The organism is Salinarimonas sp., assembly GCF_040111675.1.
Lineage (GTDB): Bacteria > Pseudomonadota > Alphaproteobacteria > Rhizobiales > Beijerinckiaceae > Salinarimonas.
Genome location: NZ_CP157794.1, coordinates 4,992,854 through 5,047,726, shown reverse-complemented (window position 1 = coordinate 5,047,726; position 54,873 = coordinate 4,992,854). Strand labels below are relative to the sequence as shown.

The 54,873-nt window shown below is 71.7% G+C and carries 54 protein-coding genes and 1 tRNA gene (2 of these 55 only partly in view); 30 read left to right on the top strand and 25 right to left on the bottom strand.

The window, feature by feature from the left end:
* The 7 genes from ABL310_RS23410 to paaN all read right to left on the bottom strand — a co-directional run.
* Positions 1–1,351: the 5' portion of a 3-hydroxyacyl-CoA dehydrogenase NAD-binding domain-containing protein gene (locus ABL310_RS23410; protein ID WP_349369399.1), read on the bottom strand. It extends 710 nt beyond the left edge of the window; the window shows 1,351 of its 2,061 coding nt (coding positions 1–1,351); its start codon is at positions 1,349–1,351; the stop codon falls past the left edge of the window.
* A gap of 3 nt (positions 1,352–1,354) precedes the next feature.
* Positions 1,355–2,056, bottom strand: coding sequence for an ABC transporter ATP-binding protein (locus tag ABL310_RS23405; RefSeq protein WP_349369398.1), 702 nt, complete (start codon positions 2,054–2,056; stop codon positions 1,355–1,357).
* Positions 2,043–2,825 carry an ABC transporter ATP-binding protein gene (locus tag ABL310_RS23400; protein ID WP_349369397.1) on the bottom strand — a complete coding sequence of 261 codons (783 nt, stop codon included), beginning with the start codon at positions 2,823–2,825 and terminating at the stop codon, positions 2,043–2,045. Before ABL310_RS23400 ends, ABL310_RS23405 begins: the two co-directional genes overlap by 14 nt.
* Position 2,826: 1 nt before the next feature.
* The gene (locus ABL310_RS23395) at positions 2,827–3,780 is read right to left on the bottom strand and encodes a branched-chain amino acid ABC transporter permease (RefSeq protein WP_349369396.1); all 954 of its coding nucleotides are present in this window, start codon (positions 3,778–3,780) and stop codon (positions 2,827–2,829) included.
* Complete coding sequence (locus tag ABL310_RS23390; RefSeq protein ID WP_349369395.1) at positions 3,780–4,652, bottom strand: branched-chain amino acid ABC transporter permease; 873 nt, start codon at positions 4,650–4,652, stop codon at positions 3,780–3,782. The genes ABL310_RS23395 and ABL310_RS23390 overlap by 1 nt, the downstream gene beginning before the upstream one ends.
* 101 nt (positions 4,653–4,753) lie before the next feature.
* Entirely contained in the window at positions 4,754–5,896 is a 1,143-nt protein-coding gene (locus ABL310_RS23385; protein WP_349369394.1) for an ABC transporter substrate-binding protein, read from the bottom strand.
* An 81-nt stretch (positions 5,897–5,977) separates the two neighbouring features.
* Positions 5,978–7,645: a phenylacetic acid degradation protein PaaN gene (gene paaN / locus ABL310_RS23380; RefSeq protein ID WP_349369393.1), complete on the bottom strand. Its 1,668-nt coding sequence runs from the start codon at positions 7,643–7,645 to the stop codon at positions 5,978–5,980.
* Between the two features lie 253 nt (positions 7,646–7,898).
* Here paaN and paaG point away from each other — a divergent pair, with 253 nt between their 5' ends.
* From paaG to ABL310_RS23345, 7 genes are all read left to right on the top strand, one after another.
* The gene (gene paaG, locus ABL310_RS23375; RefSeq protein WP_349369392.1) at positions 7,899–8,693 is read left to right on the top strand and encodes a 2-(1,2-epoxy-1,2-dihydrophenyl)acetyl-CoA isomerase PaaG; all 795 of its coding nucleotides are present in this window, start codon (positions 7,899–7,901) and stop codon (positions 8,691–8,693) included.
* The gene (gene paaI / locus ABL310_RS23370; RefSeq protein WP_349369391.1) at positions 8,690–9,163 is read left to right on the top strand and encodes a hydroxyphenylacetyl-CoA thioesterase PaaI; all 474 of its coding nucleotides are present in this window, start codon (positions 8,690–8,692) and stop codon (positions 9,161–9,163) included. Before paaG ends, paaI begins: the two co-directional genes overlap by 4 nt.
* A 10-nt stretch (positions 9,164–9,173) precedes the next feature.
* Positions 9,174–10,484 carry a phenylacetate--CoA ligase PaaK gene (gene paaK / locus ABL310_RS23365; RefSeq protein WP_349369390.1) on the top strand — a complete coding sequence of 437 codons (1,311 nt, stop codon included), beginning with the start codon at positions 9,174–9,176 and terminating at the stop codon, positions 10,482–10,484.
* A 10-nt stretch (positions 10,485–10,494) separates the two neighbouring features.
* Positions 10,495–11,127 (top strand): TetR/AcrR family transcriptional regulator, encoded by a 633-nt coding sequence (locus ABL310_RS23360; RefSeq protein WP_349369389.1) that lies wholly within the window; start codon positions 10,495–10,497, stop codon positions 11,125–11,127.
* A gap of 119 nt (positions 11,128–11,246) precedes the next feature.
* Positions 11,247–12,200: an acetyl-CoA carboxylase carboxyltransferase subunit alpha gene (locus tag ABL310_RS23355; RefSeq protein WP_349369388.1), complete on the top strand. Its 954-nt coding sequence runs from the start codon at positions 11,247–11,249 to the stop codon at positions 12,198–12,200.
* A 188-nt stretch (positions 12,201–12,388) separates the two neighbouring features.
* The gene (locus tag ABL310_RS23350; protein ID WP_349369387.1) at positions 12,389–13,681 is read left to right on the top strand and encodes a murein L,D-transpeptidase family protein; all 1,293 of its coding nucleotides are present in this window, start codon (positions 12,389–12,391) and stop codon (positions 13,679–13,681) included.
* Positions 13,682–13,758: 77 nt separating this feature from the next.
* Entirely contained in the window at positions 13,759–14,457 is a 699-nt protein-coding gene (locus ABL310_RS23345; RefSeq protein ID WP_349369386.1) for a transglycosylase SLT domain-containing protein, read from the top strand.
* Between the two features lie 210 nt (positions 14,458–14,667).
* Here the strand turns inward: ABL310_RS23345 and ABL310_RS23340 are convergent, their stop codons facing one another.
* Both ABL310_RS23340 and ABL310_RS23335 read right to left on the bottom strand, forming a co-directional pair.
* Positions 14,668–16,317: an electron transfer flavoprotein-ubiquinone oxidoreductase gene (locus ABL310_RS23340; protein WP_349372111.1), complete on the bottom strand. Its 1,650-nt coding sequence runs from the start codon at positions 16,315–16,317 to the stop codon at positions 14,668–14,670.
* 162 nt (positions 16,318–16,479) lie between these two features.
* Positions 16,480–18,111 carry an aromatic amino acid ammonia-lyase gene (locus ABL310_RS23335; RefSeq protein WP_349369385.1) on the bottom strand — a complete coding sequence of 544 codons (1,632 nt, stop codon included), beginning with the start codon at positions 18,109–18,111 and terminating at the stop codon, positions 16,480–16,482.
* Positions 18,112–18,232: 121 nt separating this feature from the next.
* Here ABL310_RS23335 and ABL310_RS23330 point away from each other — a divergent pair, with 121 nt between their 5' ends.
* The gene (locus ABL310_RS23330) at positions 18,233–20,929 is read left to right on the top strand and encodes an EAL domain-containing protein (protein WP_349369384.1); all 2,697 of its coding nucleotides are present in this window, start codon (positions 18,233–18,235) and stop codon (positions 20,927–20,929) included.
* Positions 20,930–20,938: 9 nt separating this feature from the next.
* Here the strand turns inward: ABL310_RS23330 and ABL310_RS23325 are convergent, their stop codons facing one another.
* From ABL310_RS23325 to ABL310_RS23310, 4 genes are read right to left on the bottom strand one after another with little or no spacing between them, the layout of a single operon-like run.
* The gene (locus tag ABL310_RS23325) at positions 20,939–21,706 is read right to left on the bottom strand and encodes a SprT family zinc-dependent metalloprotease (RefSeq protein WP_349369383.1); all 768 of its coding nucleotides are present in this window, start codon (positions 21,704–21,706) and stop codon (positions 20,939–20,941) included.
* A gap of 46 nt (positions 21,707–21,752) precedes the next feature.
* Positions 21,753–22,916 (bottom strand): di-heme oxidoredictase family protein, encoded by a 1,164-nt coding sequence (locus ABL310_RS23320; protein WP_349369382.1) that lies wholly within the window; start codon positions 22,914–22,916, stop codon positions 21,753–21,755.
* Positions 22,894–24,048: a cytochrome c peroxidase gene (locus ABL310_RS23315; protein WP_349369381.1), complete on the bottom strand. Its 1,155-nt coding sequence runs from the start codon at positions 24,046–24,048 to the stop codon at positions 22,894–22,896. Before ABL310_RS23315 ends, ABL310_RS23320 begins: the two co-directional genes overlap by 23 nt.
* Complete coding sequence (locus ABL310_RS23310) at positions 24,045–25,322, bottom strand: imelysin family protein (RefSeq protein ID WP_349369380.1); 1,278 nt, start codon at positions 25,320–25,322, stop codon at positions 24,045–24,047. The genes ABL310_RS23315 and ABL310_RS23310 overlap by 4 nt, the downstream gene beginning before the upstream one ends.
* A 263-nt stretch (positions 25,323–25,585) precedes the next feature.
* Here ABL310_RS23310 and ABL310_RS23305 point away from each other — a divergent pair, with 263 nt between their 5' ends.
* Positions 25,586–27,580, top strand: a complete 1,995-nt coding sequence (locus tag ABL310_RS23305) for a tyramine oxidase (RefSeq protein WP_349369379.1) — start codon at positions 25,586–25,588, stop codon at positions 27,578–27,580.
* 57 nt (positions 27,581–27,637) lie between these two features.
* Here the strand turns inward: ABL310_RS23305 and ABL310_RS23300 are convergent, their stop codons facing one another.
* From ABL310_RS23300 to ABL310_RS23285, 4 genes are all read right to left on the bottom strand, one after another.
* Positions 27,638–28,384, bottom strand: coding sequence for a DUF1223 domain-containing protein (locus ABL310_RS23300; protein ID WP_349369378.1), 747 nt, complete (start codon positions 28,382–28,384; stop codon positions 27,638–27,640).
* A 67-nt stretch (positions 28,385–28,451) separates the two neighbouring features.
* Positions 28,452–29,387 (bottom strand): lipid A biosynthesis lauroyl acyltransferase, encoded by a 936-nt coding sequence (locus tag ABL310_RS23295; RefSeq protein WP_349369377.1) that lies wholly within the window; start codon positions 29,385–29,387, stop codon positions 28,452–28,454.
* A gap of 90 nt (positions 29,388–29,477) precedes the next feature.
* Positions 29,478–30,500: a zinc-binding dehydrogenase gene (locus tag ABL310_RS23290; protein WP_349369376.1), complete on the bottom strand. Its 1,023-nt coding sequence runs from the start codon at positions 30,498–30,500 to the stop codon at positions 29,478–29,480.
* Between the two features lie 156 nt (positions 30,501–30,656).
* A tRNA-Gly gene (locus ABL310_RS23285) sits at positions 30,657–30,731 on the bottom strand.
* A 189-nt stretch (positions 30,732–30,920) separates the two neighbouring features.
* Here ABL310_RS23285 and ABL310_RS23280 point away from each other — a divergent pair.
* The 5 genes from ABL310_RS23280 (at position 30,921) to trmB (ending at position 34,319) form a co-directional block, all read left to right on the top strand.
* Entirely contained in the window at positions 30,921–31,448 is a 528-nt protein-coding gene (locus ABL310_RS23280; RefSeq protein WP_349369375.1) for a prolyl-tRNA synthetase associated domain-containing protein, read from the top strand.
* Between the two features lie 141 nt (positions 31,449–31,589).
* Positions 31,590–32,510: a thioredoxin gene (gene trxA, locus ABL310_RS23275; RefSeq protein ID WP_349369374.1), complete on the top strand. Its 921-nt coding sequence runs from the start codon at positions 31,590–31,592 to the stop codon at positions 32,508–32,510.
* Positions 32,511–32,572: 62 nt separating this feature from the next.
* Positions 32,573–33,247 (top strand): LON peptidase substrate-binding domain-containing protein, encoded by a 675-nt coding sequence (locus ABL310_RS23270; protein ID WP_349369373.1) that lies wholly within the window; start codon positions 32,573–32,575, stop codon positions 33,245–33,247.
* A gap of 22 nt (positions 33,248–33,269) precedes the next feature.
* Positions 33,270–33,491: a Trm112 family protein gene (locus ABL310_RS23265; RefSeq protein WP_349369372.1), complete on the top strand. Its 222-nt coding sequence runs from the start codon at positions 33,270–33,272 to the stop codon at positions 33,489–33,491.
* A 93-nt stretch (positions 33,492–33,584) separates the two neighbouring features.
* Positions 33,585–34,319: a tRNA (guanosine(46)-N7)-methyltransferase TrmB gene (trmB, locus tag ABL310_RS23260; protein WP_349369371.1), complete on the top strand. Its 735-nt coding sequence runs from the start codon at positions 33,585–33,587 to the stop codon at positions 34,317–34,319.
* Positions 34,320–34,530: 211 nt separating this feature from the next.
* On the opposite strand, the gene otsB is transcribed toward trmB, so the two are convergent.
* A complete protein-coding gene (gene otsB / locus ABL310_RS23255; RefSeq protein ID WP_349369370.1) occupies positions 34,531–35,271 on the bottom strand; it encodes a trehalose-phosphatase in 741 nt (246 codons plus the stop codon).
* On the bottom strand, positions 35,268–37,511 hold the full coding sequence (locus ABL310_RS23250) for a trehalose-6-phosphate synthase (protein WP_349372110.1): 2,244 nt from the start codon (positions 37,509–37,511) through the stop codon (positions 35,268–35,270). Before ABL310_RS23250 ends, otsB begins: the two co-directional genes overlap by 4 nt.
* 450 nt (positions 37,512–37,961) lie before the next feature.
* Here ABL310_RS23250 and ABL310_RS23245 point away from each other — a divergent pair, with 450 nt between their 5' ends.
* Positions 37,962–38,516, top strand: a complete 555-nt coding sequence (locus ABL310_RS23245; RefSeq protein ID WP_349369369.1) for a GNAT family protein — start codon at positions 37,962–37,964, stop codon at positions 38,514–38,516.
* Here ABL310_RS23245 and ABL310_RS23240 read toward each other — a convergent pair.
* Positions 38,497–39,348: a nucleotidyltransferase domain-containing protein gene (locus ABL310_RS23240; protein ID WP_349369368.1), complete on the bottom strand. Its 852-nt coding sequence runs from the start codon at positions 39,346–39,348 to the stop codon at positions 38,497–38,499. The genes ABL310_RS23245 and ABL310_RS23240 overlap by 20 nt on opposite strands.
* A gap of 110 nt (positions 39,349–39,458) precedes the next feature.
* On the opposite strand from ABL310_RS23240, the gene ABL310_RS23235 reads away from it, so the two are divergent.
* The gene (locus ABL310_RS23235; RefSeq protein WP_349369367.1) at positions 39,459–40,697 is read left to right on the top strand and encodes an NAD(P)/FAD-dependent oxidoreductase; all 1,239 of its coding nucleotides are present in this window, start codon (positions 39,459–39,461) and stop codon (positions 40,695–40,697) included.
* A 37-nt stretch (positions 40,698–40,734) separates the two neighbouring features.
* Here the strand turns inward: ABL310_RS23235 and ABL310_RS23230 are convergent, their stop codons facing one another.
* Positions 40,735–40,938 carry a hypothetical protein gene (locus ABL310_RS23230; protein ID WP_349369366.1) on the bottom strand — a complete coding sequence of 68 codons (204 nt, stop codon included), beginning with the start codon at positions 40,936–40,938 and terminating at the stop codon, positions 40,735–40,737.
* 239 nt (positions 40,939–41,177) lie between these two features.
* Here ABL310_RS23230 and rpmI point away from each other — a divergent pair, with 239 nt between their 5' ends.
* Both rpmI and rplT read left to right on the top strand, forming a co-directional pair.
* On the top strand, positions 41,178–41,378 hold the full coding sequence (gene rpmI, locus ABL310_RS23225) for a 50S ribosomal protein L35 (protein WP_349369365.1): 201 nt from the start codon (positions 41,178–41,180) through the stop codon (positions 41,376–41,378).
* 37 nt (positions 41,379–41,415) lie between these two features.
* The gene (gene rplT / locus ABL310_RS23220) at positions 41,416–41,790 is read left to right on the top strand and encodes a 50S ribosomal protein L20 (RefSeq protein WP_349369364.1); all 375 of its coding nucleotides are present in this window, start codon (positions 41,416–41,418) and stop codon (positions 41,788–41,790) included.
* An 84-nt stretch (positions 41,791–41,874) separates the two neighbouring features.
* Here rplT and ABL310_RS23215 read toward each other — a convergent pair whose 3' ends face one another.
* Positions 41,875–42,561, bottom strand: coding sequence for a hypothetical protein (locus ABL310_RS23215; RefSeq protein WP_349369363.1), 687 nt, complete (start codon positions 42,559–42,561; stop codon positions 41,875–41,877).
* A gap of 396 nt (positions 42,562–42,957) precedes the next feature.
* Between ABL310_RS23215 and ABL310_RS23210 the strand changes: the two genes are divergently transcribed.
* The 11 genes from ABL310_RS23210 to ABL310_RS23160 all read left to right on the top strand — a co-directional run bounded on the left by ABL310_RS23210 (position 42,958) and on the right by ABL310_RS23160 (position 52,046).
* On the top strand, positions 42,958–44,142 hold the full coding sequence (locus ABL310_RS23210) for a pyridoxal phosphate-dependent aminotransferase (protein ID WP_349369362.1): 1,185 nt from the start codon (positions 42,958–42,960) through the stop codon (positions 44,140–44,142).
* A gap of 156 nt (positions 44,143–44,298) precedes the next feature.
* Positions 44,299–45,483: a PAS domain S-box protein gene (locus ABL310_RS23205; RefSeq protein ID WP_349369361.1), complete on the top strand. Its 1,185-nt coding sequence runs from the start codon at positions 44,299–44,301 to the stop codon at positions 45,481–45,483.
* Between the two features lie 14 nt (positions 45,484–45,497).
* Positions 45,498–46,115, top strand: a complete 618-nt coding sequence (locus ABL310_RS23200) for a response regulator (protein WP_349369360.1) — start codon at positions 45,498–45,500, stop codon at positions 46,113–46,115.
* A 130-nt stretch (positions 46,116–46,245) separates the two neighbouring features.
* Positions 46,246–46,809: a NifU family protein gene (locus ABL310_RS23195; protein ID WP_349369359.1), complete on the top strand. Its 564-nt coding sequence runs from the start codon at positions 46,246–46,248 to the stop codon at positions 46,807–46,809.
* Positions 46,810–46,904: 95 nt separating this feature from the next.
* Positions 46,905–47,159: a type II toxin-antitoxin system HicA family toxin gene (locus ABL310_RS23190; protein WP_349369358.1), complete on the top strand. Its 255-nt coding sequence runs from the start codon at positions 46,905–46,907 to the stop codon at positions 47,157–47,159.
* The gene (locus tag ABL310_RS23185; protein ID WP_349369357.1) at positions 47,156–47,497 is read left to right on the top strand and encodes a type II toxin-antitoxin system HicB family antitoxin; all 342 of its coding nucleotides are present in this window, start codon (positions 47,156–47,158) and stop codon (positions 47,495–47,497) included. The genes ABL310_RS23190 and ABL310_RS23185 overlap by 4 nt, the downstream gene beginning before the upstream one ends.
* Before the next feature lie 100 nt (positions 47,498–47,597).
* Complete coding sequence (locus tag ABL310_RS23180; protein ID WP_349369356.1) at positions 47,598–48,206, top strand: malonic semialdehyde reductase; 609 nt, start codon at positions 47,598–47,600, stop codon at positions 48,204–48,206.
* Between the two features lie 43 nt (positions 48,207–48,249).
* Complete coding sequence (tsaB, locus tag ABL310_RS23175; protein WP_349369355.1) at positions 48,250–48,933, top strand: tRNA (adenosine(37)-N6)-threonylcarbamoyltransferase complex dimerization subunit type 1 TsaB; 684 nt, start codon at positions 48,250–48,252, stop codon at positions 48,931–48,933.
* Entirely contained in the window at positions 48,933–49,415 is a 483-nt protein-coding gene (locus ABL310_RS23170) for a GNAT family N-acetyltransferase (protein WP_349369354.1), read from the top strand. The genes tsaB and ABL310_RS23170 overlap by 1 nt, the downstream gene beginning before the upstream one ends.
* Positions 49,416–49,422: 7 nt before the next feature.
* Complete coding sequence (locus ABL310_RS23165) at positions 49,423–50,235, top strand: lysophospholipid acyltransferase family protein (RefSeq protein WP_349369353.1); 813 nt, start codon at positions 49,423–49,425, stop codon at positions 50,233–50,235.
* 101 nt (positions 50,236–50,336) lie between these two features.
* Positions 50,337–52,046 (top strand): heparinase II/III family protein, encoded by a 1,710-nt coding sequence (locus ABL310_RS23160; protein WP_349369352.1) that lies wholly within the window; start codon positions 50,337–50,339, stop codon positions 52,044–52,046.
* Positions 52,047–52,078: 32 nt separating this feature from the next.
* Here the strand turns inward: ABL310_RS23160 and ABL310_RS23155 are convergent, their stop codons facing one another.
* Positions 52,079–52,561, bottom strand: a complete 483-nt coding sequence (locus ABL310_RS23155) for a hypothetical protein (protein ID WP_349369351.1) — start codon at positions 52,559–52,561, stop codon at positions 52,079–52,081.
* Positions 52,562–52,873, bottom strand: a complete 312-nt coding sequence (locus ABL310_RS24935) for a DUF4160 domain-containing protein (protein ID WP_374730349.1) — start codon at positions 52,871–52,873, stop codon at positions 52,562–52,564.
* 46 nt (positions 52,874–52,919) lie between these two features.
* Here ABL310_RS24935 and purH point away from each other — a divergent pair, with 46 nt between their 5' ends.
* Positions 52,920–54,512 (top strand): bifunctional phosphoribosylaminoimidazolecarboxamide formyltransferase/IMP cyclohydrolase, encoded by a 1,593-nt coding sequence (gene purH / locus ABL310_RS23150; RefSeq protein WP_349369350.1) that lies wholly within the window; start codon positions 52,920–52,922, stop codon positions 54,510–54,512.
* Between the two features lie 15 nt (positions 54,513–54,527).
* Here the strand turns inward: purH and ABL310_RS23145 are convergent, their stop codons facing one another.
* A protein-coding gene (locus tag ABL310_RS23145; RefSeq protein ID WP_349369349.1) for an SIMPL domain-containing protein crosses the window boundary here: on the bottom strand, positions 54,528–54,873 show its 3' end. The gene runs 389 nt beyond the window's last position; 346 of the gene's 735 nt are visible here — the last part of the coding sequence; its start codon lies beyond the right edge, outside the window — the gene reads right to left on this strand; its stop codon occupies positions 54,528–54,530.

The window sequence follows — 54,873 nt, the reverse complement described above, 5'->3', positions numbered from 1 at the left end:
CGGTGGCGATCGCCTCGTCGGACGCGCTGTCGGGGCGAACCACCTCGAGCAGGCGCATGACGTTGGCCGGGCTGAAGAAATGCAGGCCCACCACCGATCCCGGCCGGCTCGTCGCCTCCGCGATGGCGCCGGGATCGATGTAGGAGGTGTTGGTGGCGAGCAGCGCGCCCGGCTTCGCCACGGCGTCGAGCTTGGCGAAGACCTCGCGCTTGACGGCGAGATCCTCGAACACCGCCTCGACGATCACGTCCGCCTCGGCGAGGGCGGCCATATCGGTCGAGGCCGTGAGCCGGGCGAGCACGGCGTCGCGCTGCGCCTCGCTCATGCGACCGCGCGAGACCGCGCCCTCGTAGATCTTGGCGACGTTGGCGCGCCCGCGCTCCAGCGCCGCCGCGTCGCGCTCGAGCAGCGCGACGGGGAGCCCGGCGTCGAGGAAGGCGGCGGCGATGCCCGCCCCCATCAGCCCGCCGCCGATCACGCCGGCGGAGGCGACCGGGCCGGGCTTCGCCGCGACGGGGGCCTTGGCGGCGGCCCGCTCGGCGAAGAAGAGGTGGCGCAGCGCCTTCGCTTCGAAGCTCGCCCTGAGCGCGAGATGGGTGGCGCGCTCGTCCGCGAGCGCCTCGGAAGCCGGCTGCTCCAGCGCGACGCGCAGGACGCGAAGCGCCTCGAGCGGGGCGGTCTGGCCGCGGAGGTTCCGCGGCAGGTCCTTCTTCGCGCCCTCCCAGAAGCCCTCCTCCGGCGCGTCCGGCGTCGGGCGCTCCAGCGTCGCGGGCGGCAGGTCCCGGCGCAGGGCGTCGTCGAGGAAGGCGAGCGCACCCTCGACGAGATCGCCCTCGATCAGCGCGTCGAGGATCCCGGCCTCGCGCGCCTGCGCCGCGCCGATCGGCTTGCCGCCGGACAGCATCCGCGCGGCGAGCGGCAGGGGCGCGACCCGCGGCAGGCGGATCGTGGCGCCGGCGCCGGGAATGATCCCGATATTCACCTCCGGCGTGCCGACCTTCGCGTCCGGCGCCGCGACGCGGAAGCGGCAGCCGAGCGCGATCTCGAGCCCGCCGCCGAGGGCCGTCCCGTGGATCGCCGCGCACCAGGGCTTGGCGGCGGTCTCCAGCCGCATCACCACGTCGGGCAGGTGCGGCTCCACCGGCGGGCGGTCGAACTCGGTGACGTCGCCGCCGGCGATGAAGGTGCGCCCGCGACAGATCAGGAGCGCCGCGCGGATCTCCGCATCGGCGTCGATCCGCTCGGCCGCGTCGACGAGCCCGGCGCGCACCGCCTGCGAGGTGGCGTTGACGGGCGGGTTGTCGACGACGACGAGGGCGACGTCGCCGCGGCGCTCGATGCTGACGGCCATGGGCTATACTCCGAGATAGGCTTCGCGCACCTTCGGGTCCGCGATCAGGTCCGCAGCGGCGCCCGACATGGCGATGCGGCCGGTCTCCATGACGTAGCCGCGATCGGCGATCGAGAGCGCCGCGAAGGCGTTCTGCTCGACGAGGAGCACGGTCACTCCTAGCGCCTTCAGAGACTTCACGGCGTCGAGAACCTGCGCAACCAGGATGGGCGCGAGGCCCATGCTCGGCTCGTCGAGGAGGAGGCACGAGGGCCGGCTCATCAGCGCGCGGGCGATGGCGAGCATCTGCTGCTGGCCGCCCGAGAGCCCGCCGGCCATCTGGGCGCGCTTCTCCTTCAGGATCGGGAACATGGCGAAGGCCTCGCCCATGTCCTTCGAGACGCGCTCGTCGTCGTGGAGATAGGCGCCGAGGCGCAGATTGTCCTCCACCGTGAGGTTGGTGAAGATCTGCCGGCCTTCCGGCGACTGGGCGAGGCCGAGCCCGACGCGCTTGTGCGCGGGCATGCGGGTGACGTCCTCGCCGCGGAAGACGATCGTGCCGTGGGAGGCCGGCTGCACGCCCGACAGGCAGCGGAGCAGCGTCGTCTTGCCGGCGCCGTTGGCGCCGACCACGCAGACGATCTCTCCCGAGCGCACCTCGAGGTCGACGCCGTGCAGCGCCTCGATCCGGCCGTATCGGCTGCGCAATCCCTCAACCGAGAGCATGGGCGCCCTCCGCTCCTGCTCCGAGATAGGCCTCGATCACCTTGGGGTTCCGCGACACCTCGGCCGGCGGCCCCTCGGCGATCTTCTCGCCGTGATCGAGCACCACGAGGTGGCTCGAGATCTTCATGACGAGCTTCATGTCGTGCTCGACGAGGAGGATGGCGACGCCCTCCTTCGCGATCTCGGCGATGAGCGCGTCGATCTCCTCGGTCTCGACCGCGTTGCAGCCCGCCGCCGGCTCGTCGAGGAGCAGGAGGCGCGGGTTCGCGGCCAGCGCGCGGGCGATCTCCAGGCGCTTCAGCGCGCCGTAGGAGAGGGCCGCCGCCTCCCGCTCCGCCGCGCGCTCCAGCCCGACGCGGGCGAGGAGCTCGCGGGCGAGCTTCGCGGTCTCGCGGGTGCGCCGCTTCGAGGAGGGCAGGCCCAGCAGATCGGCGACGACGCTGCCGCGCTCGGCGAGGTGCCGCCCGGCCATGACGTTCTCGAGCGCGGTCATCCGCAGGTAGACCTGCAGGTTCTGGAAGGTGCGCGACAGGCCCATGGCGGCGAGCCTGTGCGGCGCCGTGCCGGTGACGTCGGCGCCGTCGAGCGTCACGCGCCCGCGCAGGGGCGTGTAGACGCCCGAGATCATGTTGAAGAGCGTCGTCTTGCCGGCGCCGTTGGGGCCGATGACGGAGACGATCTCCCCCGCCTTCGCGGAGAAGCCGACCCCGTTCACGGCCTTCACGCCGCCGAAATCGATGCCGAGGTCCTCGACGGTCAACAGGCTCATCTCACGCGCTCCGTCCGACGAGGCGCGCCACGCTGGGGAAGAGGCCTTCGCGCAGGAAGATCATCACCAGCATCATGATCGCGCCGAGAATGAGGTGCTCGTATTCCTGGAACACGGTCAGCGCCTGCGGCAGGGCCGTGAGGATCGCCGCGCCGAAGATCGCGCCGATCACCGAGCCGGCGCCGCCGAGCACGGTCATCACCACCCATTCGACCGAGTGCAGGAAGCCCGCGACGTCGGGCGTCACGAAGCGGTTGAGCAGCGCCTGCAGCGAGCCGGCGAGCGAGGCGTAGACCGCCGAGATCACGAAGGCGACGAGCTTGTAGCGGGCGACGTCGACGCCGTGGGTGCGCGCCGCCGTCTCGCTGTCGTGGAGCGCGCGCAGCGCCCGGCCGGTGGGGCTCTGGAACAGGTTCATGGCGAGCCAGGCGCCGACCAGCAGGACGATCCCCATGAACCAGTACCACACCTCGGAGGTCGAGAGCCCGAGCCCGAGCGCCCGTGACAGGTCGCGCAGGCCGAGATCCTCCACCGGCATGCCGTCCGGCCCGCCGGTGAGCTGGCTCTCGTTGTTCAACGTGATGAACACGAGGATGCCGAAGCCGAGCGTCGCCACGGCCAGATAGTGGCCCTTCAGCCGCAGGATCGGCCGGCCGATCAGGAAGGCGACGAGGCCCGACAGGATCGCGCCCAGCACGAGGCCGATGCCGGGATGCACGCCGAGCAGGCCCGGCGAGAGCGCGGTGGCGTAGGCGCCGATCCCGGCGAAGCCGGCGTGCCCGAGGCTGATCTGCCCGGCATAGCCGAACAGGATCACGAGGCCGGTCACCGCCAGCCCGTTGACGAAGATCAGCGCGCCGATGCGGTAGTAGAACGAGCTCGGGAAGACGAGGGGCGCGAGCGCGATCAGGATCGCGAGCACGGCCAGCGCCAGGAGCTTGGTGGAGGGCTTCATCACACGCGCTCCGTCGCTGCGCGGCCGAACAGGCCGCTCGGCATCACGAACAGGACGACCAGGATGACGATGAACGCCGCCGCGTCCTTGTATTCCGAGGAGATGTAGCCGGCGGTCAGCGCCTCGATGAGGCCGAGCAGCAGCCCGCCGATCAGCGCGCCGACCGGCGAGCCCATGCCGCCGAGCATCGCCGCGGCGAAGCCCTTGAGGGCGAGCGCGACGCCGACGTCGAAGCTCGTCAGCGTGATCGGCGTCGCGAGCACGCCGGCGAGCGCGCCGATCGCGGCGGAGAGCGCGAAGGACAGCGTCATCATGGCGTTGGTGTTCACGCCCACCAGGCTCGCCGCGAGGCGGTTGTTCGCGGTGGCGAGCACGGCCTTGCCGGTGATCGAGCGGGTGAGGAACAGCCACAGCCCGACGAAGATCGCGGCCCCGCCGAACAGCACCCAGAGGCTCTGCGGCAGGATCGTCGCCCCGCCGATTACGAAGGGGGCCTCGCCCGAGAAGGCGGGATAGCGGTGGATCGACTTGCCGAACACCACCTGCGCCACACCGCGCAGGAAGATCGAGGCGCCGATCGTGATGATGATCAGCGTTACGATCGAGGCGCCGCGGGCGGGCTCGATGGCGAGCTTGTTGAGCAGGTATCCGACCGCCATCGCCACCACGATCGCGCCGGCGCAGGCCAGCCAGAGCGGGGCGCCCGCGTCGAACAGGAACACGGTCGTCATGCCGCCGATCATCACGAACTCGCCCTGGGCGAAGTTCACGACGCCCGAGGCGTTGTAGATCAGCGTGAAGCCCAGCGCGACGAGCGCGTAGACCGCACCGACCGTGAGGCCGGAGAAGAGGAATTGCAGAAGCTCGGACATGACGTGGTTCCCGTGAGCCGGTCCCCGCCGCGCGCGCTCGCGGCGGGACGGACGGGGCGGCGATGCGCCCCGTCCGGTGTCGTCGGATCAGGCGCGCGCGCTCACTCGACGAGCACCCACTCGCCGTCGCGGATCTCGAGCATGCGGAAGGCCGAGAGGTCGAGGCCCATATGGTCCTCCGGCGACATGTTGAACTCGCCGGTGACGCCGACATGGCCCGAGGTCGCCTCCAGCGCGTCGCGGATCGCGTTCGGATCGGTGGAGCCGGCCTCCTCGATGGCCTTCACCAGCAGCTGGAAGGCGTCGTAGGCATAGCCCGCGAAGGTCGAGGGCTCCTGGCCGTAGCGCTCCTCGTAGGCCGCCTTGTAGGCCTGGACGACCTCGCGCTGCGGATCGCCCTCGGGGAGGATGTCGGCGATGAGGAGCGCCGTGCCGGGCAGGCGCACGCCGTCGGCCGCCTCGCCCGCGAGCTCGATGAAGGCGTCGGAGGCGACGCCGTGGCTCTGGTACATCGGCAGGTCGATGCCGAGCTGGGCGTAGTTGCGGGTGACGATGGCCGGGCCCTGGCCGAAGCCCGCGACCACCACGGCCTCGACGCCCTCGGTGTTGCGGATGCGGGTCAGCTGCACGGTCATGTCGGCGTCGTCGGGACCGTAGGTCTCGTCCGCAACCACCTCGATGCCGTACTCGCCCACGACGTCGAGGCACTGCTCGCGCATGGACTTGCCGAAGCCGCCCTGGCCCGAGATCATGCCGACCTTGGAGAGGCCGCGCGCCTGGATGTCGGCGAAGATCTTCTCGCAGGCCATCCGGTCCGTGTGCGGCGTCTTGAAGACGTATTCCTTCACGGGATCGATGATCACCACCGCGCCGGCGAGCGAGATGAACGGGATCTCCTCGTCCTGGTAGACCGGGACCATCGCCATGGTCGTGCCGGTGGTCGAGCCGCCGATCACGGCCACGACCTCGTCGTCCTCGACGAGGCGGGTGGCGAAGGTGCGCGCGCGGTTGGCGTCGCCGGCGTCGTCGTAGTGGATCAGGCGGACTTCCTCGCCATTGATGCCGCCCTCCGCGTTGATCTGGTCGACGAGCATCTCGAGCGTCTTCAGCTCGGGATCGCCGAGGAACGAGGCCGGGCCGGTGACGGACAGGCTGGAGCCGATCCGGATCTCGGCGAGGGCGGGGCTCGCGGCGGTGAGCGCCGCGATCGCCGCGGCCGCCGTCAGGGTGGTCTTGAGACGCATGGGTTTCCTCCAGTTCGACTTATGTTGGGCGTGTCGATCGGGGGAGCCGCGGCGGAGGCGTGCGCCGCCGCGGCCCGCTGGTCAGGCGGCGGCGGAGGCCACCGGGCGCCGCGCCGCCGCGACGCGGAAGCGCTCGGCGACGAAGGCGTAATCGGTGAGGCAGGCGTTGCCGGCGGGGTTGGCGCCGGTCGCGTGGTAGTCGCTGAAGGCGGCGGACTGGTTGACGTAGATGCCGCCCGTCAGGTTGCAGGACAGGTTCGCGCCGACCTCGGCGAAGCGCGCCTCGGCCTCGTCGAGGATCGCCTCGTCGGTGGCGTAGATCGCCGCCGTGATGGCGCCCTTCTCGCGCACGCCCTCCACGGCGAGGCGCAGGGCGTCGTGCGCGTCCTCGGCGGCGACAACGAACCCGATCGGCCCGAAGCGCTCCTCCATGTAGACGTCGCGATCCTTCGCCTCGACGGCCATGAGCAGCGGCGTCGCGCTGCGCTGCGGGTCCATGCCCTCGATCGGGGTCGAGGCGCGGATCACGCGGCCGAGGTCCTTGGCGGCGTCGATGCGCTCGCGCGTGGCGTCCGCCGCGAGCGCGCCGCAGACGGCGCCGGCGCGGGCAGGATCGCCCAGCAGCTTGTCGATGCCGACGGCGATGCCCTGGGCGACCTCGTCGAAGCTCTTGTGGCCCTCGTCGGTCTCAATGCCGCCCTTCGGCACGAAGACGTTCTGCGGCGAGGTGCACATCTGCCCCGAATAGAGCGAGAGCGAGAAGGCGAGGTTGCGGCACAGGCCCTTGAAATCGTCCGTGCCGGTGACGACCACCGGGTTGACGCCGGATTCCTCGGTGAAGACGCGGCCCTTGGCGTTCTCGCGCAGCCAGCGGCCGAAGGTGCCCGAGCCCGTATAGTCGACGAGCGCGATCTCCTCGCGCAGGGCCAGCTCCTTGGCGATCTCGCCGCCCGGCTCCTCGGCCGCGAGCAGCACGACGTTCGGATCGTAGCCGGCTTCCGACAGCAGCTCGCGCGCCATCTGCACGGTGATCGCGAGCGGCAGGATCGCCATCGGGTGCGGCTTGACGATGGTCGGGTTGCCGGTGGCGAGGCTCGCGAACAGGCCGGGATAGCCGTTCCAGGTGGGGAAGGTGTTGCAGCCGATCATCAGCGCGATGCCGCGCGGCACGACGCGCCAGCGCTTGCGCATGGTGATCGGCTCGCCCTTGCCCTCCTGCTTCGTCCACTGAGCCGCGGCGGGCGTGCGCGCCATCGCCTCGTAGGCGTAGGCGAGCGCCTCGAGGCCGCGCTCCTGGGCGTGCGGGCCGCCGGCCTGGAAGGCCATCGGGAAGGCCTGGCCGGTCGTGTTCATCACGGCGTTGGCGATCTCGAAGCTGCGCTTGTTGAGGCGCACCAGGAGCTCGAGCAGCAGGCCGACGCGCTCCTCCGGCGTCGCCGCGGCCCAGCCGGGCTTGGCCGCCTGCGCGGCCGCGATCAGCGTATCCGCCGAGGCCTCGGGATATTTCGTCCCGAGCGCGCCGCCATAGGGCGAGATCTCGGCGCCGGCCTCCCCCTCGGACGGGTGGCCGGGCAGGGAGAACGCGGCGTTCAGGCGGGCCTCGTAGGCGGCGAGCCCGTCGTCCTTGGCGGTCTCGCCGTAGATCTTGCCGCTGGGGATCTCGGGGAAGGCGGAATGGAACTCGCGGGTGCGCGTGGCGGCCAACGCCTCGTCGAGCAGCTTTCGGTGCGTGTCGAAAAAGGACGTCATGGCTTCCTCCGTGGGGGCTTTCGGGGCCTCTCACCGCGGCCGCGTCGCGCGCTCGCCGGGCCGGCCTCCGGATCGGGTTTCCTGTCCCGATCAATCATTGACCGACCGGCCGGTTTATGCAAGAGATTTGCGCAGGACGCAAGGCCGTAATGCGCGGCTCGCCGTCCGGGCAACGAAAATTCACGCGGACGACGCTCCCGGCAAGAAAACGTCGAGGCGCGGAAATCGTCCCGTCAGGAAACGGAGGTGCGGCATGAGCGATGCGCCGCTTCGCATCGAGACGGAACAGGGCGTGATGCGGCTGACGCTGAACCGCCCGGACAAGCTCAACGCCTTCAACGCCGAGCTCGGCGCGGCCCTGATCGCGGCGCTCGACGACGCCGCCGCGCAGAGCGCGGTGCGCGCGGTGCTGCTCACCGGCGCCGGCCGCGCCTTCTGCGCGGGGCAGGACCTCGGCGACCGCGACCCGCGCAAGATGGAGGGCCCGCCGGATCTCGGGCGCACGCTCGAGAACGTCTACAATCCGATCGTGAGGCGCATCCGCGCGCTGGAGAAGCCGGTGGTCTGCGCCGTGAACGGCGTCGCCGCCGGCGCCGGCGCGAACCTCGCCTTCGCCTGCGACCTCGTTCTCGCTGCGCGCTCCGCCAAGTTCATCCAGGCCTTCGCCAAGATCGGCCTCGTGCCGGATTCGGGCGGCACCTGGCTCCTGCCCCGCCTCGTCGGCGAGGCCCGCGCCAAGGCGCTGGCGCTGACCGCCGAGCCCATCGATGCCGAGACGGCGGCCTCCTGGGGCCTGATCTGGAAGGCGGTGGACGACGCCTCCCTGATGCCGGAGGCCGAGGCGCTCGCGAGCCGGCTCGCCGCCGGGCCGACGGTGGGCCTCGGGCTGACCAAGCGCGCCATCCAGGCCGCGGCCGGGCAGGAGCTCGATGCGCATCTCGACCTCGAGCGCGACCTGCAGCGCGAGGCCGGCCGCACGCCGGACTACGCCGAGGGCGTCACCGCCTTCCTGGAGAAGCGCCGGCCGACCTTCCGGGGGGCGCGATGAGCCGCCTCGATCCGGGATCTCTCTCGCCGCAGGCCCTCGCCGAGGCCTGCGCCCGCGTGATGTGGGACGGCGACCGCGCCTCGCAGGCGCTCGGCATGGAGATCGAGCGCGTCGCCCCGGGCGAGGCCGTGGTCTCCATGACGATCACGGCCGCGATGACCAACGGCCACGGCATCGGCCACGGCGGCTACACCTTCACGCTCGCCGACAGCGCCTTCGCCTTCGCCTGCAACACCTACAACCAGCGGACCGTCGCCCAGCACAACACCATCGCGTTCCTCGCCCCGGTGCGGGAAGGCGATCGTCTCACGGCCACGGCGCGGGAGATCTCCCGCCAGGGCCGCGGCGGCATCTACGACGTCCGCGTCGTCGACCAGAACGGCGTCACGGTCGCGGAATTCCGCGGCCTGTCGCGCACCGTCAAGGGCACGCACCTCCCCGAGGCGGAGGAAGCGGCGCCCGGCGCCTGAGGAGGACAGAATGGAAGACCTGAGCCCCCGCCCGGGCGACCTCGACCCGATCGAGACCGCCTCCCGCGACGAGATCGCCGCCCTGCAGCTGGAGCGCCTCAAGCGCACGCTGAACCACGCCTACGCGAACGCGCCCTTCTATCGGGCGCGCTTCGAGGAGGCGGGCGTCCATCCCGACGACGTGCGCACGCTGGCGGACCTCGCCAAGCTCCCCTTCACCACGAAGCAGGACCTGCGCGACACCTATCCCTTCGGCATGTTCGCCGTGCCGCGCGAGAGGATCGCGCGCATCCACGCCTCCTCCGGAACCACCGGCAAGCCCACCGTCGTCGGCTACACCAAGGGCGACATCGAGGTGTGGTCGGAGGTCGTGGCGCGCTCGATTCGCGCCTCGGGCGGGCGCCCGGGCGACATCGTCCACATCGCCTACGGCTACGGCCTGTTCACCGGCGGGCTCGGCGCGCATTACGGCGCGGAGAAGCTCGGCTGCACGGTGGTTCCGGTCTCCGGCGGCATGACCGAGCGGCAGATCACGCTGATCCAGGACTTCAAGCCCCGCGTCGTCATGGTGACGCCGTCCTACATGCTGTCGATCCTCGACGAGTTCCGCCGCCAGGGCATCGATCCGCGCGAGACGTCCCTCGCGGTCGGCATCTTCGGCGCCGAGCCGTGGACGAACGCCATGCGCGAGGAGATCGAGCGTTGCTTCGACATGCACGCGGTTGATATCTACGGTCTGTCCGAGGTCATGGGCCCGGGCGTCGCCAACGAGTGCGTCGAGACCAAGGACGGCCTGCACGTGTGGGAGGACCACTTCTACCCGGAGATCATCGACCCGCAGAGCGGGGAGGTTCTGCCCGACGGCGAGGTGGGCGAGCTGGTCTTCACCTCCCTCACCAAGGAGGCGCTGCCGATCATCCGCTACCGCACCCGCGACCTGACGCGGCTTTTGCCCGGCACGGCGCGCTCCATGCGGCGCATCGAGAAGATCACCGGCCGCTCGGACGACATGATCATCCTGCGCGGCGTCAACGTCTTTCCGACCCAGGTCGAGGAGCAGGTGCTCAAGTGCCGCGGGCTCGCCCCGCATTTCCAGATCGAGCTCACCCGCCACGGCCGCATGGACGCGATGACCATCCTGGTCGAGGCCATGCCCGAGGCGGCCGACGACGCGGCGCGGGCCGCCTCCGCCAAGGAGCTCTCGCATCACGTCAAGAGCGTGATCGGCGTGTCGGCGGCGGTGAACGTCTGCGATCCGGGCGCCGTCGAGCGCTCGCTCGGCAAGGCCAAGCGCGTCGTCGACAAGCGACCGAAGGAGTAAGCGGCACACGATGGCCCGCACCCGCGCCAACGACTACGACGACAAGCGCGGCGCGATCCTGCGCGCCTCGGCCCGCGTCTTCGGCGAGCACGGCGTCGATCGCGCCTCGATGGCGCAGATCGCCGCCGGCTGCGGCGTCTCGAAGGCTTTGCTCTACCACTACTACCAGAGCAAGGAGGAGCTCGTCTTCGACATCGTCCGCACCCATCTCGAGGAACTCGACGCGGCGCTCGTCGAGGCGGACGAGCCGAAGGCGGATCCGCGCACGCGCCTGCGAGGGCTGGTGGGCGCGATGCTCGACGTCTACCGCGACAGCGACGACGAGCACCGGGTGCAGCTCGGCGCCATGCGCCTCCTGCCGCCGGACCGGCAGCAGGCGATCCTCGCGCTCGAGCGGGATGTCGTGCGGCGCTTCTCCGGCGTGCTGCGCCTCGCCAACCCCGCTTTGGCGCAGGGGCCGCTGCTCGCGCCGGTGACGATGTCGCTGTTCGGCATGCTCAACTGGGTCTATCTCTGGTTCCGCCCCGACGGCCCCATCACCCGCGAGCAATACGCCGATCTCGCCACGCGGCTCATCCTCGACGGCGCCTCCTCCATCGGCGCGGAGGAGATGGCGGCGCTGATGGAGCGCCGCGCGTCCTGAGCCGCCCGGACCCGCCCGGCGCCTCGCCTTGACTTCCCCCCGCGTTGCGGCCAGTGTCCGCGCGCTTTCGAGGCGAGGCCGTCAGGCCGCCGCCCGGCCGATCTCATCACCGCGGTTCGATGCGCACCTATCTCGATTTCGAAAAACCCGTCGCCGAGCTCGAAGCGAAGCTCGAGGAGCTGCGCGCGCTCGGCGAGGAGCGCGACGCCGTCGCCATCACGGACGACATCGCGCGCCTCGAGGCGAAGGCGAGCGAGGCGCTCAAGGGCCTCTACGCCGCGCTCACGCCCTGGCAGAAGACGCTGGTCGCGCGCCATCCGCAGCGCCCGCACTTCCTCGACTACGCGAAGGCGCTCATCACCGAGTTCACCCCGCTCGCCGGCGACCGCAAGTACGCCGAGGACGAGGCGGTGGTCGGCGGCTTCGGCCGCTTCCGCGGCGAGCCGGTCTGCGTCATCGGCCAGGAGAAGGGCTCGGACACCAAGTCCCGCATCCGGCACAATTTCGGAATGGCCCGGCCCGAGGGCTACCGCAAGGCCGTGCGGCTGATGGAGATGGCCGAGCGCTTCGGCCTGCCGATGATCGCCTTCGTCGACACGGCCGGCGCCTATCCCGGCATCGACGCCGAGGAGCGCGGCCAGGCCGAGGCCATCGCCCGCTCCACCGAGGCCTGCCTCGCGCTCGGCGTGCCCAACGTCGCCCTCGTCATCGGGGAGGGCGGCTCCGGCGGCGCGATCGCGCTCGCGACCGCGAACAAGGTGCTGATGCTCGAGCACGCGATCTACTCGGTGATCTCGCCGGAGGGCGCGGCCTCGATCCTGTGGCGCGATGCGGCCCGTGCGCAGGACGCCGCGACCGCGATGAAGATCACGGCGCAGGACCTGCTCAAGCTCGGCGTGATCGACGCCGTCGTCTCGGAGCCGATCGGCGGGGCGCATCGCGACCCCGAGGGCGTCATCCAGGCCGCGGGCAACGCCATCGCCGCCGCGCTCGCCGACCTCGCCCCCCTGTCTCCCGACGCGATCCGCGCCCAGCGCGCCGACAAGTTCCTCGCCATCGGCCGCAAGCTCTGACCCCTCCGGTCTTGACGAATCGGTAACCGTATTTGAACGCGCGCCGCAGGGGGCTCCCTCTTGCGGTAAGGTTCGCGTAAGGCTAACGATCCTAAGGCTAGGGGGACGCGCGGCTCGGCCGGCCCATCGGGCCCGGTCGCCGGCGATGAGGACACGCGCCGCGACGGCGCGAGGAGAGTGGGGACCCCATGGTGAGAAAAGCCGCGCTCGTCGCCGCTCTGGCGCTTTCCCTGGCCGCCTGCCAGGAGAGCACCGTCTCGTCCAACCGGCACCTGCAGCCGATCCCGCCGCAGACCCTCGCGCTGATGTCCACGAAGGGCATGGACCAGGACGACCCGATCCTGGTCCGCGTGTTCAAGATGGAATCCGAGCTCGAGGTCTGGAAGAAGGCCGAGGACGGCCAGTACGCGCTCCTCAAGACCTACCCGATCTGCCGTTGGTCCGGGCAGCTCGGCCCGAAGATGCGCGAGGGCGACCGGCAGGCGCCGGAGGGCTTCTACGCCGTCTCGCCGGGGCTGATGAACCCGAACTCGAGCTTCTATCTCTCGTTCAACACCGGCTTCCCCAACGCGTTCGACCGCGCTCACGGCCGCACCGGCTCGCACCTGATGGTGCACGGCTCGTGCACCTCGCGCGGCTGCTTCGCCATGACGGACGAGGCCATCGCCGAGGTCTACGCCCTCGCCCGCGAGGCCTTCGAGGGCGGCCAGCGCGCCTTCCAGTTCCAGTCCTATCCGTTCCGGATGACGCCGGAGAACCTCGCCCAGTCCCGCTACGACCCGAACAGCGCCTTCTGGCGCAACCTGAAGGAAGGCTGGGACTATTTCGAGGTCACGCGCCGCGAGCCGCCGGTCGAGGTCTGCGGCGGCCGCTATTCCTTCGGGACGGAGAACTGCACGCCGATCGACGGCACGGTCGCCGCCGCCGTGCGCGCCCGCGCCCTGCAGGACGAGGTCGAGATCGCCCGGCTGATCGAGGCCGGCGAGCCCGCCGTGCGCGTCGTCTACGAGGACGGCGGCGGTCATCCCTCCTTCGGCCTCGCCAACGCCACGACGACGGACGTCTCCAGCGCCACCGCCTTCGCGGCCCTGGACGCCGGTCGGGCGCAGAACGACGATCGGCTCGGCATCGTCAGCCGTCCCGAGGCGCTCGCCGCCGGGCCGCGCCTCGTTCCGGTCGATTCGAACGGCCGGCCGATCGAGCCGGAGGCTCCGGCGACCGCCGTCGCGACGGCGCCCGCGCCGCAGCCGGGCGCACCGGCCGCGACCGCCGCGGCGCCCGCGCCGCAGCCCGGCGAAGCGACCCGCACCGAGCCGTTCTACGCCCGCATGCTCGGCGGCCTGTTCTCGAACCTGCCCTTCGGCGGCGCGCCCGAGCCGGCCGCTCCGGTGAGCGCGCCGACGCCGCCCCAGCGCGGCGCGGCCTTGATCCCTGGCGCGCAGCCGACGGGGCCGGCGACCGGCTATTCCGCACTTCGCTGACCCGAAGCCTGTGCGGGGTTGATCCCCCCGCGAAGCCGCACCACCCTCCCGGGTCGATCGATCCGGGAGGGTTCTTCATGCCGCCACGGCCCGTGCTTCGTCGTATCCGCGCCGCCGCTTTCGGGCTCGCCCTCGCCGCGGGGCCCGCGGCGGCGCTCGACCTGCCGCTGCCGGACCCCGCTGCGCCGCCCACCACCTCCGACGTGCTGGAGGCCACCCTCGCCGAGGCGCTCGCGGTGCGCGGCCGCGACGCCTATCTCGCCCTCGTCACGCAGGAGGCGGAGCGCCACGGCATCCCCGCGGAGCTGGCCGACGCGGTGGTGACGGTCGAGAGCTCCTACGATCCGGGCGCGGCCGGGGCGCTCGACGAGGTGGGGCTGATGCAGGTGCGCCCGGGCACGGCGGCCATGCTCGGCTTCCAGGGTACGACGCGCGCGCTCTACGCGCCGGCGGTGAACGTGCGCTACGGCGTGCGCTACCTCGCCGAGGCCTGGCGGCTCGCCGACGGCGATCTCTGCCGCGCCCTGATGAAGTACCGCGCCGGCCACGGCGAGACGCGCATGAGCGCGCGCTCGGTGGCCTATTGCGTGCGCGCCATCGCGCATCTCAAGCAGATCGGCTCGCCGCTGAGCGAGGCGAAGGTGCCGCAGGCCGTCGCCGTGGCGCAGCGCGGGGGAGGGCGCGCCGCCGACGGCGCGCTCTGGCGGCGCCACCGCGAGCGGCTGCGGGCGATCGAGAGCCGGCTGCCGGCCTCGGCGCTCTCGATCGCGAATTGACCGGCCGGGATGACAGGGGGTGTCATCCCGGATGCCGAAGGCAGTCCGGGACCCAGAACCGCGACCGGTTCCCGAGCGGCGTTCACGCCGCGTCCCTCCGTCTACGATGACGGCATGACCGGGGCGGGACGCGCGCGCTTTCGCGCACGCTGAACATGCGCTGGAGGGTCTGGGTCCCGGACTTGCTTCGCAATCCGGGATGACAGCCCCTCACATGTTCGGGTAGACCGGCCCGCCGCCGCCCTCGGGCGTCACCCACTGGATGTTCTGCGTCGGATCCTTGATGTCGCAGGTCTTGCAGTGGACGCAGTTCTGGGCGTTGATGACGAACTTCGGATCGGTCTTGGCGTCCGGGTCGGAATAGACCACCTCGTAGACGCCCGCCGGGCAGTAGAGCCGCGCCGGCTCGCCGTATTTCGGTAGGTTGTGCTCCACCGGCACCTTGGGGTCGAGCAGCACGAGGTGGCTCGGCTGGTCCTCCTCGTGGTTGGTGTTCGACAGGAACACCGAGGAGAGCTTGTCGAAGGTCAGCACGCCGTCGGGCTTGTCGTAGGTCTTCGGCTTCACCTGGTCGATGGGCTTGAGGCACTCGTGGTCCGGCTTGCCGTGGGGCAGCGTCCCGAACAGCGAGCCCCCCATCAGCTGGTGCGTCCACATGTCGAGCCCGCCGAGCGCCACGCCGACCATGGTGCCGTACTTGGACCACATCGGCTTGACGTTGCGCACGCGGTAGAGGTCCTCGCCGACCCGCGAGCCGCGCCAGGCCTCCTCGTAGCTCTCGACCTCGTCGTTGGCGCGCCCGGCCTGCACCGCCTCGAAGACGTGCTCGGCGCAGAGCATGCCCGACAGGATGGCGTTGTGCGTGCCCTTGATGCGCGGCACGTTGACGAAGCCGCCCGCGTCCCCGACGAGGCAGCCGCCGGGGAAGGAGAGCTTCGGCACCGACTGCCATCCGCCCTCGACGATGGCGCGCGCGCCGTAGGCGAGGCGCTTGGCGCCCTCGAACGTCTCCGCGATCATCGGATGCGTCTTGAAGCGCTGCATCTCGTCGAAGGGCGAGAGGGTCGGGTTCTCGTAGTTGAGGTGCACCACGAAGCCGACGGAAACGAGGTTCTCGCCGTAATGATACAGCCAGGAGCCGCCGCCGGTCCTGTTGTCGAGCGGCCAGCCGAAGGAGTGCTGCACCAGCCCGCGGCGGTGCTTCTCGGGCTGGACCTCCCAGACCTCCTTGATGCCGATGCCGTATTTCTGCGGCTCGCGGCCCGCCGCCAGGTCGAAGCGGGCGATCATCTGCTTGGCGAGATTGCCGCGCGCGCCCTCGGCGAAGATCGTGTACTTGGCGCGCAGCTCCATGCCGCGGGTGTAGTTCGGCCCGGGCTCGCCCTCGCGGGTGATGCCGAGGTCGCCGGTGGCGATGCCGACCACCTTGCCGTCCTCGACCAGCACCTCGGAGGCGGCGAAGCCCGGATAGATCTCGACGCCGAGCGCCTCGGCGCGCGGCGCCAGCCAGCGGCAGACCTTGCCGAGCGAGCCGATGAAATTGCCGTGGTTCCCCATCAGCCCGGGCATGAAGGCGCCCGGCAGGCGCACGCCGCCGGCGGGGCCGAGATAGAGGAACTCGTCCTTGGTCACCTCGGTGTCGAGCGGCCGCTCGGGATCCTCGCGCCAGTCCGGCACCAGCGCGTCGAGGCCCACGGGATCGATCACCGCGCCCGAGAGGATGTGCGCGCCGACCTCGGCGCCCTTCTCCACGAGCACGACGGAGATGTCCGCGCCCGCCTCGGCCGCGCGCTGCTTCAGGCGCATCGCGGTCGCGAGGCCGGCCGGCCCGCCGCCGACGACGACGACGTCGAAATCCATCGACTCGCGCGGGGGCAGGTTCTCGGCGGTCTTCTCGGCGGCGGTCTTCGGGGCGTCGGTCTCGCTCACGCGCTCACTCCCTGGCTCTGACACGGGTCCAGATACGAACCTTTCAACGTCCAAGCAAGTTGCGCGGTCCGACGCTGTCCGAACTGCGACGCTTTATTCCAGAACCCCGACGGCGTCCTCCACCGCCTTCGCCACCGCGCCGGAGCGCACCAGCGCCAAAGCCTGCGCCATCTCGGTCGCGTACCAGCGATCGCCGTCGAGCGCGGGCGGGATCACGGCGCGGATGGCGTCGAGGGCGGCCTGCGTGCCGCGCCCGAGCGGGCGGTCGCGGGCGATCGGCTCGACCAGGGTCAGCGCCTGGGCCGCCATCAGCAGCTCGCAGGCCACGACCTGCTCGGCGTTCTCGACGATGGTGCGGGCCTTGCGGCCGGCCCAGGTCGAGTTCGAGACGTGGTCCTCCGCGTTGCCCTTGCCGGGGATCGAGTCGACCGAGGCCGGCATGGCCAGCGTGCGGTTCTCCATCACCAGCGCCGAGGCGGAGCACTGCACCGTGGCGAAGCCGGTGTTGAGCCCCTTCTTGCCGGCGAGCAGGTTGCGCGGCAGGCCGTAGCTCATGCCGGGATCGATCAGCCGCGCGAGCCGCCGCTCGGAGATCGAGGCCATGTCGGCCATGGCGATGGCGAGGACGTCCATGGCCTGCGCCATGTACTGGCCGTGGAAATGCCCGCCCGAGAGGGAGACGTAGCCGCCCTGGCCGTCGTCGACGATGAGCGGGTTGTCGGTGGCGGAATTCAGCTCCGTCCCGACGAGGCGCTCCACGTAGGCCAGGGCCTCGTCCGCCGGGCCGTGCACCTGCGGGGCGCAGCGCAGGGAATAGACGTCCTGCACGCGCGGGGAGGCCGGCGATCCGGGCGCGCGGCTCTCCTCGGGAAAGACCACGTCGCGCGCCGCCTGCGAGCAGCGGGTCGTGCCGTCGAGGATGCGCAGCACGTTGCGCGCGACCTTCATCTGGCCCGGATGCGGGCGGGCGCGCTGGAGCCGCGGATCGAAGGCCGCCAGCTCGCCGCGCATCGCCTCGAGCGAGAGGCACAGCGCGATGTCGGCCGCCTTGAGCAGGCGGCGCGCGTCGTGCGTCGCCAGCACGGCCAGCGCGAGCGAGGTCGTCGAGCCGTTGATCAGCGCGGAGGCGTCCTTGGCGCCGAGCGTGACGTCGGGCTCGAAGCCCGCGGCGGCGAGGGCCTCGCGCGCGGGCATGCGCCGGCCCCGGAAGATCATCTCCGCCTCGGGAAAGCCGCACACCGCGCCGGCGAGATGCGCCAGCGGCGCGAGGTCGCCGGAGGCGCCCACCGACCCCTTCTGGGGAATGACCGGGTGGAGCCCCGCGTTCAGGCAGGCGAGGAGCCGCTCGACGAGCTCCACCCGCGGGCCGGAATAGTTCGAGGCGAAGGCGTTGGCGCGCGCGAGCATCATCGCGCGGGTGACGTCCTCCGCGAAGGGCTCGCCGATGCCGGTCGCGTGCGCGTAGACCGTCTTCGTCTGGTAGGCCGCCATGTCGGCGATCGCGACGCGCTGGTCCTTGAACAGCCCGACGCCGGTGTTGAACGCGTACATCAGGGGCGCGTCGTCGTGCATCCAGGTCGCGTCGATATAGGCGCGGGTCTCGGCGATGCGCGCGCGCGCCACGTCCGCCAGCCGGGCCTCGGCGAAGGCGCCTGCGGCGTCCGGTCGCGCCACCGCGGCCGTGGCGTCGATGGTGAGGTTGGCGCCGTCGAGCTCGACGATCATCGCTGTGCGTCTCCTGGGAAGATGGCCGGCATTCACGGTTACAGCCGGCAGCGGCTCCTGGCAACGACACGGCGGCGCCCGGAGAAAGCGTCGAGGGATTCGCCGTTGGATTAACCTCCGTTTGAACAATGGTTGTCATCCTGACTTTTGTTCACGCAAATCGACCGTGGCGCAATACCACGTCGAATTCGCGAGGGTTGGCATGAACGACACGTCGCGCCCGGATGGTCCAGACGCGAACCTCCCCATCGACACGGAGGAGGCCACACGCCTGGAGGCTCTGCGCGCGTTGTCGCTGCTGGGCACCCCGCCCTCCGCCGGCTTCGACCGCATCGTCGAGACCGCGCGGGATCTCTTCGGCGCGGCGGCCGCCTACGTGAGCCTGATCGAGGGCGAGCGCGAGTGGCGCAAGGCGCTCGTCGGCGACGTCGCGCGGGAGGCGCGCCGCTGCGACGGCTTCTGCCGGCACACGATCCGCTCCGACGCGGTCCTCGTCGTCGAGGACGCTCTCGACGATCCGCGCTTCGCGTCCCTGCCGATCGTGCGCGAGGGCTATCGGTTCTACGCCGGCGCGCCGCTCGTCGTGGACGGCGCGCGCCTCGGCGCCCTCGCCGTCCTCGATCGCGCGCCCCGCGGGCTCGGCGCCACCGACCGAACTCTCCTGGTGGAGCTCGCCAAAGCCGTCGTCGACGAGATCGAACGCGGCCGCGGTCGGGATGCGTCCACCCTCCAGCCGTCTCGCTTCACGCCCGAAAGACGCTTCCAGGCGCTCGCTGCGGTCAATGCATGCGTGGTCTGGCGCGCGGCGGCCTCGGGCGAGATCACGGAGGCGGCCTTGTCCGGGCCTTTCGCCGCGCGCGCGACCGCGGACCTGCTCGGGCTCGCCTGGCTCGATCTGGTTCATCCCGCGGATCGCCGCCGCCTGTTTCGCCGCGGGCTCGGCGCACGCCGTCGGGGAGCGTCGTTCGAGGAGACGCTGCGCCTGTCCGACGGCGAGGGCCGCTGGCGCTGGACGCAGCTGCGAGTGGTGCCGCTCGTGCGCGAGGACGGCACCCTGGCCGAGTGGATCGGCAAATGCATGGACGTGCACGAGCGCATGCTCGCCGAGGACGCGGGCCGGCGCGAGGCCGAACGGCTGCGCCTCGCCTTGGCCGCGGGGCGCATGTCCACCTGGGAGTACGATCCGGAGACGCGCGCGATCGTTCGCGACGCCGCGTCCGAGGCGATCCTCGGCGTCCCCCGCGACGACCTCGAGGCGGCCCTCGAGCGCATTCATCCGGAAGACCGCCCCTTTCTGGATGCGGCCTACGCGCCGGGCGGGCCCTGCTGCATCGACGCCGTGCGCTACCGTCATCCGGACGGGCGCTGGATGTGGCTCTCCACCCGCGCCCAGGAAATGCGCGACGCGGACGGGCGTCGGCGCGTCGTGGGCGTCACCTTCGACATCACCGAGCGGAAGGAGGCGGAGGAGCGCGCCTGGCGGGCGGCCAACCGCGATTCGCTGACCGGGCTCGAGAACCGCGCCGCGTTCCAGCGCAGCCTCGCCCGCGCCCTCTCCTGCGCGCGGGCGACGGCGGGACGCGTCTCGATCCTCCTCGTCGACGTCGACGACTTCAAGGACGTCAACGACGCGGCCGGGCACGATGCCGGCGACGCGCTCCTGCGCGAGGTCGCGGCGCGCCTCGCGCGGGTCACCGGGAGCGGGCCCCACCTCGCACGGCTCGGCGGCGACGAATTCGCGGTTTTGATCGAAGGCCATGCGGAAGTGGGGGAGAGCCTGGGCTTGGCCCAGGCGATCGAGGCGGGTTTCCGGGCGCCGTTCATGCACGGCGGCCGCAGCCTGGCGTGCCGCGCCAGCATCGGCGTCGCGTGCTTTCCGGATCACGCCGACGACGCCCAGGAACTGATGATGAGCGCCGATCTCGCGCTGTTCTCGGCCAAGGAACAGGGCCGCGGCCGTGCGGCCGTCTATCGCCCGGCGCTGCGCGCCGCCGTCGAGGCGCGCGTCGCGCTCGTCGGCGAGATCCGCGCGGCCCTCGGCGGCGACGCCATCGAGCCCCATTACCAGCCGAAGATCGACCTCGCGACGGGCGCCGTCACCGGCTTCGAGGCGCTGGCGCGCTGGCGTCATCCCGTACGCGGCCTGATCACGCCCGGGGCCTTCGCCGACGCCTTCGAGAACGCCGAGATCGCCCTCGCCATCGGGGAGCGCATGGCCCGCGCCGTCTCGGCGGACCTCGCCGCCTGGCTGGGACAGGGATTCGATCCCGGCACGGTCGCGATCAACCTCTCCGCCGCCGAGTTCGGCCGCGCCGATCTCCCGGACGTGCTGTTCGCCGCGCTGGACGAGGCCGGCGTCCCACGGTGGCGGCTCGGCGTCGAGGTCACGGAGACCGTTTTCCTCGGCAAGCGCGCCGAGGCCGTCGCCGCCACGCTCGCCCGTTTCGCGAGGGCGGGCATGCGCATCGCGCTCGACGATTTCGGCACGGGCTACGCCTCGCTGACGCATCTCAAGCAGTTCCCCGTCGACGACATCAAGATCGACCGCTCCTTCGTGCGCGATCTCGAGCGCGATCCCGGGGATGCGGCGATCGTGGCGGCGGTGATCGGGCTCGGCCGCGCCTTCGGGCTGCGGGTCGTGGCGGAGGGCGTCGAGACCGGCGGGCAGGAGGAGCGCCTGCGCGGCATGGGCTGCGACGAGGGGCAGGGCTTCCGGTTCGGCAAGCCGATGCCGGCGTCGCGCGTGCCGATGTTCTTGCGCGAGCATGGCGCCGCGTCCGCGTCCGCGGGCGCGGGGCGCGTCCTCGCGGTCGGCTGACCGACAGCCTCAGCCGTAGCGGTGCAGCCCGGCGCCGTGACGCTTGAGCCAGGCCTCGGCCTCCGCCGTGTGCGGGCAGAGCCGCTCCGTCAGGCGCCAGAAGCGGGCGGAATGGTTCATCTCCTTCAGGTGCGCGACCTCGTGCGCGGCGAGATAGTCGAGCACGAAGGGCGGCGCGAGGATCAGCCGCCAGGAGAAGGACAGGTGCCCGCGCGAGGAGCACGAGCCCCAGCGGCTCGTCGTATCGCGCAGGGTGAGGCGCCGGGCTGGGATGCCGAGCACGCCCGTATGGCGGGCGACCGACGCGGCGAGATCGGCGCGCGCTTCGCGGGCGAGGAATTCCGCCACCCGCTTGCCGACGAGATCGGCGTCCCCCGGGACCAGGATCGCCGGCTCGCCGGCCGCGTCGAGGCCGGCGCGGGCGGGTCCCCGGCGTCCGCCGGTGGCGACGATCCGGTGCGGCGTCCCGCGCAGCGGCACGATCGCGCCGTCCGCGAAGGCGACGCGGCCGGGCACCCGCGCGAGCCGCGCGGCGATCCAGCCGGAATGGTCGCGGGCGAAACGCTCGGCGGCGGAGAGCGCGGTGCGCTCCGGGATGGTCAGGACCACCGCCCCCGTGGCGCTCGACACGCGCAGGGTGAGCCGGCGGGCCCGCGCGGAGCGCTTCACCGCAACCTCGTAGCGCGCCGATCCGTGCGCCACGCACAGCGTGGCCGGCTCGGGCGCGGCGCGAGGCGCGACGGGCGGGGCGGCGCGGCGGAACAGCGAGAGAACCATGGCCCGTATCATGCGCCGGGTGGCCGATTCGGGGAAGCGCCCGCCGTCACAGGCCTTCCACGAAACCGACGAGACGCGCCTTCGCCTGTGGATCGAGCGCCTCGAAGGCGGCGCGGGCGCGGGCCGCCTCCCCGCCGTGATGGGCGATCGCCTCGACGACGCGTCCCGCGCGGCCGTCGTGCAGGAGGCCCGCGCCGTTGGCCAGCGCCCGCGAGAGGCCCCAGAGCGGGGCCGTGCGCCACTCGGTCGAGGCGATCCCGGGCTCCGTCGCGCCGCCGTCGAGGCCGGGCCCGAGATCGTGGACGAGGAGGTTCGTATAGGCCGCGACCGGCCCGCCGGGCGAGGGCAGCGCCGGCGTGTGGCAGGCGGCGCAGCCCACCTCGGCGAAGAGCGCGGCGCCTTCGGGATCGGGCGCCGACGCCGTCGGCGGCGGGATCGCGGCGAGATAGGCCGCGACGAGGGAGACGATCTCGTCCGTGATCTCGGGGATCTCGGCGTCGCCGCCGTGGGGTGCGGCGCGGCAGGCGGCGTCGGGGCAGTCGCCCTCCGGCGCGGGGCGGTGCGTCGTCGACATGCCGAGATCGGTGGCGAAGGCGATCGCGGTCATGGTCGCGAGGTCGGGCGCGTGCGCCTTGTGGCCGAAGCGGCCGACGAACCGGCCCGAGACGCCGTCGCCGTCGGCATCGTCCGGGTCGGCGGTCGCCGCGAGGACGTCGTCCGGCACGGCTTCCAGCCGCCCGAGCCCGCGCAGGGCCGGCGCGAGCCGCGCGCCGGCACGGGTCTCCTCGCCCAGCGGGCCGCGCGCGAGCGCGTGGGGCGCGTAGCCGCCCTCGCCGACATGCACGAGACCGTCGGGCGCGAAGCCCGGGACGGCGGCGGTCTGGATCTGGACGCCGTAGGCCGGGTCCGGCCGGCCGCCTTCGTCCGAGAGCTTGAGCACCAGCGTCTCATCGAGAACGACGCCGTCGGCGTCGGTCGCGACCGGCCAGCGATCGAGGCCCTCGTGGCAGGAGACGCAGGCGCGGGCGTTGAAGAGCGGGCCCAGCCCGTCGTTCGCCTTCGTCGAGGACGGAGCGGGCACCCAGGCCCGCTCGAACAGGGCCGCGCCGAGCACGCGGGCCATGCGGTCGTCGGCGAGCGCCGGCGGGGCGGCGGCGCAGAGGAGGGCGACGGAGAGGGCGGCCCCGCTATTCCTCGAGCAGATGCTCATAACGCGCGTCCGTGAGCGTCTTCAGGAAGGCGACGAGGGCGTCGATGCGCTGGTCGTCGAGGGCGGGGCCGTGCTCGAGATCCTCCAGCGCGAGCGTGTCGGGGTGCGGCGGCGGGCCGAAGGGCGCGCCGGTCTCGGGGTTGATGCGCCGCGTCTGCGAGCGCGTGTTGTAGGTGTTGTAGAACAGGACCACCGTGCGCAGGTCGGCGAAGACGCCGTTGTGCATGTAGGGGCCGGTGACGGCGACGTTCCGGAGCGTCGGCGTGCGGAAGCGCCCCTGCTGCTCGGGGTCTCCCGCGGCGGCGGGGTTGTCGGCGAGGCCGACATCCGTCGCGAGCTCCGGATGCGCCGGCGTGCCGACATTGTGGTAGCGGTGGTCGGTGAAGGTCTCGCGCGCGTTCCGCAGGCCGCCGTCGCCGAGGTGGCAGAGCGCGCAATTGGTGAATTGCTGCGAGAAGAACAGCACCCGGCCGAGCTCCTCGAAATCGTCCAGCTCCGCCTCGCCCGCGAGCCAGCGGTCGTACTTGGACGAGAACGGCGCGAAGGTCTCGGTGCGCTCGAAGGCGGCGATGGCCTGGGCGACGGCGTTGAAGCCGCGCACGGGCTCGTCGAGGACGCCCGGCGCGAAGAAGGCGTCGAAGGCGGCGGCGTAGGCCGGCTCGGCCCGCACCGCGGCGACGACGGCCGCCTCGTCCGCCATCTGCATCTCGGCGGCGTCGAGGATCGGGCCCTTGGCCTGCTCGACGAGATCCGCCGCGCGCCCGTCGTGGAACATGCCGCCGCGAAAGCCCTCCTCGTCGCGGTGGAAGGCCGGGACCTCCGCCGCGTAGGTCAGCGTCGGGGCGTTGCGCCGGCCCATCGCGGTCTCGTCCGCGCCGAGCGAGACGGCGCCGCCGAGCGCGTCGGCGCGGGGGTCGGCGAAGCCGGTATCCGGGTTGTGGCAGGTGGCGCAGGACTGCGTGCCGCTCGCCGAAAGCCGCGGGTCGAAGAACAGGGCCTCGCCGAGCGCGGCCGGCGAGGCGAAGGCGAGCGCCTCCCCCTCGCCGGGCCGCTCGCCCGCGAGCACGGCCCCGCCGACGCCGACCGCGAGCGCGGCGGCGAGGGCGGGGACGAGGGTCGCGCGCCCGCTCACCGCACCAGCGTCGGGTCGTCCAGGCTGTCCGACCCTTCGACGGTGATGGTGAGGCCGAGATCGGCCACGAGCGCCTCGAGCGCGCGGGCCTGGGCGACGAGGCTCTCGACGCCCGCCTCGAGCGCCGCGTTGCCCTCGGTATTGCCGAGCGCCAGCATCTGGTCGTAGGCCTCGCCGGCCTCGGCGCGGGCCTTGATCGCGCCGAGCGCGTCGCGCGCGCCGTCCATCGCGGTCCTCACCTGCTGCGCCGTGTCGGGCGCCTGCGCCGTCGCGTAGTCGGCGAGGCTCGCGCCGGTGACGATCGAGCCGTCGGTGCGCTCGTAGCGGCCGCCGTAGAGCGCCTGCATGCCGACCTGGTTGTAGTAGTGCGAGTTGTGGGTGTTGTCGGCGAAGCAGTCGTGCTCCTCCTCCGGGTCGTGCAGGAGGAGGCCGAGCTTCATGCGCTCGCCGGCGAGCTCGCCGTAGGACAGCGAGCCGAGGCCGGTGAGGATGGTGGAGAGCCCGTCCTCGGCGCTCTTCTCGGCGATGTCCGTGCGCGCCGCGCCGCCCGCGCCCCAGGCGGCGACCATCTCCTCGAGATCGGCGATCAGCAGGTCGGTCGCGGCGACGAGATAGTCGCGCCGGCGCTCGCAATTCCCGTGCGTGCAGTCCTCGCCCGGCGCGAAGTCGGTCGCCGGACGCTCGCCGGCGCCGGGACCCGTGCCGTTGAGGTCTTGGCCCCAGAGCAGGAACTCGACGGCATGGTAGCCGGTCGAGACGTTGGCCTCGACGCCGTCGGCCTCGTGCAGGGCGCGCAGCAGGTCGGCGTCGATCGTGGAGGCGTCGATGGTCTCGCGCCCGACCCGGATGCTCTCGCTGGCGATCACGTTCGCCGTGTAGAGCGGGTTCTCGTCCGAGTCCTCGCCATACATGTCGGTGGCGACGTAGTCGATCAGCCCCTCGTCGAGGGGCCAGGCGTTGACCTTGCCTTCCCATGCGTCGACCAGCGGATTGCCGAAGCGCAGCCCCTCCGTCTGCTGGTAGGGCACGCGCGCGGCGATCCAGGCCGTGCGGGCGGCGGCCAGGGTCTCCTCGCTCGGATCGGCGAGGAGCTTGTCGACGGCGCCGCGCAGGTCGCGGGCGGAGGCGAGCGCGTCGTCGTACATCGCATGGGCGATGTCGGCATAGGTCTCCACCACCGCCTGGGGCGTCGGCGCGGCCGCGTAGGCCGGGGCCGTCGCGATCAGGCCGGCGAGCGCCGTCGCGGCGGCGAGGGAGCGGGGGAGGCTGCGCACGGGATCTCTCCTTCTGAACCGGGTCCAGTTTGGAACGCCTAAAAAGAATGAGCGTTTTCAAGCACTTGCTACGCCCCTCGCACCGGCGGAGCAACCACGGTGTTCTCCGGATACCACCTCGGAACGGTTCCAGAGGGGGAGGCGCGGCGCGCCTTGCGGAGGCCGGCGGGCGCGGTCTAGGCTCGTCGTTTCCCCAGCGGAAATCGCTCGGGAAGCCGGCGCCGCGAGGCGCCGCAACGAGAAGACGAGAGGGAAACGACCGCATGACCCGCAAGACCGTAGCCGCCGCGGCCCTGGCAGGATGCCTCGCCGCGGGCGCCGCCGGCGCCGCCCCCACGCACCCGCTCGACGGCCTCCAGGCCGCCGAATACGCGCTCGTCAAGCAGATCCTCACGGAGGCCGGTCGCCTTACCGAGGGTTCGCGCTTCCCGCTGATCGAGCTCGACGAGCCGCCGAAGGAGGAGGTTCTTACCTGGTCGGAGGGAGACCCGATCCCGCGCGTGGCCCACGCCTTCGTCAAGGAAGGCGCCGTCACCTACGAGGCGCGCATCGACCTCGCCGCGGGCGAGCTGCTCTCCTGGGAGCGGATCGAGGGGCAGCCGATGCTGCTGTTCGAGGAGTTCCTGGGCGCCATGGAGCTGGCGCTGAGCCATCCGGACTTCCAGTCCGGCCTCGAGAAGCGCGGCCTTTCGCCCGACGACGTGTTCTGCCTGCCGCTGACGGCGGGCAACTTCTTCGAGGGGCCCGAGGCCGGGCAGCGGCTGATGAAGGTGCCCTGCTACGTCAGCCCGACGACCTCGAATTTCTACGCCCGTCCGATCGAGGGTCTGATCGCCGTCGTCGACCTCGGCGAGGGCACGGTGCTCGAGGTGATCGACACGGGCATGCTCGCCGTGCCGGAGGACGGCTGGGGCTACACCGAGCCCGAGATCGAGGAGCGCTACGGGCTGCGCGTGAAGGCGAACCCGGTGGAGCTGACCCAGCCCGGCGGGGCCAATTTCGGCGGCGACGACGGCCTGATCGAATGGGACATGTGGCGCTTCCGGCTGCGCGTCGACAAGCGCCCGGGCCCGGTGCTCAGCATGATCGAGGCCAGGGACGGGGAGGAATGGCGTTCGGTGCTCTACCAGGCGCACCTCTCCGAGGTTTTCGTGCCCTACATGGACCCGGACGTCGGCTGGTACTGGCGCACCTACATGGACAGCGGCGAGTACGGCTTCGGCATCTTCCTCTCGCCGCTGCGCGCCGGCGTCGATTGCCCGCGCCACGCCGATTTCCGCCCGGTCCTCGTCCACGACGACATGGGCGATCCGCTCGAGATCCCGGACGCGATCTGCGTGTTCGAGCGCTCGATCGGCGACCCCGCCTGGCGGCATTTCGAGATCTTCGCGCAGGGGCCCGATACGTTCGTGCCCGCGGAAGGACGACCGGCGCGCGAGCTCGTGGTGCGCACGGCCTCCGAGGTCGGCAATTACGACTACCTCGTCGACTATGTGTTCAAGACGGACGGCAACATCGAGATCCAGGTCGGCTCGACCGGGCTCGACGCCGTCAAGGGCGCCGTCTCGCGCTCGATGGACGACCCCACCGCGGCCGAGGAGACCCGCTACGGCACGCTGATCGCCCCGCAGATCGTCGCGCCCAACCACGACCATTATTTCAACTTCCGGCTCGATTTCGACATCGACGGGCGCGAGAACAGCTTCATGCGCACGCGCCTCGTGCCCGGCACGCCGGAGGAGACCGCCGAGCGGCGCTCGTTCTGGGTGACGCGCATGGAGATGCCGAAGACGGAGGACGAGGCGACCTACCGCGTCGATCCGGCGAACCCGGCCATGTATCACGTGACGAACACGAACGTGCGCAGCGGCCTGGGCCACATGCCCGGCTACATGATCGTGCCGGAGAACTCGGTGGCGTACTCGCCCTTCGACCCGGAGGATCCGCCGATCGCGCGCAACCCCTACGTCCTGCACACCTTCCAGGTGACGCCGCAGGACCCGCGCCAGCGCTACGCCGGCGGGCGCTTCGCGCTGGCCTCCACGGGCGAGGACACCCTCGCCGACTGGGCCGCGGCCGGACGCTCGATCGACGATACGGACGTCGTCGTCTGGTACACGATGGGCTTCCATCACGTGCCGCGCATGGAGGACTGGCCGGTGATGCCGACCATGTGGAAGCGCTTCTCGCTCAAGCCCTTCAACTTCTTCGACCGCAACCCCTCGATCACCGAGCGGCTGCCCGAGGAGCCGAGCTGAGGAACGCTCGCGCGGTCTGCGGCCGTTCGGCCGCGGACCGCCATGGCGCGCGTCGAGCTAGCGCGCGTCGCTGCGGCCGGCGCCGAGGATGGCGCCCGGATTGCCGTCGTGGCGCTTCTGCACCAGCACCACGTGGAAGTCGCCGTGGCCGGCCAGCGCGTGGCGGAAGCGCGCCTCCGCGCCGGTCCAGTCGCCGATCTTGACCATGCCGCGCACGATGTTGGCGTAATGCGCGTGGCGGCCGGTATTCTCGCCGCGGGCGATGGCGACCTCCTCCTCGCGATCGACCGCGAGGAGCCAGACCTCGGCGGGCGCCTCCGCTCCCGCGCCGACGCGGATGCTCGCCTCGCCGCCGGCGACGTCGACGGACACGGCGACCGGCAGGCGCTCGTCGTCGGCGCGCGCCTCCTCGAGCGCGTCGGCGACCTCCTCCGGCTTCGACCCGACACAGGCGATGGCGCCGTTCACCACCATCTGCGGCGTGAACACCTTGCCGTCGCCGCGCGCCTCGGCGTAGCCCCGCTGGCGGGCGCTGTGGGCGGGATCGGCGAGGGTGTCGGCCCAGCCGAGATAGTCCCAGTAATCGACGGGCAGGGTGAGGGCGAGGATGTCGGGATTGCGCGCCATCTCGACGAGCTTCGCGTCCGCCGGCGGGCAGGACGCACAGCCTTGGCTGGTGAACAGCTCGACCACCGCCTTGGGCGCGGCGTTCTCGCCGCCCTCGGCGCGCACGCCGCCCGCCGCCGCGAGGGCGGCCGGGAGCGCGACGAGCGCGAGGGCGAGGACGGAGCGGGCCGAGTTCATGCCGGCTTTAAAGCACGCGCGCCGTTAACGGGGAACTCACGTTGCCTTGAGCAGGCCCGTGATCGGCTCAGCGCGTCCGGCCCGGCACGGGGCGCCAGCGGCGGTGCTGCCAGAGCCATTGCTCGGGATGCTCGCGTACCCAGCCCTCGACGACGGAGGTCATGGCCTGCATGGCGCCCTGCACGTCGATCTCGCCGGTCTCGTCCCGCGGCAGGTCGAGGGGCGGGGTGAGCTCGAGCCGGAAGCGCCCGCCCGGCAGGCGGACGACGCGCACCCCGTGGACGGGGCAGTCGAAGCGCCGTGCGAACTTGCCGAGGATCGGGTTCGCCTTCGCCGGCATCCCGAAGAAGGTCACGTCGACGCCGCGGGTGAAGTGCTGGTCGACCAGCATGCCGAGATGGCCGCCGCGGTCGAGCACGCCCGCCATGGCGAAGGCCGCGCCCTGGCGCGCGGCCTCGAGCCCGCCCATGGTCTGCGAGCGCACCTCCATCACGGCGCGCGCCACCGCGGCCGTGTTCGGGGCGCGGAAGACGGCGGTGGCGGCGAGGCCGTAGCGATGGGCGCAGATCGCCGGCAGCTCCCAGTTGGCGAGATGCGCGGAGAAGATGATGCCCGGACGGCCGTCGTCGCGCAGCGCCTCGAAATAGGGGATGCCCTCCACCTCGATGCGGCCGGCGCCGGGGTTCTCCGGGTCGAAGTCGAAGATCGTGTCCAGATGGGCGTATTCCGCCGCGGTGCGCCCGAGATTGTCCCAGGCGCCGCGGACGATGGCGCGATGCTCGGCCTCCGACTTCTCGGGGAATGCGGCGGCGACGTTCGCCATCGCGGTGCGGTGGGCGGGGACGAGGGGGCCGAGCGTGCGCGTGAGCGCCGCGCCGACGCGCGCCGCGCGATCCGGCCCGAGCCGGCGCGACAGGCCGAACACCGCGCGCACGACCGCGACGCTCGCGGCTTCCAGGACGCGCCCGGAGAGCCGAGCCAGACGGAGACGAAAACCGGACACGCGGACGCCTGAGACCTTCTTGGAGAACGGGAGGGAGGGCGCGCGTGTGTGGCCGATCGCGCCGCCGGGGTCAAGCGCGGCCGCGCCGGCTCAGAGCGTGACCACCACCTTGCCGAAGACCCTGCGGCCCTCGAGCCGCTCGAGCCCCTGCTGGAAGTCCGCCAGCGGGAAGGTCGCGTCGATCACCGGGTTCATGCCCGCCGCCATCTTCTCCAGCGACTGGGCGATGTTCTTCATCGAGCAGCCGAAGGAGCCGAAGATGCGGTATTGCTGCTGGAACAGCTGCATCAGGTTCATCGTGGTCGAGACGCCGGAGGTCGAGCCGCAGGTGACGAGGCGCCCGCCGCGCTTGAGGCACAGAAGCGAGCCGTTCCAGGTGTCGGCGCCCACGTGCTCGAACACGACGTCGACGCCCTTGCGGCGGGTGAGGCGGCGGACCTCGCCCTCGAAGCGCTCGGTCTTGTAGTTGATCACGTGGTCGGCGCCGAGCGCCTTCGCCTTCTCGCCCTTCTCGTCGTCGCCGACCGTCGTGTAGACCGTGCAGCCGATGGCCTTGGCCATCTTGATCGCGGCGGTGCCGATGCCCGAGCCGCCGGCATGGACGAGGATCGATTCGCCGGGCTCGAGCTTGGCATTGTCGAACAGCATGTGCTGCACCGTGCCGAAGCCGATGGCGGCGCAGGCGGCGTCCTCGTACGGCACGCCCTTCGGCACGGGGACGAGCAGCCGCTCGGGGCGATTGAGCAGCTCGCGGGCCATGCCGTCGACGTGGAAGCCCATGATGCCGGCGACGTTCTCGCAGAGATTGTCGCGCCCCTCGCGGCAGGCGCGGCACTCGCCGCAGGTGTCGGCGCCGTACATCACCACCGGGTCGCCCGCCTGGAAACGGCTGACGCCCTCGCCGACGGCGACGACCTCGCCCGCGCCCTCGACGCCCGCCACCTGCGGGAGCTTGCGCTTGGCGAAGGCCATGCCGCGGAAGCCCCAGACGTCGAGGAAGTTCAGCGCCACCGCCTTGACCCGCACCTGCACCTCGCCCGGGGCGGGCGGGGCCGGATCGTCGAGGGTCTCGAGCCGCAGGTCGCGGTCGCCGTGGAGACGCAGGGCGCGCATGGTTCTCTCGCGGTTGGACGGGGAGAGGGGGTTCGGCCCGCGGCTTAGCGGGTGGGGGCGGGGATGACAAGCCGGGAGGTGGTGCGGCCGAGACGGCCCGAAACGCGAAAAGCCGCCTCGCGGCGGCTTCCTGCGGACACCCTCGGAGAGGGAAACTGGAGCGGGCGAAGGGATTCGAACCCTCGACCCCAACCTTGGCAAGGTTGTGCTCTACCCCTGAGCTACACCCGCTCGCTCCGGACCGCGGGGCGACGCCCGCTGTCGAGGCCGGTGATATGAACCAGCCGAAAACGGATTGCAAGCGGAAAATTTCGGGCCGTCCGCACCCGGTCGCGACGCCGCCGAATGCACGGGACGGCGGTCCTCTCCCGCCCTTCGTCCGCCCTTGAGCGCGGCGCGCGCCTCGCCTAGAACGCCCCCATGAGCACGCCCGACGCCCCCCTCGATCCGCAAGCCCTGTTCGCCCTCCTCGACCGGCACGGCGTCCCCTACCGGACCGTGGAGCACGAGGCGGTGTTCACCGTCGCGCAGTCCCAGGCGATCGAGCGCGACCTGCCGGGCGGGCACACGAAGAACCTCTTCCTCAAGGACAAGAAGGGGCAGATCTTCCTCGTCACCGCCGAGGCGCATGCGAGGATCGACCTGAAGAAGCTGCACGTGCCGCTCGGCGCGGCGAGCCGGCTGTCCTTCGGCTCGGCGGAGCTGCTCGGCGAGGTGCTCGGCGTCGAGCCGGGGTCGGTGACGCCGCTGGCCTTGGCCAACGACCGCACGGGCCGTGTGCGCTTCTTCCTCGACCGCACGCTCACCGGGTTCGACACGATCAACGTCCACCCGCTCGTCAATACCATGACGACGGCGATCCCGCGGGACGCGCTCGTCGCCTTCCTCGCGGCGATCGACCACCCCCCGACGGTGGTCGACCTGCCCGAGCCGCCGGCGGAGACCTGACGTTCGGGCACGGGCGACCTGCGCATCCGGGGAACCCCCCTGGCGCGCCGGGCGACCCGACCCCATCTTGAGGCCGACAAAACGACGCAGGCGGGTCGCCGGACGGCGCCGCCGCCGCGAGAGAACCGGAGCCGAACCGACATGCTCGCAGACGGATCGAACCTGCAAGGCGGCCCCCAGGGCGGCGCGCCCGCCGACCTGATCAAGGACACGACCACGGCGACGTTCCGCCAGGACGTGATCGCCGCCTCGATGACGACGCCGGTGCTCGTCGACTTCTGGGCGCCCTGGTGCGGGCCCTGCAAGCAGCTGACGCCCGTCATCGAGAAGGTGGTGCGCGAGGCCAAGGGCAAGGTGAAGCTCGTCAAGATGAACATCGACGAGCATCCCTCGATCGCCGGCCAGCTCGGCATCCAGTCGATCCCCGCTGTGATCGCCTTCGTCCAGGGCCAGCCGGTGGACGGCTTCATGGGCGCCCAGCCCGAGGCGCAGATCAAGGCCTTCATCGACAAGCTCGGCGGCGCGGCCGGTCCCTCGCCCGTCGAGCAGGCGCTCGAGGAGGCCGCGACCCGCGCCGGCAAGGGCGACGCCCAGGGCGCGGCCGAGCTCTACGCCGCCGTGCTCCAGCGCGAGCCCGACAACATGGTCGCGCTCGGCGGCATGGCGAAGCTGCACGTCGACATCGGCGATCTCGAAGGCGCCAAGCGCATGCTCGACATGGCCCCGCCGGAAAAGGCGGACGATCCGGCGCTCGCCCCCGCCCGCAAGGCGATCGAGCTCGCCGAGCAGGCCGCCGCCCTCGGCGACGTCGCCGAGCTCGAGCGCAAGGTCGCCGAGAACGCGGACGACCATCAGGCCCGCTTCGACCTGGCCCTCGCCCTCAACGCGCGCAACGAACGCGTCGCCGCCGCCGAGCAGCTGGTTGAAATCGTCCGCCGGGACCGTAGTTGGAACGAGGACGGGGCCCGCAAGCAGCTCGTGGAGTTCTTCGAGGCGTGGGGTCCCAAGGACGAGGCCACAATGGTGGGCCGTCGCCGGCTCTCGTCGGTCCTGTTCCGCTGATGCGGCGGGGCCGCAGCGAGCCGGCCCGCGTCGCACCGCACGAACTGGCGGGGTTTTCGGACATGGCGATGAACGCCTCCTATCGCGGCCCGCAGGACTGCCCGGAGACGATCCCGGTCTTTCCCCTGCCCGGCGCGCTGCTGCTCCCGCGCGGGCAGATGCCGCTCAACATCTTCGAGCCGCGCTATCTCGCCATGGTCGACGACGCGCTGCGCACGGACCGGATCATCGGCATGATCCAGCCCGACGCGGAAGCCGGCGCCCATGGCGGCCCGCCGAAGCTCTACGCCATCGGCTGCGCCGGGCGGATCACCCAGTTCGCCGAGACCGGCGACGGGCGCTACCTGATGACGCTGACCGGCATCGCGCGCTTCAAGGTCGCCCACGAGCTGACCGCCATGACGCCCTACCGGCAGGTGGAGGCGGACTTCACGCCCTTCGCGCGCGACTTCACCGCCCGCGCCGGCGAGGAGGAGGTCGACCGCGAGGGCGTGCTCGGCGCGCTGCGCCAGTTCGTCGACGCGATGGAGGTCGAGGTCGACTGGCGCGGGGTGGAGCAGGCGCCGAACGAGGCGCTGGTCAACGCGCTGTGCATGATGACGCCCTTCGGCGTGCGCGAGAAGCAGGCGCTGCTGGAGGCGCCCGACCTGAAGAGCCGGGCGGAGGCGCTGATCGCGCTCACCGAGATCGAGATCGCCCGCTCGGGCGACGACGACGGCGAGCCGACGCTGCAATGATGTTCGAGAGCGAGACGACGCCATGAGCGACACCACCCCCGAGCAGACGCCCGCTTCGGAGCCGACCGGCCCCCTCGCCATCGATCCCAAGCTGCTCGAGATCCTGGTCTGCCCGCTGACCAAGGGGCCGCTCGAATACGACAGGACGGCGCAGGAGCTGATCTCGCGCCAGGCGAAGCTCGCCTATCCGATCCGCGACGGCATCCCGATCATGCTGCCCGAGGAGGCGCGCCCGCTCTCCTGAGCGGTTTCGCGCTCGCGCGCGGCGGCGAGATGGGCTAAGCCGCGGGCCGCGCGCCGATCCCGGCGCCGACCGAGCCGAGCGACGACGAGACGCATGACCGACGACGACATCGAAAGCCGGGAGGACCAGGGTCCCGCAGGAGACTTCTCCGGCGCATTCTTCGGCCGCCGCAAGGGCAAGCGCCTGCGGCCGGGCCAGGAGGAGCGGCTCGCGACGCTGCTCCCGGAGCGCCGGGTCCCCGACCCGCGCGAGGCGCCGCAGGCCTTCGCCGACCTGTCCGACCTCTTCCCGCACCGGCCGGAGCGCATCGTGCTCGAGATCGGCTTCGGCGGCGGCGAGCACCTGGCGCACATGGCGCGCGCCGAGCCGCAGGCCGGCTTCATCGGCGTCGAGCCTTTCATCAACGGCATGGCGAAGATGCTGGCGCGGATCGACGAGGAGGCCCTCGCCAACGTGCGCCTGTGGGACCAGGACGCGGCGCTGCTCCTGCCCGCCCTGCCGGACGCGTCGCTCGAGGCCGTGTATCTGCTCTACCCGGATCCGTGGCCGAAGCGGCGCACGCGCAAGCGCCGCTTCGTCTCGCCCGAGAGCCTCGCCGAGATCGCCCGCGTGCTGAAGCCCGGCGGCATCTTCCGCTTCGCCAGCGACATCGACGACTACGTGGGCTGGACGCTGGCCCGCGCCGCGAAGGAGCCGCGCCTCGCCTGGACGGCGGCGCGCGCCGACGACTGGCGCACGCCCTATCCCGGCTGGCCCGGCACCCGCTACGAGGCGAAGGCGATCCGCGAGGGCCGCACGCCCTCCTATCTCACCTTCGAGCGGGTGTGAAACAGTCGCTTCGGCGGCTTCCATCGCTGTCATCCCGGGCGCCGAACGGCGACCCGGGACCCATACGCGCCGATGCCTGTTTCGCGGCCGTCAGGCCGCGTCGCGCGGCATCCGAGCATGGAGACGCGGCGCGACGAGCGCGCATGCGCGCTCGAGCCGCCGTCGAGGTTATGGGTCCCGGGTCCGCTGCGCGGCCCGGGATGACGAGGACTCACGCCTCCGGCACGCCGTCGAAATCGACGCGGCCGAGATCGGCCCAGCCGTGGAGCGTCTTCGCCAGCGCGCTCACCGACGGGAGGCGGTAGCGCGCGACCGTCTCGCCGTCGCCGATGCGCACGGCGACGCCGCCCAGCCGGTTGACCGTCTCGAAGCCGTTCTCGTCGGTGAGGTCGTCGCCGATGAAGACGGGCGTCTTGCCGGCATAGGGCGCCTCCTCCATGAACTTCGCGATGATCGGTCCCTTGCCGGAGAGCGCGGGGAGAATCTCGGCGACCATCTTGCCGTACTGGATGCGGTAGTCCGAGCCCAGCCGCTCGGCGAGGTCCTCGACGAGGCCCTTGGCGCGGCCCTCCTCGGCGGGCGCCATGCGCCAGTGCACGGCGACCGAGCAGCCCTTGTCCTCGATGATGACGTTCTCCACCGGATCGAGGGCCTCGTGCAGCCCCTCGATGCCGCGGCGCAGCCCGGGGTGCTCCTCCGGCCGGCAGGGATGGAGCACGCCGGCGAGGCGGCGCTCGACCCCGTGCAGGCCGGCCGCGTCGGGCGTGAAGGGTTCGAGCTTCGCATCGAGAAAGGCGATCGGCCGTCCGGAGACGACGGCGAGCGCGCCCTCCAGCGCGGCGGAGAGACGGGTGAGCGTCTCCGGCACGCCGGGCTTCACGGCGACCGCGTCCGGGCGGTCGACGATCTCCACCAGCGTGCCGTCGAAATCGAGGAACAGAGCGTGCGTCATGCGGCGGGCTTCCTCCTGCGCTCCTTGCTGCGGTCTCGGTTGCGTTCCTGCGCGTCGATGAGGCGCATGATGCGCTCCTTCTTGCGCAGGCGGGCGGCGTCGAGCAGCATCTGCCCGGCCCAGCGGTAGACGTTACGCGCCTCGACCTGCTCGCGCATCACCTTCATGCGCTCGCGCTGCTCGCCCTCGCCCATGACGAGAGCGCGGTGGATCACCTGTCCCATCGCATAGGCGTCGTAGGGGTTCACGATCAGGGCCTCGGAGAGCTCGCGCGAGGCGCCGGCGAAGGCGGAGAGGACGAGCACGCCCCGCTCGTCGTCACGGGCGGCCACGAACTCCTTGGCGACGAGGTTCATGCCGTCGTGCAGCGAGGAGACGATGCACAGGTCCGCCGCGCGGAACAGCTCGAACACCTCGTCCGGCTCGTGGTGGCGGGCGAGCAGCTTGATCGGCTCCCATCCGTCCGCGCCGTGGCGGGCGTTGATGTCGGCGGCGAGCGCCTCGGCCTCGGCCTGCAGGTTCTTGTAGCTCGCGAGCTTCGAGCGCGTCGGCGCGGCCACCTGGGCGAAGCAGAAGCGCCCCTTCCATTGCGGGTATTCCCCGAGGAACGCGTCGACGCCGCGCATCCGGTCGAGGATGCCCTTGGTGTAGTCGAAGCGCTCGATGCCGACGCCCAGCATGATGTCGGGCGACAGTCCCAGCCGCTCGCGCACCACGCGCCGCGCCTCCTCCACCGGCTTCTGCCCGGCGAGCGCCGCCGGCGGCCAGTCGATGGAGATCGGGTAGGGCCGCACGAAGGTCTCGTGCCCGGCGAGCGAGATCGAATCGTGCTCGCGGTCGATGCGGCTCTCCATGAAGCGATCGACGGTCTCGATGAAGTTGTTGCAGTGGAACTGGGTGTGGAAGCCCAGGATCGAGGAGCCGAGCAGCCCGTCGATGATCTCCTCCTTCCAGGGGCAGATCGAGAAGGTCTCGGAGTTGGGCCAGGGGATGTGCCAGAAGGTGATGATCGTCGCGTTCGGCAGCCGGTCGCGGATCATCCGCGGGGCGAGCGCCAGGTGGTAGTCCTGGATCAGCACGATCGGGTCCGGCCGGTCGGCCTCGGCCACCACCGCCTCGGCGAACTTCTCGTTCACCGTTCGGTAGTAGCGCCAGTCGCTCTCGCGGAAGATCGGGCGCACGAAGGCGATGTGGCAGAGCGGCCAGAGGCCCTCGTTGGCGAAGCCGTAATAATAGCCGTCCTGCTCCTCGTCGGTCAGCCAGAGCCGGCGCAGGGTGTAGGTGGGCTTCGCCGGGGGCACGCCGACGCGGTCGTGCGCATCGACGGCGTCCCGGTCGGCGGAGCCGGATCCGTGGGCGATCCAGGTGCCGCCGCAGGCGCGGGTGACGGGCTCCAGCGCCGAAACCAGGCCCGAGGCCGGGCGCTGCACCTGGACCGAGCCGTCCTCGGCGCGATTGTGGATGTAGGGCTCGCGGTTCGAGACCACGATCACCTCCGAGCCCGGCAGCTCGTTGGCGAGGGCGACCTGCAGCGTGTCGGGGTTCCAGGTCGTGTGCACCGTGTCGAGCTGCCGGCGCGCGAGGTCGAGCTCGGAAAGCGCGCCGCGGATCTCCTCCGCGATCTGGGTGTCGGAGGGGCCGGCGTCCTCCGAGCGGCCCTCGCGCGCGTCCTCGAGCGCCTGGCGCACCGAATGACGCCACCGGTTCAGGATGAAGATGGCGAGCACCGAGGCGAGCGCCGCGCCGCCGAAGCCGACCCCGACGAGCGCGAGCACGAGGGCCATGCGCGCCTCGCCGGCGCGGTCCTGGACATAGGCGAGGTCGTGCAGGATCACGAGCCGCGCCGGGTCGCCGTCCCGCAGGACGTGGCTCGTCGCGAGCGCCGTGTCCCCGTCGAGGCGCACCGGCTGCGGCCCGGCCGCGGGATCGGACGGCGCCGCCTCGCAGCCGAAGCCCTCGGGAAGTCCCTCGGTGGCGATCACCAGCACGCCGTCGTCGCACAGCCCGAGCCCGGCGATGCGCATGTCCTCCGCGACGCGGGCGAACAGCCGCTCGAGCCCCGCCCGGTCGTCGGCGGCCCGCAGCTCCTCCACCTGCTCGCGCATGGCGCTGAAGACGAGCTGCGCGCGCAGGTCCACGTCGCGCTGCGCCCAGCTCTCCACGAAGGTGGAGGCGAAGGGGAGGATGGCGAGAACGCCGACGGCCGCGATCAGGACGGCGATCCCGCCATAACGAAACATGGTGCGCAACGAACGGCTCCCCTGGCGAGACGGACCGATACGCGCCCGTACAGGGCATCTCGGTTTATCGGAGATATCTCGGGCGAAGGCAAGAAAGCGGAGCCGTCATCGACGAGCCTCGACGTCCCGTTCCTCGTCCAGATGCGCGTCGGACAAGTCGACGTCGCATGGTTCCATGACCTCGACTAGTATGCGTCGCCTGTGCAACGGACGGATCATTTCCTGGGCAGCCTGCTGCATATGCGATCATTGTCGAAAACACGCGAAAGCGCGGCGAAAGCTGACGCGGTGGAAACGCGCATTTCGCCGTGATGGGCCGGGCGGAAGCTCAACAATGAGGGTCCGCCTCGGGTTCCAGGGCGCGCGCGGGCCGTCGCGTTCCATGGATGGACCGTCCGGCGGCGGCGACGTATGAACCCGCTCGCGACGGCATTTCGGAGGAGCGTGAGCATGGAGCCGCGGGATGGCGGGAGCGAGGCGGGCGCGCCGCGCACGCTCGTGACGGATCGGCTGGTGCTGCGCCCGCATCGGGCGGCGGATCTCGAGGACGTCGCCGCGATGTGGGCGGATCCCGCCGTGGTCGCCTCGATCCCCAAGCCGCCCTCGAGCCGTGAGGAGAGCTGGGGCGGCCTCCTGCGCTACGCCGGCCTCTGGAGCCTCCTCGGCTTCGGCTATTGGGCCGTGCGCGAGCGCGGCACGGGCCGCTTCGTCGGCGATGTCGGCTTCGCCGATTTCCGGCGCACGGTCTCGCCGAGCCTGGACGGCACGCGCGAATGCGGCTGGGTCCTCGCCGCCTGGGCGCACGGGCGCGGCTACGCCGGCGAGGCCGTGGCCGCGGCGATGGCCTGGCACGACGCGCAGGCCGCGGGCGCGCCGGCGACCTGCATGATCGATCCGGCGAACGTCGCGTCCCTGCGCGTCGCGGAGAGGGCGGGCTTCGCGCGCTGGGCGGAGGCGGAGTACGGTGGCGGTCCGGTCCTGCTGCTCAGGCGCCCGCCGCGCTAGGGTCGCCTCCGCGCTCGTCGAGCCGCGCCGCCGCCTGCGCCTCGATCCCCTCCGCGATCTCCGCGGCGATGGCGGGCTTTCCGCGCGGCGGCGCCGCGACGAGCGCCGCGACCGCGCGCGCGAAGCCGGGCGGCGTCGCGATCGACTCGGCATGGGCGAGGAGGCGCTTCTCGCCGGGATGCAGCCGCCGCGCGAGGGCGAACAGCACGTCGAAGGCGCTGGCGAGGAAGGCGGCCGTGCGGTGATTCGCCGAGACCGCGTCGTCGCGCGCGGCGGCGAGCGCGAGCTGGGCGTGGTACGAGGCGCGCGCCCCGCGCAGCATCGGCGTGTTGTGCCGCACGATGGCCCGCCGCAGCCCCTCGGGATAGGGCGCCTGCGCCAGCCGCTGCAGGTCGGCGTACCAGCCGTCGCGATCGCGGAGCGGGATCGCGGTCGCCACGTTGAAGGCGAGGCAGGTCGTGTAGCCGAGGGCGGGCCGATGCCGCACGAGCACGTCGGCGAGGCTCTCGGCGAACGCGTCCGGCGAGCGGAACATCACGTCCACGGCGATTCCCGCCCGATCGGCCCACTCGTCGTCGGGCTCGAAGAAGCGGTTGTCGATCTCGGCCGCGCCCGGCTCCGCGCGGGCGGCGGCGATCTCGCGCCTGAGCGCAAGCAGGGCGTCGGGGTCGTCCACGTAGACGTAGAGGTCGATATCGGAGCGGGCGTCCGCCATCCCCGTCGCCGCCGAGCCGCCGAGGGCGATGGCGCGCACGGACGGGTCGGCGCCGTAGGCGTCGGCGAGCGCGGCGGCGACGGCGAGCGGGTCGGGATTCTCGGTGGCGGCGTGCATCGATGTCTCCGGCGTCGTCGGGGCAACCCGCGAGCGCGGCTGTGGGTTGCGCCCCTTCCGGGTTGCTCCGCGTCTTGATATCCTGGGGCGAAGCGGAACGGAGGCGAGGCGTGCGCGAGATCGACGTGGCCATCATCGGTGCGGGAGCCGCGGGGCTCGCCGCTGCGGACGCGCTCGCGGGCGCGCCGCTGGAGGTTCTCCTGCTGGAGGCGGGCCCGCGCATCGGCGGACGCGCGCACACCCGCACCGCTGGAGAGCTCGCGCTCGACCTCGGCTGCGGCTGGCTCCACTCCGCGAGCCGCAACCCGTTCACCAAAATCGCCGGCGCGCTCGGCTACACCGTCGACCGCACGCCTCCCCGTTGGGGCGAGCAGACCGAGGGCGAAGGCTTCAGCGAGGCGGACGAGGCGGCCTTCGACGCGGCCTGGGACGCGTTCGAGGAGGCGATCGCCGCGGGCGCGCGCCGGCGCGTCGACCTGCCGGCGAGCGCCTTCCTGCCGGAGGGCAACCGCTTCAACCCGCTGATCGACGCGATCTCCAGCTATATCAGCGGCGTCGAGCTGGATTCGGTCTCGACCGTCGACTACGCCGCCTATGCCGAGGCGGACACCGGCGAGAACTGGCGGGTCCGCGAGGGCTACGGCGCGCTGATCGCCGCGTTCGGCGCAGGCGCGCCGGTCGCGCTCGATACGCCGGTGACGGCGCTCGACCATTCCGGCCGGCGCATCCGGCTCGACACGCCCAAGGGCGCGCTCTCGGCCCGCGCGGTGATCCTCACCGTCTCGACGGCGGTGCTCGCCCGCCAGGAGATCCGCTTCACGCCGGCGCTGCCGGAGAAGACCGTCGCGGCGACGGGGCTGCCGCTCGGCCTCGCCGACAAGCTGTTCCTGGCGCTCGACGAGCCCGAGGCCTTCGCGCCGAACGGGCACGTCTTCGGCCGGCTCCATACGGCGCAGACCGGCTCCTACCTGCTGCGGCCGTTCGGCCTTCCCGTCATCGAGGTCTTCGTCGGCGGCCGGCTCGCGCGCGATCTCGCGAAGGAGGGGCCCCGCGCCTTCGAGGCCTTCGCGCTCGACGAGCTCGCCGGCGTGATGGGGGCCGGCGTGCGCCGCACGATCCGGGCGATCGTGTCGACGAGCTGGCTGACGACACCCTTCGTGCACGGCTCCTATTCCTGCGCGCTGCCCGGCCATGCGGGGGATCGCGGCGCGCTCGCGGCGCCGGTGGACGACCGTTTGTTCTTCGCCGGCGAGGCGACCTCCGCGCAGGACTTCTCGACGGCCCACGGCGCCTACGAGACCGGCCGGCAGGCCGGGCTCGCGGTGCGGGCGCGGCTCGCGGCCGGCTGAGCGCGCGCGACATGGCCTCGACCGAGAGGGCCTCGACCTACATCGTCTTGGGCCCCCCGGGCCGCAGCGGGCGCACGTCCGGCTCGGCGCCCCGGGTCTTTCCGGGATCGGTCAGCTCGGGATCGTTCACGGGATAGGGGCTGGGGCCCTTGCCGCCGGGGACGGCGTTCTCGCCGGGCGCGTGGGTCGGCTCCTTGTCCTCGTCGCCGCGGGGCGTCTGGTCCGGCTTCTTCTCCGCCATGGGGAGGCTCCTTCGAACGGTTTCGCTCCAGGGCCAAGGCGCGCCGCGGCGACGGGTTCCGTCCTGCGGGCGCGCGAAAGGCTTGCCAAAGGCCGCGATCCGTGCCATCTCCCGCGCCTCATCGACCGGCCCGGCGAAAGGGCTGCCGTGGCGGGTCGAGACGCTCACACGAGACAGGCGGGCGGCGCGGTCTCCTTCGGGAGGCGGAAAGACGTCGTGCGCGACAGGAGACGAGCCAAATGCCCAAGATGAAGACGAAGTCGGGCGCCAAGAAGCGCTTCAAGGTTTCCGGTACCGGCAAGGTCATCCGCACCCAGGCGGGCAAGCAGCACGGGATGATCAAGCGCACGAACAAGCAGATCCGCGACAGCCGCGGCACCGCCGTCATGTTCGAGGGCGATGCGAAGTTCGTGAAGCGCTACTTCCTCCCCTACGCCTGATCCCCTTCGCCGACATTCGAATACCGGAGACTGAACCATGGCCCGCGTCAAGCGCGGCGTGACCGCTCACGCCAAGCACAAGAAGGTCCTGAAGGCCGCCAAGGGCTTCTACGGCCGCCGCAAGAACACGATCCGCACGGCGAAGGCCGCCGTCGATCGGTCGATGCAGTACGCCTATCGCGACCGCAAGAACAAGAAGCGCACCTTCCGCGCTCTGTGGATCCAGCGCCTCAACGCCGCGGTCCGCGAGCACGGCCTGACCTATTCGCGCTTCATCGACGGCCTGAACAAGGCCGGCATCGAGGTGGACCGCAAGGTCCTCTCCGACATCGCCATCCACGAGCCCGCCGCCTTCGCGGCGCTCGTCGAGAAGGCGAAGGGCGCGCTGCCGGCCCAGGCCGAGGCGGCCTGATCGGCTCGAGCACCCGAGAGTCGCCGAAGAGCGCACGGAGCGATCCGTGCGCTCTTTTCGTTCGGGCCGAGGCCGGATCCGCACTCAGAAATCGATGAAGCGCTCGTTGACGAAGCCGACCTTCCCCTCGCAATTGCCTGCGAGCGCCCGCACCTGACGGGCGGGTATGCCGTACAGCTCCGCCTCTCCGGACATGACCTCGATCGGCACCGACCCGCGCAGCTGGCAGATGCGCTCGACGGAGCAATCCAGGTTGGCGAGGTCGAGATCGAAGGGGTTGACCGGAAATCCTTCGGTTTCGAGGAGCTGCCGAAGCAAGGGGGGGGTGCCGCCTCCCTGCCCGAACATCTGCTGGGCGAAGACGAGCTGCATCCGGATGTCGCTTCGCTCGCACAGGATCCCGCTCGTGTATTCGACGGGGTCGACGTCCAGGTAGAGCTCGGCGTAGCGGGCGTCGCGGGGATTGATTCGTGCCGGCGAGGCCGGACGCGACAGTTGGAGGAAGCAGGCCTGCACCCTCTCCATCACGCGCAGCCGCTCGTCCAGCGTCAGCTTGTCGAGGAAGTCCGGAGCCTCCCGCCGTGAGGACCGCTCGTTCCAGAACTCGTCGGCGAGCCGCTCGCCCGTCTCGCGATCGACGAAGTCGAGATCCCCGAGAAGGCAGAGAAACATGTAGTCGCGGCGCGCCGCGGGATCAGCTTGGGTCGAGGCGACGACACCACCCCCTACGATCGCGAGCGCCGTCAGCGTGGTGAGGACGAGCCGCCTCATGACGTCCGCCTCCCGACGCCGACTCCCGCGAGAAACCCGACGAACCCGGAGAGGAGCAGCAGAAGGCTCCGCTCGGGATAGCCTGCCGCCCACAGGTTCGCGCGCAGCTCGGGAGCGAAGGTCTCCACGCAGAGGAGGAAGATCCCGTTCAGGACGAAGACGGCCAGGTACGCCGCCATGAGAGAGTGGAAGGACGTCAAGGTTCGGCCCTCGAGCGATTCGCGCCTAAGTTGCTCAATAACACACGCAAGAGGCGTGGGCAATTTTGGTGCGCCGCCGGGCACCGCACGTGATCAGAAGCGCTCCGACCTTTCCGGTGCGCCCCGACGTCGGATCCTGTAGGGTCCGCGCGCAGGCCGAAGCGCCGCTCGAACGCTCGTTGGAAACGCTGTTCTCATGACCGAATCCTACCCGATCCGCCCCGAAGCCGCCGCCGCGCCGACGAGCGGGATCGTCGACACCGTCAATTACGGCCGCACGCGCGAGGGGCTGATCCCGCTCTGGGTCGGCGAGGGGGATCTCGCCACCCCCGCCTTCATCTCCGAGGCGGCGACCCGGTCGCTCGCGGCGGGCGAGACCTTCTACACCTACCAGCGCGGCATTCCGGAGCTGCGCGCCGCCATCGCCCGGCGGCAGGGCGCGATCCTCGGCAAGGAGATCGACCCGGAGCGGATCTTCGTCACCTCGGGCGGCATGCCGGCCGTCCAGATGGCGCTGCGGCTCGTCGCCGGCGCCGGCGACGAGGTGGTGATCCCCACCCCCGCCTGGCCGAACTTCGTCGGCGCACTCACCGTCTCGGGCGCCACGCCGGTCGAGGTCGCGCTCGACCCGAGCCCCGAAGGGTTCTCGCTCGATCTCGCCAGGCTGGAGGCGGCGCTGACGCCGCGCACGCGCGCGATCGTGATCAACTCCCCCGCCAACCCCACCGGCTGGACCGCGACCCGGGAGGAGCTCGCGGCCATCCTCGAGATCGCCCGCGCCCGCGGCCTGTGGATCGTCTCAGACGAGATCTACACCCGTTTCGTCTGGGACGAGCGGGTGATGGTCGGAGAGCGCGCCGCCTCCTTCCACGACGTGATGCGCCCCGACGATCGCGTCCTCTTCGTGCAGACGCTCTCCAAGAACTACGCCATGACGGGCTGGCGCGTGGGCTGGCTCGAGGCGCCGGCCGAGCTGGGGCAGACGATCGAGAATCTCGTCCAGTACTCCACGTCCGGCACGCCGGTCTTCGTCCAGCGCGCCGCGATCGCCGCCCTCGACCACGGCGAGGGCTTCGTCCAGCACCAGATCGCCCGGGCGAGGCGCGGGCGCGCCATCGTCGCGGAGGCGCTGGCGACGCTCAACGCCGTGCGCTTCGCGCCGCCGCCGGGGGCCTTCTACGCCTTCTTCGGCATTCCGGGAGCCGACTCGCAGGTGCTGGCGCGGCGCATCGTCGACGAGGCGAATGTCGGCCTCGCTCCGGGCAGCGCGTTCGGCGCCGGCGGGGCGGACGGTCTGCGCCTGTGCTTCGCGCGCAAGGCCGACGACCTGGAGGAGGCGATGCGCCGCCTCGCCCCGGTGTTGCGCGATCTCCCAATCTGAAGTGGCGAATCGGCCACGGTGCGCCGAGATACGGGGAAGCCCGTAGGATTGTCTTGCATCCGGGCAGTCGGGAGCGTTACTTTCAACCTATTCAATACACCAATCGGTCCGGGGGAGGTCATGCACCAGAATTCGACCGGCGGGGACGGAGCGAGCGTGAGCCATCGGGCTCTCGGCTCCGTCTCCGACGCGCGCTGGGCGAGCATCCTCAACACGGCCGTGGACGGCATCATCGTCATCGACGACGAGGGCCGGATCATGATCTTCAATCGCGCCTGCGAGCGGATGTTCGGCTTCGCGGCCGAGGAGGTCGTCGGCCGCAACGTGGCGATGCTGATGCCGCCGGAGCACGCGACGACGCACGACGCCTATATCGAGGGCTACAAGCGGACCGGGCACCGCAAGATCATCGGCATCGGCCGCGAGGTGCGCGCGCGCCACCGCGACGGCACGCTCTTCCCCATCGATCTTTCGGTCGGCGAGGCGAAGACGCCGGACGGGCGCCAGTTCGTCGGCATCCTGCGCGACCTCACGTCGCGCAAGGACGCCGAGCGGCGGCTCAACGAGCTGCAGTCCGACCTGATTCGTCTCGCGCGGGTCTCCGCGCTGGACGAGATGGGCTCGGCGCTGGCGCACGAGCTGAACCAGCCGCTCACCGCCATCATGCTCTATCTCCAGGCCGTCGGGCGGGAGTTCTCCCGCGCCAAGGAGATGGGCCACACGGCGGAAGCGGACGCGCGCGCCGACGCGATCCTCGAGAAGGCGCGGCGCGAAGCCCAGCGCGCCGGCTCGATCATCCAGCGCATCCGCTCGCTCGTCGAGAAGCGCGCGCCGGAACGCAAGGACGTCGACCTCAACGCCATCGTCGACGACGCCGTCGACCTCACCGTCATCGGCCAGGACCGGAACGTGACGATCGTGCGGGACTACCAGGCCGGCCTGCCGATGCTGCAGGCGGACCCCGTGCAGATCCAGCAGGTCGTCGTCAATCTCGTGCGCAACGCCTACGAGGCGATCAAGGGTCGCAAGGGCGGGCGCATCGTGGTCTCGACGAGCCTCGACGACCGCCACCTCCTGTTCTCCATCGAGGACAACGGCCCCGGCATCCCGCGCGAGGTGCTGACGGACCTGTTCCAGGCCTTCAAGACCGGAAAGCGCAGCGGCATGGGCCTGGGGCTCGCCATCTCGCGCACCATCGCCCAGAATCACGGTGGCGACCTGTCGGTCGATCCCGGTGGGGACGGGCGCGGCGCCCGCTTCGTCGTCCGCCTGCCGCTGCGCGCGCAGGACGAGGATCGCGCCGAGGACGAAGAGGGCCGGAACGCCGGCCCGAGGCAATGAGGAGTGGGGGAGACATGAGCGACGAGACCCTCGAGATCGCCGTGGTCGACGACGACCCGGCGGTGCGCGATTCGCTGGTCACGATCTTCGATCTCGAGGGCTGGCGCGTCCGCTCCTTCGCGGACGGCGACGCCTTCCTCGCCGACGCCAAGCGCCAGAAGCTCGACTGCCTGCTGCTCGACGTCCACATGCCCGGCCGCTCCGGCCTCGAGGTGCTGGAAGCGCTCGGCGGCCACAATTACGCGGCGCCGATCTTCATCATCTCCGGCCAGGGCGACATCCCCATGGCGGTCACCGCCATCAAGGCCGGCGCGCACGATTTCCTGGAGAAGCCCTTCGACGCCGAGGAGGTGATCGCCCGCGTGCGCGAGGCCGTCGCCAGGCGCCGCAAGGCGGCCGAGACCGGCTCGAAGCTCGGCGTGCGCTTCAACGGCGCGGACCTGCTGACCCCGCGCGAGCGCGACGTGCTGGAGCAGATCGCCCACGGCGCCTCCAACAAGGAGGCGGGGCGCGAGCTCGGCATCTCCCCGCGCACCATCGAGGTGCACCGCGCCCGCATCATGGAGAAGCTCGGCGCCCGCAACACGGCGGACCTCGTGCGCATCGTCTTCACCGAGGGCGGCGCGGGCTGACGGCCCGGCGGACCTCCGTCGACGCCCTTGATTAGAACGATTATAACACCACATCCCGGGCATGATCCGGGCACCCGCGACGTGTTCGCGCGCCCGAACCCCCCGCATCCGACAGAACCCGAGTGACGCCATGTTCATCCAGACCGAAGCCACGCCGAACCCCGCGACGCTGAAGTTCCTTCCCGGGCGCGTCGTGATGGAGCGCGGCACCTTCGACGCCCGCGATCCCGCCGGAGCGGAGGGCTCGCCGCTGGCGCAGCGCCTGTTCGCGATCCCGGGCGTCGCCGGCGTGTTCTTCGGCTACGACTTCGTCACCATCACCAAGGGCGAGGGCGAGTGGCAGCACCTCAAGCCCGCGATCCTGGGCGCGATCATGGAGCACTTCATGTCGGGCCAGCCGGTGATCGAGACCACCGCGCCCGGCGCCGGAGGCGACGCCGACGAGGAGTTCTTCGCCGAGGAGGACGCCGACACGGTCGCCACCATCAAGGACCTGCTCGAGACCCGCGTGCGCCCGGCGGTGGCCGGCGACGGCGGCGACATCACCTTCCGCGGCTATCGCGACGGCGTCGTCTTCCTCGCCATGAAGGGCGCCTGCGCCGGCTGCCCCTCCTCCACGGCGACGCTCAAGCACGGCATCCAGAACCTGCTGCGCCACTTCGTGCCGGAAGTGCAGGAAGTCCAGCAGATCTGAGGGGGCTCCCTCTCGGATGGGTTCGGGGCGGGGCGCGAGAGCGCCTCGTTCGCGTTTTTAGTTGAATGGGCGGCGGCACCGAGTAACATGCTTGCATGAACAGCAAGCATGAGAGAACGCTCCAGTCGGTCTTCGCCGAGCCTGTGTCGAGCGCGATCTCATGGGCTTCGATCGAAGCCCTGTTCGTCGCGCTGGGCTGCAGGATCGTCGAGGGGCGCGGTTCGCGCGTCCGCTTCGAGAAGGACGGGTTCGTAGCCGTTTTCCACCGACCTCACCCGGCCAAGGAGGCGAAGCGCTACCAGGTGCGCGACGCACGCCGGTTTTTGACGGAGATTGGGGTTCGGCCATGAACCTTTTGAATCACAAGGGCTACAAGGCTACGGTGGCCTTCGATGCGGACGACGAGATCTTCGTCGGGCATCTCATCGGAATCAACGATATCGTCGGGTTCCATGCTGACAACGTCGCCGATTTGAAGGCCGCGTTCGTGGAGGCCGTCGAAGACTATCTCGAGACCTGCGAACGCGTGGGTAAAGCGCCGGAGCGCTCCTTCTCGGGTAATCTGATGTTGCGCATCGAGCCTACGGTTCACGCCGCGGCGGCGACTGCGGCGGAGGCGACGGGGAAAAGCCTGAATCAGTGGAGCGAGGATGTTCTCAGGGAGGCAGCCGAGCGAACCCTCGCCTGAACGCCCGCAGCGCGAAAACGGATTGGCGTCCGCGCCCCTCGAAACCGCGCCGCCGGCGGCCTATGTCCGCGGCGTCGATCAACGAGGAGCGCAATCGCAGATGACCAAGCCTTCCCCGCACGCCCCGCTCTCCGACGCCGCGCTCGACCAGCTCTTCCGCGAGGCGCGCACCCATGCCGCATGGCTCGACAAGCCGGTCTCCGAGACGACCCTGCGCGCCCTCGCCGACCTGACGAAGAACGGCCCGACGAGCGCCAATTGCTGCCCGGCGCGGATCGTCTTCGTGGTCTCGCCCGAGGCCAAGGCCCGGCTCGAGCCGCTTCTCTCAAAGGGCAATCGCGCCAAGACCATGGCCGCGCCCGCCACCGCCATCGTCGCCTACGACCTGCGCTTCTACGAGAAGCTCGACCGGCTGTTCCCGCACGAGCCGTCCGCCCCGTCCTGGTTCACCTCCTCCGAGGCGAAGATCCGCGAGAACGCCTTTCGCAACGGCACGCTGCAGGGCGCCTACCTGATCCTGGCGGCGCGGGCGCTCGGCCTCGATTGCGGCCCGATGTCCGGCTTCGACGCCGCGGGCGTGACGCGCGAGTTCTTCCCGCAAGGCGACGTCGAGGCGAACTTCCTCGTCAACCTCGGCTACGGCGATCCCGCCGCGCTGAAGCCGCGGCTGCCGCGTTTTTCGTTCGAGGAATTCTGCGCGATCGCGTAAAGCTTCGTCACGACACGGAAAGACACGTCACGAGGCTCCCCCGGTGCGCATCCTCGCCATCGACACCGCGCTCGAAGCCTGCTCGGCCTGCGTCCTCGACGCCGGGGCGAGCGCGCCGCTCGCGCGCGAATCGCTGCCCATGGTTCGCGGCCACGCCGAGGCGCTCCTGCCGCAGATCGAGCGGGTGATGGCCGGCGTGCCGGGCGGCTTCGCGAGCCTCGACCGGGTGGCCGTGACCATCGGGCCCGGCAGCTATACGGGGCTGCGGGTCGGCATCTCGGCCGCGCGCGCCATCGGGCTCGCGGCGAAGGCGCCGGTGGTGGGCGTCTCGACTCTCTCGGCGCTGCTCGCGCCCCTCGTCGCGGCCGGTGAGCGGCGCATGCTCGCCGCCGCCATCGACGCCCGCCACGGCGGCGTCTATTTCCAGGCCGTCGCCCCGGGCGGGCGCACGGTCGTCGCCCCGGCGCACATGGCGGTGCGCGAGGCGGTGCGCTACCTCGGCTCGGGCGCCGTCGTCGTCTCCGGCTCCGGCGGGCCGATCGTCGCCGCGGAGGCGCTGCAGAAGGGCGTCGAGGTCACCCTCGCCGACGCGGAGCCGGCCCCCGAGATCGCCTGGGTCGCCCGGCTCGGGCTCGCCGCCGATCCCGCCGGCGCGCTGCCCAAGCCGCTCTACTTGCGCGCGCCGGACGCGCGTCCGCAGGACGCCGCGCGCATCGCGAGGCGCTGATGCCGCCCTGGCGCACCGCGCAGCCGGTCCTTCCCGTCGTCGCGCCGCTGTCCGCCGCGCACGCTCCCGCCTGCGCCGCGATTCACGCCGCGAGCTTCGCCCACGGCTGGAGCGCCACCGATCTGGAGGGGCTGATCGCCGATCGCGGCGTGATCGCCGACGGGCTCTTCCTCGGCGATGCGAAGCGGCCCAAGGGCTTCGTCCTCTCCCGCGCCGTCATCGACGAGGCCGAGATCCTCACCATCGCCCTCGATCCGGCGGTGCGCGGCCGCGGCTTTTCCCGCACGCTCCTCGACCGGCATCTCGAGACCCTGCGCCGGGAAGGCGTCGCGCGGCTGCACCTCGAAGTGGACGAGGCCAACCGACCGGCGCGGCGGCTCTACGATCGCTTCGGCTTCGTGCAGGTCGGGCGCCGCGAGGGCTATTACCGCCGCGCCGACGGCAGCCGGGCCGCGGCGCTGACCCTCTCGCTCGACCTCTGAGGCGGGGATGGGTCCCGGAAAGCTCCTGCGCCTTCTCGTCTACGCCCTCGCGCTCGTGCTGCTGATCGGGCCGCAGGCGCTCGGCGTGCGCTTCCACTGGGCGATCGGCCGGCGCATCCCGGTGCTGTTCCACCGCATCGGCCTGTGGGCGCTGGGCGTCCGCGTGACGCAGATCGGCCATCCGCCGAAGGAGACGCCGACGCTCGTCCTGTCCAACCACGTCTCCTGGTTGGACATCGTTGTGCTCGGCAGCCTCAGGCCGCTCTCCTTCGTGGCGAAATCGGAGATCGCCGGCTGGCCGCTCTTCGGCACGCTGGCGCGGCTGCAGCGCTCGATCTTCATCGAGCGCGAGCGCAAGGCGGCGACGTCCGAGGTCAACGCCACCATCGCGCGCCGCCTCGCCCGGGGCGAGCTGATCGTGCTCTTCGCCGAGGGCACGACGGGGGACGGGCAGCGGCTCCTGCCGTTCCGCACCTCGCTCGTCGGCGCCGCGCGGCTCGCGCTCGCCGACCATTCCCTCGACGAGATCGTGCTCCAGCCCCTCGCGCTGGTCTACACTCGCCGCGACGGCCTGCCCCTGACCCGCCGCGAGCGGCCGGAGATCGCCTGGTACGGCGACATGGATCTCGTGCCGCACCTCGGCGCCTTCCTGAAGGCCGGGCCCGTCGACGTCGAGATCCGCTGGGGCTCGCCGATCCCCTTCGACGCCGCGACCGACCGCAAGCGCGCCGCCGCCCGCGCCGAGGACGAGGTCCGCCGCGCGCTCAATGTCGGGCTCGGCCGCGCCGGCGCGCCGACGCCGCCGCATCCGACGCGGTGAATCGGTCGCTACCGAATTTCGTCGAAATCGCGCCGAACCGGTTACCTCAGATTAACCCTGAGGGCGTTCCCTCGGGAGAACGGCCCATACCGGGGGACGAGGTGACGACGACGCCCGATCGCTGGCGCCTGACCGGGCTCGCCCTGCGCGAAGCCGGGCGCGCCCTGCGCGCCGAGACCGCGAGCCTGCTCGGGCTCGCCGGGGTGCGTGCGCGCACGCCCGAGCGGCTCGTGATCGTGCCTCCCGACATGCGCACGGCCGACGCGACCATCGCGGACGACATCTACGCCGGCTATTTCGTCTTCGGCGGCCGGGCCCTCGCCACCGGCGGGCGCTCGCCCTTCGAGCTCGAGCCGCCCTCTCCGGCCTGGTCCGACATCCTGCACGGCTTCGCCTGGCTCCGGCACCTGCGCGCGGCGGACACGGCGCTCGCGCGCGCCAATGCCCGCGCCCTCGTCGACGAGTTCCTGCGCGAGGCGCACATGCCCGCCGTGCGCAAGCCGGAGGTGGCGGCGCGGCGGGTCGTCTCGTTCCTCACCCAGTCGCCGCTCATCGTCGAGGGCGCCGACCACGTGTTCTACCAGCGCTTCATGCGCGGCCTCGCCCGCGACCTGCGCATCTGCGCCCGCGCCGTGCGCGTCGCCCCGCGCCCGCTGACGCGGCTGCACTGCGCCATCGCGCTCGCCTATGCCGGCCTGTGCTGCGAGGGGTGCGCGCAGATGGGCCGGGCTGCGACCAAGATCCTCAGGCGCGAGCTCGACGCCCAGATCCTCGCCGACGGCGGCCATCTCGGCCGCAATCCGCGCGCCGTGCTCGACCTCCTGCTCGATCTGCTTCCGCTGAGGCAGGTCTATCTCGCCCGCGGCGTCGACCCGCCGGAAGCGCTGCTGCGCGCCGTCGACCGCATGCCGCCGATGCTGCGGCTGCTGCGCCAGGGCGACGGGACGCTCAGCCATTTCAACGGCATGGGCTCGACGCCGGTCGACCACCTGACGACGCTCCTGTTCTACGACGAGAGCCGGGCGAGCCCGCTGCAGCGCGGGCTGCTGTCGGGCTACGAGCGGCTCGAGGCCGGACGGCTCGTCCTCGTCGCCGATGTCGGCGCGCCGCCGCCGCCCTTCGTCTCGGCCGACGCCGGCGCGGGCTGCCTGTCCTTCGAGCTCACCTCCGGCGAGGCGCGGATCGTCGTCAATCTCGGCGCGCCGCGCGACCGCTCGGATCCGCTCGCGGACGCCGCCCGCGCCACCGCCGCGCATTCGACGATCGCGCTCGACCGCGCGTCGTCCGCCCGCTTCGCCGGCGACGCCAAGGGCCTCGCGCGGCTGCCCGCCGCCTGGCTCGCCCGGCGCGTCGGCGACGTGATCGTCGACGGACCGCGCCCGCCCGACGTCGAGCGGCCGGATCCGCTGCGGCTCAAGGCCCGTCACGACGGCTATGCCCGCGTCTTCGGCGCAGTCCACGAGCGCCTCTTCGCCCTCGACCCCGACGGCGGCGGCCTTTCGGGCGAGGATCGCCTGATCGCCGCCGCCGAGGGCCTGCGCGCGCTCCCCGCCGCCGCGCGCTTCCATCTTCACCCGGGCGTCAAGGCGAGCCGCGCCCAGAACGGCCGGGTGGTGCTGCTCGGCCTGCCCAACGGCGAGAGCTGGCAATTCGTGCTCCAGACCCGCGCGGAGGGCATCGAGGCCCGGCTCGAGGAGAGCCTCTACCTCTCCGCCACCGACGGCGCCCGCAAGGCCCGCCAGATCGTGGTGGCCTTCGACACCGGCGCGACGCCGGTGCTGAGCTGGCGGTTCGAGCGGCTGACGGGGTGAGGCGGGCCTCCGGGTCCCGTCGGGATCTCGCGCTAGGCGGACGCGCCATCGCGTGTCGGCAGCACGGAATCCAGATACGCGCAGGCGAGCGCGATAGGACGGGGCGCCTCGCGTTCCGCCGCATAGTAAGCGACGAGACGCCGGCTGATCCCGAGCTGTGCAGCCGCGGCGTCGTAGGTCAGGCCGTGCCGTTTCATGAATGCGACGAAGTCCGCGGGCTCCATCGTCTCTTCGGCGAGCCGCGCCACCGATGACGCATCCATGTCGATGGCGTCGTCCGCCCCCCAGGCGATGGCCGCTCCGCCGTCGGTCGGGTGTACGCTGGCGAACAGCGCATCGTCGTCGCGGAGCCGTCGGTAGAATCGATACGTGAAGATCAACGGTGCGAGGTCCACCGTTCGGCGTCCGCCCCCGGCCCAGTTCACCGTGATGCGCCGTCCCCGCTCGGGCGTGACGGCGGCGATGCGGGGCAGGGGCTCACCGACCTCGATCATGTCGGCGTCGGTCGCGCTCATTCAGCTCTCTCCACGTCTGCGCGAGCAGGGCCCGGTTCGCGAGGCCCACGCGATGACCCGCGCGTGCTCGGTCCGCTTCATGCGCCCGGCCAGGACTTCCAGCGTGTCGATCCGGATCTTCGCGCTGCTCTCGGCGCTCAGCACGTGAAAGTGCGGAGGCGCCTCCGATGGTCGGCATCGATCGTCTCGGGCCCCCTTGCTGCTGGAGTATAGTGCATGAGGTGCACCAGCGCCAGCTGCGCGCCCCCGGTAAGGCCGCCTCTCCCCCGGTTCCCCCCGCCCCTCCCCCGGTTCCCCCCGCCCCTCAAACATGCTAACCGCCCGCGGATCGCTTCACACCCCGCGGGACCCGTCCGTCATGCCCACTCGCAAGGAGCGCGTCACGCGCGCGCTGATCTCCGTTTCCGACAAGACCGGCGTCGTCGACTTCGCCCGCGCCCTCGCCGAGCGCGGGGTGGCGCTGGTCTCCACCGGGGGCACGCATCGCGCGCTCGCGGAGGCGGGGCTCACTGTCCAGGAAGTGTCCGACCTCACCGGCTTTCCGGAGATGATGGACGGGCGCGTCAAGACGCTGCATCCGAAGGTGCACGGCGGCCTGCTCGGCCTGCGCGACAATCCGGAGCATCAGGCGGCGATGCTGGCGCACGGGATCGTCGAGATCGATCTCCTCGTCGTCAATCTCTACCCGTTCGAGGCGACGCTCGCCGCGGGCGGCGATTACGCGGCGCTCGTCGAGAACATCGACATCGGCGGCCCGGCCATGATCCGCGCCGGCGCCAAGAACCACGAGAGCGTCGCGGTGGTGGTCGACCCGGCCGATTACGAGGCGATCCTGGCCGAGCTTTCCGAGCACGAGGGCGCCACCACCTACACCCTGCGCAAGCGCCTGGCCCAGAAGGCCTACGCCCGCACGGCCGCCTACGACGCGGCGATCTCGAACTGGCTCGCGGACGCGCTCGAGGTCGAGGCGCCGACCTATCGCGCCCTCGGCGGGACCCTCGCCCAGGCCATGCGCTACGGCGAGAACCCGCACCAGAAGGCGGCCTTCTACCGCACCGGCGAGGACCGCCCCGGCGTCGCCACGGCGCGGCAGGTGCAGGGCAAGACGCTGTCCTACAACAACATCAACGACACCGACGCCGCCTACGAATGCGTCGGCGAATTCGACCCGGCCGAAAGCGCGGCGGTGGTCATCGTCAAGCACGCCAATCCGTGCGGCGTCGCCACCGGCGCGACCCTGGCGGACGCCTACGCCCGGGCGCTCGCCTGCGACCCGGTCTCGGCCTTCGGCGGCATCGTCGCGACGAACCGCACGCTCGACGCCGAGGCGGCGGCGAGGATCGTGGAGGTCTTCACCGAGGTGATCATCGCGCCCGACGCCACGCCGGAGGCGATCGAGATCGTCGGCGCGAAGAAGAACCTGCGGCTCCTCCTCGCCGGCGGCCTGCCCGACCCGCGGGCCAAGGGGCTCTGCGTGCGCACCGTCGCCGGCGGGCTCCTGGTGCAGGAGCGCGACGACGCCGTCGTCGCCGACATGACCCTGAACGTCGTCACCAGGCGCCAGCCGACGGCGCGGGAGATGGCGGACCTCGCCTTCGCCTTCCGGGTGGCCAAGCACGTCAAGTCGAACGCCATCGTCTACGCCCGCGACGGCGCGACGGTGGGCGTGGGCGCCGGGCAGATGAGCCGGGTCGACAGCTCGCGCATCGCGGCCTGGAAGGCGGCGGAGGCGGCCCGCGCGCTGAACATCCCGGAGAGCCTCGCCAAGGGCTCGGTCGTCGCCTCCGACGCCTTCTTCCCCTTCCCGGACGGGCTCCTCGCGGCGGCCGAGGCGGGCGCCACCGCCGTGATCCAGCCCGGCGGCTCCGTGCGCGACCCCGACGTGATCGCCGCGGCCGACGAGGCGGGGCTCGCCATGGTGTTCACGGGCACCCGCCACTTCCGCCATTGAGGGGCGTCCCGCGCCTCACTCGCCGATCGTCCACTCCATCCCGACCCGCGCGGTGAAGGTCAGCTGAGCGGGCGGCACGATCGGCACGGCCGGGGCCGCGGCGGCGCGCATCATCATGCGGTCCATCTCCGGCCGCGGCCCGCCGTCCACGGAGCCGTCGCCGATGCGGCGGATCGCGCCGAGCGGCACGCCGGCGGCGTCCGCCAGGACCTCCGCCTGCCGCCGCGCGTCGGCGACGGCGCGGCGCATGGCCTCCTCCTCCGCCTCTTCCGAGCGCTCGAGCCCCCAGGCGATCGACTGAAAGGTCATGGCGTCGAGCGCCAGGATCTCGCCGGCGAACGCGCCCACGGCGTCGATCTCG

Excerpts from the sequence above, each read along its gene's own strand:
- ABL310_RS23405 (WP_349369398.1), bottom strand. The coding sequence starts at position 2,056 with ATGCTCTCGGTTGAGGGATTGCGCAGCCGATACGGCCGGATCGAGGCG.
- ABL310_RS23400 (WP_349369397.1), bottom strand. The coding sequence starts at position 2,825 with ATGAGCCTGTTGACCGTCGAGGACCTCGGCATCGATTTCGGCGGCGTG.
- ABL310_RS23395 (WP_349369396.1), bottom strand. The coding sequence starts at position 3,780 with ATGAAGCCCTCCACCAAGCTCCTGGCGCTGGCCGTGCTCGCGATCCTG.
- ABL310_RS23390 (WP_349369395.1), bottom strand. The coding sequence starts at position 4,652 with ATGTCCGAGCTTCTGCAATTCCTCTTCTCCGGCCTCACGGTCGGTGCG.
- ABL310_RS23385 (WP_349369394.1), bottom strand. The coding sequence starts at position 5,896 with ATGCGTCTCAAGACCACCCTGACGGCGGCCGCGGCGATCGCGGCGCTC.
- paaN (WP_349369393.1), bottom strand. The coding sequence starts at position 7,645 with ATGACGTCCTTTTTCGACACGCACCGAAAGCTGCTCGACGAGGCGTTG.
- paaG (WP_349369392.1), top strand. The coding sequence starts at position 7,899 with ATGAGCGATGCGCCGCTTCGCATCGAGACGGAACAGGGCGTGATGCGG.
- paaI (WP_349369391.1), top strand. The coding sequence starts at position 8,690 with ATGAGCCGCCTCGATCCGGGATCTCTCTCGCCGCAGGCCCTCGCCGAG.
- paaK (WP_349369390.1), top strand. The coding sequence starts at position 9,174 with ATGGAAGACCTGAGCCCCCGCCCGGGCGACCTCGACCCGATCGAGACC.
- ABL310_RS23360 (WP_349369389.1), top strand. The coding sequence starts at position 10,495 with ATGGCCCGCACCCGCGCCAACGACTACGACGACAAGCGCGGCGCGATC.
- ABL310_RS23355 (WP_349369388.1), top strand. The coding sequence starts at position 11,247 with ATGCGCACCTATCTCGATTTCGAAAAACCCGTCGCCGAGCTCGAAGCG.
- ABL310_RS23350 (WP_349369387.1), top strand. The coding sequence starts at position 12,389 with ATGGTGAGAAAAGCCGCGCTCGTCGCCGCTCTGGCGCTTTCCCTGGCC.
- ABL310_RS23345 (WP_349369386.1), top strand. The coding sequence starts at position 13,759 with ATGCCGCCACGGCCCGTGCTTCGTCGTATCCGCGCCGCCGCTTTCGGG.
- ABL310_RS23340 (WP_349372111.1), bottom strand. The coding sequence starts at position 16,317 with ATGGATTTCGACGTCGTCGTCGTCGGCGGCGGGCCGGCCGGCCTCGCG.
- ABL310_RS23335 (WP_349369385.1), bottom strand. The coding sequence starts at position 18,111 with ATGATCGTCGAGCTCGACGGCGCCAACCTCACCATCGACGCCACGGCC.
- ABL310_RS23325 (WP_349369383.1), bottom strand. The coding sequence starts at position 21,706 with ATGGTTCTCTCGCTGTTCCGCCGCGCCGCCCCGCCCGTCGCGCCTCGC.
- ABL310_RS23320 (WP_349369382.1), bottom strand. The coding sequence starts at position 22,916 with ATGAGCATCTGCTCGAGGAATAGCGGGGCCGCCCTCTCCGTCGCCCTC.
- ABL310_RS23305 (WP_349369379.1), top strand. The coding sequence starts at position 25,586 with ATGACCCGCAAGACCGTAGCCGCCGCGGCCCTGGCAGGATGCCTCGCC.
- ABL310_RS23300 (WP_349369378.1), bottom strand. The coding sequence starts at position 28,384 with ATGAACTCGGCCCGCTCCGTCCTCGCCCTCGCGCTCGTCGCGCTCCCG.
- ABL310_RS23290 (WP_349369376.1), bottom strand. The coding sequence starts at position 30,500 with ATGCGCGCCCTGCGTCTCCACGGCGACCGCGACCTGCGGCTCGAGACC.
- ABL310_RS23280 (WP_349369375.1), top strand. The coding sequence starts at position 30,921 with ATGAGCACGCCCGACGCCCCCCTCGATCCGCAAGCCCTGTTCGCCCTC.
- trxA (WP_349369374.1), top strand. The coding sequence starts at position 31,590 with ATGCTCGCAGACGGATCGAACCTGCAAGGCGGCCCCCAGGGCGGCGCG.
- ABL310_RS23270 (WP_349369373.1), top strand. The coding sequence starts at position 32,573 with ATGGCGATGAACGCCTCCTATCGCGGCCCGCAGGACTGCCCGGAGACG.
- ABL310_RS23265 (WP_349369372.1), top strand. The coding sequence starts at position 33,270 with ATGAGCGACACCACCCCCGAGCAGACGCCCGCTTCGGAGCCGACCGGC.
- trmB (WP_349369371.1), top strand. The coding sequence starts at position 33,585 with ATGACCGACGACGACATCGAAAGCCGGGAGGACCAGGGTCCCGCAGGA.
- otsB (WP_349369370.1), bottom strand. The coding sequence starts at position 35,271 with ATGACGCACGCTCTGTTCCTCGATTTCGACGGCACGCTGGTGGAGATC.
- ABL310_RS23250 (WP_349372110.1), bottom strand. The coding sequence starts at position 37,511 with ATGTTTCGTTATGGCGGGATCGCCGTCCTGATCGCGGCCGTCGGCGTT.
- ABL310_RS23245 (WP_349369369.1), top strand. The coding sequence starts at position 37,962 with ATGGAGCCGCGGGATGGCGGGAGCGAGGCGGGCGCGCCGCGCACGCTC.
- ABL310_RS23240 (WP_349369368.1), bottom strand. The coding sequence starts at position 39,348 with ATGCACGCCGCCACCGAGAATCCCGACCCGCTCGCCGTCGCCGCCGCG.
- ABL310_RS23230 (WP_349369366.1), bottom strand. The coding sequence starts at position 40,938 with ATGGCGGAGAAGAAGCCGGACCAGACGCCCCGCGGCGACGAGGACAAG.
- rpmI (WP_349369365.1), top strand. The coding sequence starts at position 41,178 with ATGCCCAAGATGAAGACGAAGTCGGGCGCCAAGAAGCGCTTCAAGGTT.
- rplT (WP_349369364.1), top strand. The coding sequence starts at position 41,416 with ATGGCCCGCGTCAAGCGCGGCGTGACCGCTCACGCCAAGCACAAGAAG.
- ABL310_RS23215 (WP_349369363.1), bottom strand. The coding sequence starts at position 42,561 with ATGAGGCGGCTCGTCCTCACCACGCTGACGGCGCTCGCGATCGTAGGG.
- ABL310_RS23210 (WP_349369362.1), top strand. The coding sequence starts at position 42,958 with ATGACCGAATCCTACCCGATCCGCCCCGAAGCCGCCGCCGCGCCGACG.
- ABL310_RS23200 (WP_349369360.1), top strand. The coding sequence starts at position 45,498 with ATGAGCGACGAGACCCTCGAGATCGCCGTGGTCGACGACGACCCGGCG.
- ABL310_RS23195 (WP_349369359.1), top strand. The coding sequence starts at position 46,246 with ATGTTCATCCAGACCGAAGCCACGCCGAACCCCGCGACGCTGAAGTTC.
- ABL310_RS23190 (WP_349369358.1), top strand. The coding sequence starts at position 46,905 with ATGAACAGCAAGCATGAGAGAACGCTCCAGTCGGTCTTCGCCGAGCCT.
- ABL310_RS23185 (WP_349369357.1), top strand. The coding sequence starts at position 47,156 with ATGAACCTTTTGAATCACAAGGGCTACAAGGCTACGGTGGCCTTCGAT.
- ABL310_RS23180 (WP_349369356.1), top strand. The coding sequence starts at position 47,598 with ATGACCAAGCCTTCCCCGCACGCCCCGCTCTCCGACGCCGCGCTCGAC.
- ABL310_RS23170 (WP_349369354.1), top strand. The coding sequence starts at position 48,933 with ATGCCGCCCTGGCGCACCGCGCAGCCGGTCCTTCCCGTCGTCGCGCCG.
- ABL310_RS23165 (WP_349369353.1), top strand. The coding sequence starts at position 49,423 with ATGGGTCCCGGAAAGCTCCTGCGCCTTCTCGTCTACGCCCTCGCGCTC.
- ABL310_RS23155 (WP_349369351.1), bottom strand. The coding sequence starts at position 52,561 with ATGAGCGCGACCGACGCCGACATGATCGAGGTCGGTGAGCCCCTGCCC.
- ABL310_RS24935 (WP_374730349.1), bottom strand. The coding sequence starts at position 52,873 with ATGTTTGAGGGGCGGGGGGAACCGGGGGAGGGGCGGGGGGAACCGGGG.
- purH (WP_349369350.1), top strand. The coding sequence starts at position 52,920 with ATGCCCACTCGCAAGGAGCGCGTCACGCGCGCGCTGATCTCCGTTTCC.